General features: G+C 69.8%; 45 protein-coding genes and 1 pseudogene. 27 read left to right on the forward strand and 19 right to left on the reverse strand.

Going from position 1 to position 50,460, the window contains the following annotated elements; translation table 11 throughout:
- Window positions 1–142 precede the first annotated feature (142 nt).
- Window positions 143–649 (reverse strand): hypothetical protein, encoded by a 507-nt coding sequence (locus tag GBZ48_RS27465; protein ID WP_246307499.1) that lies wholly within the window; start codon window positions 647–649, stop codon window positions 143–145.
- 144 nt (window positions 650–793) lie between these two features.
- Between GBZ48_RS27465 and flgF the strand changes: the two genes are divergently transcribed.
- Genes flgF through GBZ48_RS27490 form a run of 5 tightly spaced genes read left to right on the forward strand, consistent with a single transcriptional unit; the run spans window position 794 to window position 4,311 of the window.
- Window positions 794–1,525, forward strand: a complete 732-nt coding sequence (gene flgF, locus GBZ48_RS27470) for a flagellar basal-body rod protein FlgF (RefSeq protein WP_109050683.1) — start codon at window positions 794–796, stop codon at window positions 1,523–1,525.
- A gap of 24 nt (window positions 1,526–1,549) precedes the next feature.
- Window positions 1,550–2,335: a flagellar basal-body rod protein FlgG gene (gene flgG / locus GBZ48_RS27475; RefSeq protein ID WP_109050682.1), complete on the forward strand. Its 786-nt coding sequence runs from the start codon at window positions 1,550–1,552 to the stop codon at window positions 2,333–2,335.
- Between the two features lie 5 nt (window positions 2,336–2,340).
- Window positions 2,341–3,042, forward strand: coding sequence for a flagellar basal body P-ring formation chaperone FlgA (gene flgA / locus GBZ48_RS27480; RefSeq protein ID WP_343049696.1), 702 nt, complete (start codon window positions 2,341–2,343; stop codon window positions 3,040–3,042).
- A 26-nt stretch (window positions 3,043–3,068) separates the two neighbouring features.
- The gene (flgH, locus tag GBZ48_RS27485) at window positions 3,069–3,800 is read left to right on the forward strand and encodes a flagellar basal body L-ring protein FlgH (RefSeq protein ID WP_174473944.1); all 732 of its coding nucleotides are present in this window, start codon (window positions 3,069–3,071) and stop codon (window positions 3,798–3,800) included.
- Between the two features lie 46 nt (window positions 3,801–3,846).
- A complete protein-coding gene (locus GBZ48_RS27490) occupies window positions 3,847–4,311 on the forward strand; it encodes a hypothetical protein (protein ID WP_174473945.1) in 465 nt (154 codons plus the stop codon).
- Window positions 4,312–4,358: 47 nt separating this feature from the next.
- On the opposite strand, the gene GBZ48_RS27495 is transcribed toward GBZ48_RS27490, so the two are convergent.
- From GBZ48_RS27495 to GBZ48_RS27520, 6 genes are read right to left on the reverse strand one after another with little or no spacing between them, the layout of a single operon-like run.
- Window positions 4,359–5,036, reverse strand: coding sequence for a flagellar hook assembly protein FlgD (locus GBZ48_RS27495; RefSeq protein ID WP_174473946.1), 678 nt, complete (start codon window positions 5,034–5,036; stop codon window positions 4,359–4,361).
- A gap of 18 nt (window positions 5,037–5,054) precedes the next feature.
- Window positions 5,055–6,443: a flagellar hook-length control protein FliK gene (locus GBZ48_RS27500; protein WP_174473947.1), complete on the reverse strand. Its 1,389-nt coding sequence runs from the start codon at window positions 6,441–6,443 to the stop codon at window positions 5,055–5,057.
- A 5-nt stretch (window positions 6,444–6,448) separates the two neighbouring features.
- Window positions 6,449–7,186, reverse strand: coding sequence for a MotE family protein (locus tag GBZ48_RS27505; protein WP_174473948.1), 738 nt, complete (start codon window positions 7,184–7,186; stop codon window positions 6,449–6,451).
- Complete coding sequence (locus GBZ48_RS27510) at window positions 7,183–7,842, reverse strand: DUF6468 domain-containing protein (RefSeq protein WP_174473949.1); 660 nt, start codon at window positions 7,840–7,842, stop codon at window positions 7,183–7,185. Before GBZ48_RS27510 ends, GBZ48_RS27505 begins: the two co-directional genes overlap by 4 nt.
- On the reverse strand, window positions 7,823–8,995 hold the full coding sequence (fliM, locus tag GBZ48_RS27515; RefSeq protein ID WP_246307500.1) for a flagellar motor switch protein FliM: 1,173 nt from the start codon (window positions 8,993–8,995) through the stop codon (window positions 7,823–7,825). Before fliM ends, GBZ48_RS27510 begins: the two co-directional genes overlap by 20 nt.
- A 19-nt stretch (window positions 8,996–9,014) precedes the next feature.
- Window positions 9,015–9,563: a flagellar basal body-associated FliL family protein gene (locus GBZ48_RS27520; RefSeq protein ID WP_211105915.1), complete on the reverse strand. Its 549-nt coding sequence runs from the start codon at window positions 9,561–9,563 to the stop codon at window positions 9,015–9,017.
- Between the two features lie 188 nt (window positions 9,564–9,751).
- Between GBZ48_RS27520 and fliF the strand changes: the two genes are divergently transcribed.
- From fliF to GBZ48_RS27555, 7 genes are all read left to right on the forward strand, one after another.
- Entirely contained in the window at window positions 9,752–11,470 is a 1,719-nt protein-coding gene (gene fliF, locus GBZ48_RS27525; RefSeq protein ID WP_343049697.1) for a flagellar basal-body MS-ring/collar protein FliF, read from the forward strand.
- Window positions 11,470–12,156, forward strand: coding sequence for a FliH/SctL family protein (locus GBZ48_RS27530; RefSeq protein WP_174473951.1), 687 nt, complete (start codon window positions 11,470–11,472; stop codon window positions 12,154–12,156). Before fliF ends, GBZ48_RS27530 begins: the two co-directional genes overlap by 1 nt.
- Window positions 12,157–12,169: 13 nt before the next feature.
- Complete coding sequence (fliN, locus tag GBZ48_RS27535) at window positions 12,170–12,508, forward strand: flagellar motor switch protein FliN (RefSeq protein WP_098735505.1); 339 nt, start codon at window positions 12,170–12,172, stop codon at window positions 12,506–12,508.
- 72 nt (window positions 12,509–12,580) lie between these two features.
- Complete coding sequence (gene fliP, locus GBZ48_RS27540; protein WP_174473952.1) at window positions 12,581–13,363, forward strand: flagellar type III secretion system pore protein FliP; 783 nt, start codon at window positions 12,581–12,583, stop codon at window positions 13,361–13,363.
- A gap of 4 nt (window positions 13,364–13,367) precedes the next feature.
- On the forward strand, window positions 13,368–13,652 hold the full coding sequence (locus GBZ48_RS27545) for a hypothetical protein (RefSeq protein ID WP_246307501.1): 285 nt from the start codon (window positions 13,368–13,370) through the stop codon (window positions 13,650–13,652).
- A 9-nt stretch (window positions 13,653–13,661) separates the two neighbouring features.
- The gene (locus GBZ48_RS27550; RefSeq protein ID WP_174473954.1) at window positions 13,662–14,690 is read left to right on the forward strand and encodes a flagellar motor switch protein FliG; all 1,029 of its coding nucleotides are present in this window, start codon (window positions 13,662–13,664) and stop codon (window positions 14,688–14,690) included.
- 45 nt (window positions 14,691–14,735) lie between these two features.
- On the forward strand, window positions 14,736–15,464 hold the full coding sequence (locus GBZ48_RS27555) for a hypothetical protein (protein ID WP_174473955.1): 729 nt from the start codon (window positions 14,736–14,738) through the stop codon (window positions 15,462–15,464).
- Window positions 15,465–15,504: 40 nt separating this feature from the next.
- Here the strand turns inward: GBZ48_RS27555 and GBZ48_RS27560 are convergent, their stop codons facing one another.
- The 4 genes from GBZ48_RS27560 to GBZ48_RS27575 all read right to left on the reverse strand — a co-directional run bounded on the left by GBZ48_RS27560 (window position 15,505) and on the right by GBZ48_RS27575 (window position 20,659).
- Window positions 15,505–16,341, reverse strand: coding sequence for an aldo/keto reductase (locus GBZ48_RS27560; RefSeq protein ID WP_174473956.1), 837 nt, complete (start codon window positions 16,339–16,341; stop codon window positions 15,505–15,507).
- Between the two features lie 101 nt (window positions 16,342–16,442).
- Window positions 16,443–18,107, reverse strand: coding sequence for an ABC transporter ATP-binding protein (locus tag GBZ48_RS27565; RefSeq protein WP_174473957.1), 1,665 nt, complete (start codon window positions 18,105–18,107; stop codon window positions 16,443–16,445).
- 11 nt (window positions 18,108–18,118) lie between these two features.
- Window positions 18,119–19,198, reverse strand: coding sequence for an ABC transporter permease (locus GBZ48_RS27570; RefSeq protein ID WP_174473958.1), 1,080 nt, complete (start codon window positions 19,196–19,198; stop codon window positions 18,119–18,121).
- Between the two features lie 45 nt (window positions 19,199–19,243).
- Complete coding sequence (locus tag GBZ48_RS27575) at window positions 19,244–20,659, reverse strand: CmpA/NrtA family ABC transporter substrate-binding protein (RefSeq protein ID WP_343049698.1); 1,416 nt, start codon at window positions 20,657–20,659, stop codon at window positions 19,244–19,246.
- A gap of 811 nt (window positions 20,660–21,470) precedes the next feature.
- On the opposite strand from GBZ48_RS27575, the gene nirB reads away from it, so the two are divergent.
- The 4 genes from nirB to cobA all read left to right on the forward strand — a co-directional run bounded on the left by nirB (window position 21,471) and on the right by cobA (window position 28,033).
- Window positions 21,471–23,993 (forward strand): nitrite reductase large subunit NirB, encoded by a 2,523-nt coding sequence (gene nirB, locus GBZ48_RS27580; protein WP_209798518.1) that lies wholly within the window; start codon window positions 21,471–21,473, stop codon window positions 23,991–23,993.
- A gap of 6 nt (window positions 23,994–23,999) precedes the next feature.
- Window positions 24,000–24,392 (forward strand): nitrite reductase small subunit NirD, encoded by a 393-nt coding sequence (gene nirD, locus GBZ48_RS27585; protein WP_174473960.1) that lies wholly within the window; start codon window positions 24,000–24,002, stop codon window positions 24,390–24,392.
- Window positions 24,385–27,078 carry a nitrate reductase gene (locus GBZ48_RS27590; RefSeq protein ID WP_174473961.1) on the forward strand — a complete coding sequence of 898 codons (2,694 nt, stop codon included), beginning with the start codon at window positions 24,385–24,387 and terminating at the stop codon, window positions 27,076–27,078. The genes nirD and GBZ48_RS27590 overlap by 8 nt, the downstream gene beginning before the upstream one ends.
- Before the next feature lie 166 nt (window positions 27,079–27,244).
- On the forward strand, window positions 27,245–28,033 hold the full coding sequence (cobA, locus tag GBZ48_RS27595; RefSeq protein WP_174473962.1) for a uroporphyrinogen-III C-methyltransferase: 789 nt from the start codon (window positions 27,245–27,247) through the stop codon (window positions 28,031–28,033).
- On the opposite strand, the gene GBZ48_RS27600 is transcribed toward cobA, so the two are convergent.
- Entirely contained in the window at window positions 27,935–28,732 is a 798-nt protein-coding gene (locus GBZ48_RS27600) for a C40 family peptidase (protein WP_246307502.1), read from the reverse strand. The two genes, cobA and GBZ48_RS27600, sit on opposite strands and share 99 nt — an antisense overlap.
- 225 nt (window positions 28,733–28,957) lie before the next feature.
- Between GBZ48_RS27600 and GBZ48_RS27605 the strand changes: the two genes are divergently transcribed.
- A complete protein-coding gene (locus tag GBZ48_RS27605; RefSeq protein WP_209798516.1) occupies window positions 28,958–30,037 on the forward strand; it encodes a saccharopine dehydrogenase family protein in 1,080 nt (359 codons plus the stop codon).
- A 33-nt stretch (window positions 30,038–30,070) separates the two neighbouring features.
- On the opposite strand, the gene GBZ48_RS27610 is transcribed toward GBZ48_RS27605, so the two are convergent.
- Window positions 30,071–32,722: a methyl-accepting chemotaxis protein gene (locus GBZ48_RS27610; RefSeq protein WP_174473963.1), complete on the reverse strand. Its 2,652-nt coding sequence runs from the start codon at window positions 32,720–32,722 to the stop codon at window positions 30,071–30,073.
- 608 nt (window positions 32,723–33,330) lie between these two features.
- Between GBZ48_RS27610 and GBZ48_RS36810 the strand changes: the two genes are divergently transcribed.
- From GBZ48_RS36810 to GBZ48_RS27645, 7 genes are all read left to right on the forward strand, one after another.
- On the forward strand, window positions 33,331–33,699 hold the full coding sequence (locus GBZ48_RS36810) for an acyl carrier protein (RefSeq protein ID WP_281362502.1): 369 nt from the start codon (window positions 33,331–33,333) through the stop codon (window positions 33,697–33,699).
- Window positions 33,696–34,943: an acyl-CoA dehydrogenase family protein gene (locus tag GBZ48_RS27620; RefSeq protein WP_425486016.1), complete on the forward strand. Its 1,248-nt coding sequence runs from the start codon at window positions 33,696–33,698 to the stop codon at window positions 34,941–34,943. The genes GBZ48_RS36810 and GBZ48_RS27620 overlap by 4 nt, the downstream gene beginning before the upstream one ends.
- Complete coding sequence (locus tag GBZ48_RS27625) at window positions 34,940–35,866, forward strand: amino acid--[acyl-carrier-protein] ligase (RefSeq protein WP_174473964.1); 927 nt, start codon at window positions 34,940–34,942, stop codon at window positions 35,864–35,866. The genes GBZ48_RS27620 and GBZ48_RS27625 overlap by 4 nt, the downstream gene beginning before the upstream one ends.
- 8 nt (window positions 35,867–35,874) lie before the next feature.
- Window positions 35,875–36,834 carry a DUF1839 family protein gene (locus GBZ48_RS27630; protein ID WP_174473965.1) on the forward strand — a complete coding sequence of 320 codons (960 nt, stop codon included), beginning with the start codon at window positions 35,875–35,877 and terminating at the stop codon, window positions 36,832–36,834.
- A 72-nt stretch (window positions 36,835–36,906) separates the two neighbouring features.
- The gene (locus GBZ48_RS27635; protein ID WP_343049699.1) at window positions 36,907–39,366 is read left to right on the forward strand and encodes a glycoside hydrolase family 2 protein; all 2,460 of its coding nucleotides are present in this window, start codon (window positions 36,907–36,909) and stop codon (window positions 39,364–39,366) included.
- Window positions 39,363–41,159: an alpha/beta hydrolase gene (locus GBZ48_RS27640; protein ID WP_174473967.1), complete on the forward strand. Its 1,797-nt coding sequence runs from the start codon at window positions 39,363–39,365 to the stop codon at window positions 41,157–41,159. Before GBZ48_RS27635 ends, GBZ48_RS27640 begins: the two co-directional genes overlap by 4 nt.
- A gap of 97 nt (window positions 41,160–41,256) precedes the next feature.
- Window positions 41,257–41,784 carry a DUF2867 domain-containing protein gene (locus GBZ48_RS27645; RefSeq protein ID WP_174473968.1) on the forward strand — a complete coding sequence of 176 codons (528 nt, stop codon included), beginning with the start codon at window positions 41,257–41,259 and terminating at the stop codon, window positions 41,782–41,784.
- Between the two features lie 11 nt (window positions 41,785–41,795).
- Here the strand turns inward: GBZ48_RS27645 and GBZ48_RS27650 are convergent, their stop codons facing one another.
- Together GBZ48_RS27650 and GBZ48_RS27655 are read right to left on the reverse strand one after the other, a co-directional pair.
- Window positions 41,796–43,046: a M20/M25/M40 family metallo-hydrolase gene (locus tag GBZ48_RS27650; RefSeq protein WP_174473969.1), complete on the reverse strand. Its 1,251-nt coding sequence runs from the start codon at window positions 43,044–43,046 to the stop codon at window positions 41,796–41,798.
- Window positions 43,047–43,059: 13 nt separating this feature from the next.
- Window positions 43,060–44,343 carry an allantoate amidohydrolase gene (locus tag GBZ48_RS27655; RefSeq protein WP_174473970.1) on the reverse strand — a complete coding sequence of 428 codons (1,284 nt, stop codon included), beginning with the start codon at window positions 44,341–44,343 and terminating at the stop codon, window positions 43,060–43,062.
- Between the two features lie 344 nt (window positions 44,344–44,687).
- Here GBZ48_RS27655 and GBZ48_RS27660 point away from each other — a divergent pair, with 344 nt between their 5' ends.
- Window positions 44,688–44,987, forward strand: a complete 300-nt coding sequence (locus GBZ48_RS27660) for a hypothetical protein (protein WP_174473971.1) — start codon at window positions 44,688–44,690, stop codon at window positions 44,985–44,987.
- Window positions 44,988–45,030: 43 nt separating this feature from the next.
- Here GBZ48_RS27660 and GBZ48_RS27665 read toward each other — a convergent pair whose 3' ends face one another.
- Complete coding sequence (locus GBZ48_RS27665) at window positions 45,031–45,240, reverse strand: hypothetical protein (RefSeq protein ID WP_098735531.1); 210 nt, start codon at window positions 45,238–45,240, stop codon at window positions 45,031–45,033.
- A gap of 174 nt (window positions 45,241–45,414) precedes the next feature.
- Entirely contained in the window at window positions 45,415–45,951 is a 537-nt protein-coding gene (locus GBZ48_RS27670) for a BON domain-containing protein (RefSeq protein WP_174473972.1), read from the reverse strand.
- A gap of 194 nt (window positions 45,952–46,145) precedes the next feature.
- Here GBZ48_RS27670 and GBZ48_RS27675 point away from each other — a divergent pair, with 194 nt between their 5' ends.
- Both GBZ48_RS27675 and GBZ48_RS27680 read left to right on the forward strand, forming a co-directional pair.
- Window positions 46,146–48,593 (forward strand): membrane-bound PQQ-dependent dehydrogenase, glucose/quinate/shikimate family, encoded by a 2,448-nt coding sequence (locus GBZ48_RS27675; protein ID WP_174473973.1) that lies wholly within the window; start codon window positions 46,146–46,148, stop codon window positions 48,591–48,593.
- 69 nt (window positions 48,594–48,662) lie between these two features.
- Window positions 48,663–49,280: a glutathione S-transferase family protein gene (locus GBZ48_RS27680; protein WP_174473974.1), complete on the forward strand. Its 618-nt coding sequence runs from the start codon at window positions 48,663–48,665 to the stop codon at window positions 49,278–49,280.
- 63 nt (window positions 49,281–49,343) lie between these two features.
- Here the strand turns inward: GBZ48_RS27680 and GBZ48_RS27685 are convergent, their stop codons facing one another.
- Entirely contained in the window at window positions 49,344–50,222 is an 879-nt protein-coding gene (locus tag GBZ48_RS27685) for a 3-hydroxybutyryl-CoA dehydrogenase (RefSeq protein WP_174473975.1), read from the reverse strand.
- 93 nt (window positions 50,223–50,315) lie between these two features.
- A pseudogene (locus GBZ48_RS27690) lies at window positions 50,316–50,460 on the reverse strand (electron transfer flavoprotein subunit alpha/FixB family protein); the annotation flags it as partial.

Genomic DNA, 50,460 nt, shown 5'->3' on the forward strand with positions numbered 1-50,460 from the left:
CATATCACGTAGTGTGGTCTGTTAGAGCAGCCCATACCACACCAGTGTGCGTGTCGCGCCGCCATCGCCGTGCTCGATTTTGTTTTTTATGTACTTCAGCCGCGGCCCCGGCACTCCCACCCCTCTCTTTCCGTGGGAAGCGTCAGTTGTATATAAGAATGGGGTTCAGCGCTTCAACGACCTCGGCGACACCGATCGTGCCAACCTCCGGCGCCACAGCCGCAACAACCGCCTCCACCGCCCCATCTCCCGGTGCCTCCGGTTTCACCCCCGGAACCGGCGGCCCGCCGACATCGACGATCAGGGTCCGCCGCTCCATGAAGCTCGCCACCCGCGCCCCGCAGGGCACCGTCGCGGTCAGGCTGCGCCCTCCATCAGCCGTGACGAAGTCCGACAGCCGGCGGGAGAAGCTGTCGCGCAAACTCGCCAGCGGCCAGCGCAGCGGATCGGGCACACTGATGCGCAGGACGCAGCCGTCGACGACCGCGACCGGCTCCACCCCCTTCGGCACCGACAGCACCAGCCGCGAATAATCGCCATGGTCGCCCAGCTGCGCCCGGACGGCAGCCTGTGCCGGCCCCGGCGCCGCCATCAGGGCGAGAACCAGCGTCGAACCAAGCGTCAATGCGGTATCCGGGCGCCGTTTCATCACAGTCGTCTCGCATTTTATCGAAATGATCGCCAAACCCGAACCAGGACAGGCAAGGCATCGGCCGAACCGGCTCAGGTTGAAACCCGGCTTTAAACTGCCTCGTCCAGATTAAGGCGGAGTTCAAAACCGGAGTGTTCGGCGATGGAGAACCAGCTTTACATTGGACTGTCGCGCCAGATGGCGCTGCGGCGGCAGCTGGACGTCGTCGCCAACAACGTCGCCAACATGAATACCGTCGGTTTCCGTGGCGAACGCACCCTGTTCGAAGCGGCGATGGAGGCCGGCGGGCGCAAGCCGACCGACCGCATCGCCTTCACCATCGACCGCTCCACCTACACCGACCTGCGGGCCGGCGCCTTCACCGAGACCGGCAACCCCTATGACGTGGCGCTGGACGGCGACGGCTTCCTGTCGGTGCAGACGCCGGACGGCGTGCGCTACACCCGCGATGGCCGGCTGCGCCGCGATGCCGACGGCACGCTGGTCGGCCCCAACGGATATGCCGTGCTGGACGACGGCCGCCGGCCCATCGTCATCCCGTCCGATGCGTCCAGGATCACCATCGGGTCCGACGGGCTGCTGTCGGCCGACGGCGCCGTGGTCTCCCGCATCGCCGTCTCGCGCTTCGACAACCCGCAGGCGCTGAAGCAGACCGGCGACCTGCTGTTCGAACCGGCCGACGGCATGGAGGCGCGCCCCGCCCCCGACACCCGGCTGGTGGAGGGCAAGGTCGAGCGGTCCAACGTGCAGGGCATCGTCGAGATCGGCCGCATGATGGACCTGACCCGTGACTATCAGGCGGTGACCAAGATGGTGGACGACGGGCAGGACCTGCTGCGCTCCGCCATCAACCGCCTCGGCAAATCCTCGTAAAATCCCCACAGGGAGAGTCCGTCCATGCGCGTGCTCAGCATCGCGTCCACCGGGATGATGGCCCAGCAGATGAACGTCGAGGTCATCTCGAACAACATCGCCAACATCAACACCACCGCCTTCAAGCGCTCGCGCGCCGAATTCCAGGACCTGATGTATCAGGCGGAAAAGCGCCAGGGCAGCCAGTCGACCGACAGCGGCACCATCGTGCCGACCGGCGTCGAGGTGGGGCTGGGCGTGCGGCCGACCTCGGTCAACCGCATCAACACCACCGGCAACCTGACCTCCACCGGCAACGAGCTGGATCTGGCGATCGAGGGGCGCGGCTATTTCAACGTGACCCAGCCCGGCGGCGAGACCGTCTACACCCGCGCCGGCAGCTTCAAGCTGTCGCCGGAGGGCACCATCGTCACCGCCGACGGCTTCACCGTCGCCCCCGGCATCACCGTGCCGCAGGGCACGCGCGAGGTGGTGATCAACCGCTCCGGTGAGGTGCTGGCCTATGTCGACGGCAAGGCCCAGCCGGTCAACCAGGGCCAGCTGGCGATGACGGTGTTCGTCAACGACAGCGGGCTGGAGGCGCTGGGCGACAATCTGTTCCGCGCCACCCCGGCGTCGGGCGAACCGCAGGAGGGGCTGGCGGGGCAGGCCGGTTTCGGCACCATCCGCCAGAAATACCTGGAATCCTCCAACGTCAACGTCGTGCAGGAGATCACCGAGCTGATCTCCGCCCAGCGTGCCTACGAGATGAACGCCAAGGTGATCGAGGCCGGCGACCAGATGGCCTCCACCATGACCAACATGCGGTGACGATTGTGCAGCATCCCCTCCGCCGGCGGCTCTCCGTTCTCCTGCTCGGGACCATGCTGGCGCTTCCCCTTCCGGCTGCTGCCGGTCCTGTCGAGACGCGGCTGGCGGAGGAGCTTCTGGCCTCCCTCGGTCCCTCGGTGCCGCCGGACGCCCAGGTGGCGCTGACACTCGGCCGCCCCTTCGACGGGCCGGTGGATGCCGTGCGCGACATCGGGCTCGACCCCCGCACCGGCATCTTCCAGGCCCGCATCCTCAGCAACGGCCACCCGGTCGAGCTGAGCGGCCGGGCCGACGTGGAGGTGACGATGCCGGTCCCGGTCCGCCGCATCCGGCCGGGCGAGGTGATCGAGGCGTCGGACCTGACCACCGTCCGCCTGTCGCTGGACCGTGCCGGGGCCGGCTTCATCGCCACCGCCGACGCGCTGGTCGGCCAGTCGCCGCGCCGGCAGCTCTCCGCCGGGCGGCTGGTCCAGGTCGGTTCGGTCGGCGCCCCCATCGTCGTCCAGCGCAACCGGCCGGTGACGCTGGTCTACGAGGACGGCGCGCTGCTGCTGGCCGCCCGCGGGCGGGCATTGCAGGAGGGCGGCGTCGGCGACAGCGTCCGCGTCATGAACATCGCCAGCAGCACCGTCGTCACCGGCACCGTCACCGGGGCCGAGACCGTCTCGGTCAGCGGCCCGCGGGTTCCGCAAGCAGCAAGGCCCTGAGATATCCGATGAAGGGAGCTTCCGTCATGCGCACCGCGCTCGTCCCCATCCTTCTGCTGTCGCTTGGCGCCGGCGGCTGCGCGCGGCTGGCCGACATCGGCAGCGCTCCCACCCTGTCGGAGATCTCCAACCCGGCGATGCAGCCGGAAGCCCGCGTCATCTCCCTGCCGATGCCGCAGCCGTCGACGGCCGAGCAGATCCCGAGTTCGTTGTGGCGGACCGGATCGCGCGACTTCTTCCGCGATCCCCGCGCCAAGGCGGTCGGCGACCTGCTGACCGTCGTCATCGACATCTCCGACCAGGCGCAGCTGCGCAACAGCACCCAGCGCGGGCGCACCAACAACGAGAAGGCCGGGCTGCCCAACTTCTTCGGGCTGGAGAGCCGCCTTCCCGCCATCCTGCCCGACGCGGTCGATCCGTCCAGCCTGGTCGATCTCGACAGTTCCAGCACGTCGAGCGGCAACGGCACCATCCAGCGCAACGAGCGCATCGCCATGCGCGTCGCCGGCGTGGTGACCCAGGTGCTGCCCAACGGCAACTTCGTCATCGCCGGCCGGCAGGAGGTCCGGGTGAACTACGAACTGCGCGAGATGCGCATCGCCGGCGTGATCCGCCCCGAGGACATCAGCAACGCCAACACCATCGAATACGACAAGATCGCCGAGGCGCGCATCACCTATGGCGGCCGCGGCCAGATCACCGACGTGCAGCAGCCGCGCTACGGCCAGCAGGTGCTGGACGTGATTCTGCCCTTCTGATGCCGTTGGCCCTTCTGATGATCCGGCCTGTTCGGGAGCCCGCGCCATGAAAGCCGTCCTGCTGTTCGCCGTGGCCGCGGCGCTCGCCTTCGCCGGCGGCTATGGCTTCGGCCGGTTCGAGGCCCCGCAGGGCGCCGGCCCCACCCCCGCCGCTCCCGCCGAAACCGTCGCTGGCGGCCCCTATTACGTGGAGGCCGGCCAGCTGGTGGTGCCGATGCTGGAGCGTGGGCGGACCATCGCCTTCATCCTGACCCAGGTGACGCTGGAAGCCGGCAGCGCCGACGACGCCCTGCTGGTCCGCCGCCGCCTGCCGCATGCCCGCAGTGCCATGCTGGAGGCCCTGTTCGACCTCGCCGGCCATGGCCGCTTCAACGGCCCGGCGGTCGATCCGCAGGGCGTCGCCACCGCGCTGCTGGCCGGCGCCAACGGCTCCTTCGTCCGGGAAAGCGGCCAGCCCGTTCGTGCGGTGCTGATCGACCGCCTGCTGCGCCAGGACAACACGCGGCTGTGATGAGCTTGAGATGCTCCCTCTCCCGGGGCGGGAGAGGGCACGTATCCTCACGACGCCGACAGCACCGCGCTCGAATCCACCGTGGCGCCGTTCTTCAGTACGAACTTGCTGGCGCCGTCGACGCTGCGCACCTCGGCCACTGTGTCGGTCACGACAGTGGCGCTGTTCAGCGCCTTGCCGTCCTTGTCCTTCGCCGTCACCCGCAGCGTATAGACCCCGTCCGGCGCGGTGCCGCCGCTGGCGGTCTTGCCGGTCCAGTCGAAGACCTGCCGGCCGGTCTTCAGCGAGCCGGGCGTGCTGTAGACGACGCTCCCGCTGCTGTTCAGCACCTCCAGCTTCACGGAAGCCGGCGTGCCGTCGACGGTGTAGGCGGCCTCCGCCTTGCCGCCGGACAGCGACAGCTGGTCGGACGCCACCTCCACCTTGCGGCCGAGCAGGGCCATGTCCATGCGCATGCCGCTGCTCTTCAGCGTGTCCAGCACCTTGCCCAGCGTGTCGTTGGAGCGCATCGACTGCTCCACCGTGGAGAGCTGCGCCAGCTGGGTCATGAACTGGGTGGCGTCCATCGGCGCCAGCGGGTCCTGGTTGCGCAGCTGCGCGGTCAGCAGCTTCAGGAAGGATTCGTAATCGACGGTGGCCTTCTTGGGCTCTTCCGTGGCGGCCGTCTTGGTGGCGCCCGTCTTGGTGGCGGTCGTCGTCGGGCCGGTGCTGGGCGTGGTGGTCATTGGGGAGGTCTTTCCTGTTCAGACGGTGACGTCGACCAGCCCGTCGATCGGGCGCATCGGTCGGTCGGCAACGGGTTCGGGAACAGCCTCGGCCTGCACGCGCCAGCCGCCGGAACTGCTGCCCCGGTCGGGAGCGGCGAAGCCGCGCGACTGGCCGTCGCCCTGCAACGAGAACTGAAGGTTGGAACTGTCGAGCGACAGGCCGGCATCGCCGAGCGCGCGTTCCAGCTGCGTCAGGTCGCGCCGCAGCAAAGCCAGCGTGTCGGCCTGTTCAGCCTGGACGGTCAGCGAGACCTTGCCGTCGCTGACGTCGGCGACGACGCGGATGCGGCCAAGCTCGGCCGGGGCGAGGTCGATGTGGAATTCCCCGCCGCCGGACTCGGCCACGCGGACCAGCGGCGCCGCCAACTGCGCCATCGCCGGGCTGTGGACGGTGGCGGCCCGGCCGGACGCGGCGGCGGCGGCGTACTGCGTCGCTGCCTGGGCCGGCAGTGTCGGCACCGCTTCGAGCCCGGTGTTCGCAGCATCGCTGCCGCCCGTGGTTGGGGAGGTGGTCAAGGGCAGGGCGGTGTCCCGGCCAGTCGGAACGGGGGCGGCATCGGGCGCAGCCTGACCGGGCCTGGATGTCGCGGAGACTGTGGCCGGCTGGCCGGCATTGCCGGCAGCGGTATTCTGACGACCGCCGCGCACGCCACGGACGGCGGTGCGGGGATCGGTGCTTTCGTCGCGCCTGCTCTCTCGACCGTCCGGGGAGGGCGTTGCCTCCGCGGCTGTGCCGGGTGTCGCGGATGTTGCGGCCGGCAGGGTGGCCTGTACGGTCTGGAGCGGCGCCGGAACCTCCGCCGTCTGCCCGGCGCTGCCCTGTGCCGCCCTGTCGGCCGGCGCCGTCGGCTCCGGTCCGCTCTTCCCGGCCGGTCCAGCCGGTGCGGACGGTTCCGGCGTCGGCTGCGGAATGGCTGCCGGTGCGGTCGTCGATGCGGGCGCCGCAGCCTGCTCGGCAGGGTGCTTGCCGATACCGGCGGGTTGTCCGGCCTTGGGCATGGCGGAGTCCGGCCCTGCTTCGGGGGCTGCCGCAGTCGGAGTTGGCGGGACGGCGGGGACCCCGTTGGACGGCGGAACGATGGCCACCATCCAGGGCATCAGCGGGGCGTCGGCGCCGCCGGCCTCGACCACCGCCTTGATGATCGCGCCCTGTGCGGCGACGGGATCGTCCGGCCGCGGGTCCTTGCGTTTGCGCAAGCGGTCGGGGCGGGCAGCGTCGTCGGGGTCCTCGTCGGCGGCCTCGTCCACCAGACCGGCGAAATCCTCGTCGCGCGCATCGTCGCCGGCCGAACCGCCGCGCTGGGCAGGGGCGGACGTCGGAGCCGGGCGCGACGGAGCCGCGACGGCATCGGGCATGCTGGTCATGGCGCTCAATTCGTCAGGGTGGGGCGCGGCACGGCGGTGACGGGGACTGCGGCCCCGACGACCGCGGGAGCGGCCTTGCGGTCGCCGGGCAGGGCGCGGCGTTGCAGGATCAGCCGCGTCACCTCGCGCGCCTTGGCGTCGGCCATCTCGGCCAGGATCGGCGCGGCACGCCGTTCGGAAATGCGGTCCAGCACATCGACGACCATGTCGGTTTCCATGTCGGTCAGGATGCGGGCGGCGTCGCGCGGCTTCATCGCCTCGTAGATCGCCACCATCCGCTTCAGATCCTCCTGCGCCAGGGTGGAGCGCTGGGTCATCAGCGCCTCAACCTCGCGCTTCACCCCGTTCAGCCGCTGGATCTGCGTGCCGACCCGCGCCTCGGTCGCGGCGAGCACCGCCTCGGCCTCGCGCAGGCGGTTCTGCCGGCCGGACGTGTCGGCCTTCTGCTCGTCGATGGCGGCGCGCAGCAGCGGATCGGTGCAGTTCGGCGGCGCCAGCGCCACCGGCGGCGGGACCTCGGCGACCGGCGTGGACACCGGCGGCGGCACCGGGGCGGGCGCCGTCTCCGCCGTCGCCTTGCCGTCGTTCGCCTTCAGGTCGGTTGCCCAGGGCCGTTCATGGGCGCCGAACTCGCGGTCGAACTGCTGGGCGATGACCGGGAAGCCGTCGACCAGGGCGCCGAGCTTCAGCGGCAGCACCATCAGCACGGCGACCAGGGTGATGGGCAGGATGCGCGGGATCATGCCGACGCCTCCGACCCGACGGTGCGCAGCCGCGCATAGAAGGCGCTGGCCGCCGCCTTCGCCGGGCCGGCGGACCCGGAAGCAGGGGCTGCGGCTGAGGTTGGCGCGGCGGCTTCGACAGGCTGGCCGGCCACCGCGCGCAGCGCCGTTTCGAGCGCCTGGAACTCGCCCTTGTCCACCTCCGCCGCTTTCAACGCCGCCAGCAGCGGGGAAGCCGGCGCGGCCTCCGCGTCCTTGGCCACGCTCCTGGCCTCATCACCCTCGTCCGGTCGCGTCCGGTTGCGGGCGGCGCGCGCAGAGCTTGCCATCGCGCCCTCGTCCAGGCGGCGCAGCAGGGCACGGGCATGCTGGACCGACTCCTCCATGCGCGCGGTGGTGCGCTCGCAGGAGCCCAGGATCAGCGCCATGTCCTCCTTCATGCCCTTGGCGCGGTCGAGATCGTCGGACAACCGGGCGGCGATCTCCGTCGCCGACGCCACCATGCGCTTCATCGAGGCGTCGGTGTCGTCGATCGACTTGGAGAAGGTCGACACCAGGGCGTTGATCTCGGACTGGCCGGTGCGCAGCAGCTTCAGCCGCTTGTTGACGATGACCAGATAGGCGGTCGCCGTGACCAGCATCACCGCCAGGGCCGCGTCAATGAGAAAGGAGACCATCGATCAGCTCCTGCTTGGTGTCGAGATCGGTGTCGATCTTCACCGCGATGTTGTCGTTGCGCTGTCCCATGTGGCCGGCGAACAGCGGGATGGTCTTGCTGAAGACCAGGACGGTGGAATCGGGGCTGATGCGCAGCTTCAGCGACTGGCCCTTCTGCCAGGCCAGCACCTCGCCCAGCGGCACCTTGGTCTCCGCCAGAACGGCGACCAGCTCCAGCTTGGAGCGCATCAGCTCGTTCTTCAGGTGGCTTTCCCACACCGTGTCATGGCCGAACTTCTCGCCCATGAACATCTGCACCAGCTTGCCGCGGACCGGCTCCAGCGTGGCGTAGGGGATGACGATATCGATGTGGCCGGTGCGGCGCTCCACCTCCACGGCGATGCGCACGCGGATGATGGCGTTGGTGGCCCGCGTGATGGTGGCGAACTGCGGGTTCACCTCCAGCCGGTCGAAGACGAAATCGACCTGGGCCAGCGGGTCGAAGGACTGCCCCAGATCCTGGAGCACCACCTTCATCATCCGCTCGGTCATCTTGCGTTCGATGGAGGTGTAGGCCCGCCCGTCGATCCGCCCCGGCCTGGACCGCCGCCCGCCCAGCAGCACGTCCATCATGCAGTAGATCAGCGCGCTGTCGATCGACACCAGCATCTGGTTGTCCCACGGCTCGGCGCGGGCGACGCCGATCAGGGCGGGCAGCTCGATGGCGTCCTGGAAGTCGGTGTAGCGCAGCCATTCGATCTTCGACAGCGACGCCTCGACGTTGGTCGAGGCGAACTGGCGCAGCGAGGTGTTCAGCATCCGCACCATGCGGTCGAACACCACGTCCAGCATCGGCAGCCGGTCCTTGTTGACCGTGGTCGAGCTGACCAGCCGCTGGATGGCGCTCATCTCCGGCCCGCCGCCTTCCGGGGTACCGAAATTCAGCAGCCGGTCGATCTCCTCCTGGCTCAGCGTCTTCGTCTCGCCGGCCAGCGCCTCCCGCATCGCCTCCGCCATCGCTGCGGCTTCTTCGGCCGGGGGCGGGGCGGGGGCGGCGGTCTGCTGGGCCGCGGCCAGCTCCCACGCGGCGTCGGACCAGTCGGCATCCTCCCCGGCGGCGAGGGTGGATGTGGGCATGGATGTGGAAGGCGGAGCGGGGGTGTCGGTCGTCATCCGGTGCCTCTGGAGGTCGCTATTGCGTGAGCAGGCTGCGCAGCAGAACGTCGGTGACGACGTCGCGCCGGCCGGCGGGGTCGGACAGGATCAGGTTGAAGCGGCGCTTGATCTCGCTGCGCAGGCGATGCAGCCCGGCCGACCCCTCGAGGTCGTCCTGGTCCAGATTGCGCAGGAACTCCTGCAGGCTGTCGGTCAGCTGCGGCATCGCCTGTTCCAGCGCCTGCCGGTCGCGGTGGGCGACAGCCAGGGACAGGCCGATCTTCAGGAAGCGGGACGGCGTGTCGCGGCGCAGGTTGACGACCAGTTCCGGCATGTCGATCACGGCATCGGCCGGCGCCGTCTCCGCCGACCGGGTCCACAGCCGCTCGACCGCCTGCGGGCCGGCAGCCAGCCAGTAGCCGCCGAGCCCGGCCGCCGCCACCGCGCCCAGCGCCGCAATGCCGGCGAGCAGCCGGGCGACCGGCAAGGCCACCACCAGGATCCGTCCCGAGCCGCGCAGCCGGTCGAGCACCTCGTCCCGTGCCGCTCCCGTCCCTGTCTTCGCCATGCCGAACCGTGTAATCATCGCTCCATCCCGCCGGACATTGCCGAAAATTTTAATCAACCGAGCATTCTTTAAAGTTTTAGCGGCTTTGTCTTTGGCGACATCCCCGTTTTTTACTCCGCTTAAAAGTCGCGTCGTTAGCGTGACGGGGTGCGCAGGGCGAAGACTAGGCCCGCCGATTTTCAGAAACTTTAAAGGTGCGGGGAACCGTGGACAGTCTGATCGACACGTTGCGGTCGTTGGGGCGCGGTCGGCTGCTCGTGCTGGCGGGGACCGGCCTCGGCATCGTCCTGGCCGTCGCCGGCATGGCGCTGCTGCTGTCGCAGCCGCACATGACCGCCCTCTACAGCGGGCTGGAACCGGCGGAGGCCGGCCGCATTGCCAAGGCGGTGCAGGAGATGGGCGTGCCGGTGAATGCCGGCTTCGACGGCACGACGATCAGCGTGCCGCAGGCCGACGTTTCCCGCGTCCGCATGGCGCTGGCGGAGAAGGGCCTGCCCGCGCATGGCGGTGTCGGTTACGAGCTGTTCGACACCGACAAGCCGCTCGGCATCACCAGCTTCATGCAGCGCATCAACCGCCTGCGCGCCATGGAAGGCGAACTCGGCCGCACCATCGAGACGCTGTCCGGCGTGGAGGCGGCCCGCGTCCACATCGTCCTGCCGGAGCGCGAGGAGTTCTCGCGCAGCGCGCCGAAGCCGACCGCGTCGGTGGTGGTGCGCATGCGCGGCCGGGGGTCGATGGACCGCAAGCAGGCCCTGTCGATCCGCCATCTCGTCTCCGCCGCCGTGCCCAATCTGAAGCCCAGCGCCGTGACGGTGATGGACTCCTCCGGCGAGCTTCTGCTGACCGAGGATGACGGGCCGGGGCTGGCGTCGGCGCGCACCGACGGGCTGCGGGTCGCGGCGGAAACCCGCGTCGCCCGCGCGGTGGAGCAGATGCTGACCGCCCGGCTCGGCGCCGGCAACGTCCGCGTCCAGGTCGCCGCCGAGGTGGAGACCAAGCGCGAGGTGGTGCGCAGCCAGACCTTCGACCCCAACAGCCAGGTGATCCGCTCCACCCAGTCCGTGCAGGAGCAGGAGCGCAGCCAGGATAGCAACGGCGAACCCCCGGTCACCGCCGAACAGAACCTGCCGCAGCGCGACGTACGCGCCCAGTCGCAGGGGCCGCAATCCTCCAACGACACCAAGCGGCAGGAGGAGACGGTCAATTACGAGATCTCCAACGTCAGCCGCGAAACGGTGATCGAGCCGGGCGATGTCCGCCGCCTCAGCGTCGCCGTGCTGGTCAACGGCACCTGGAAGACCGCTTCCGACGGCACCCGCCAGTACGAGCCGCGCACGGCGGAAGAGCTTCAGCGCCTGGGCGAGCTGGTCCGCTCGGCCATGGGCTTCAGCGAGGCGCGCGGCGACCGGGTGACGGTGGACAATCTGGAATTCGTCGATCTGGCCCCCGACCTCGCGCCGCGCCCGCTGGGCGACGAGATCGCCGAGACGCTGACCCGCAACGTCATGACGCTGATCCAGTGGGTGATCCTGCTGGTGCTCTCCGCCCTGGTGATCCTGGTCGGGCTGCGTCCGCTGATCCGCCGCGTCTTCCCGGCGCCGGAACCGGTGGTGGCGGAGGCCGCCGCCCCGGCGCTGGCGGCTCCGGCCGGCGGCGCCATGCCGCAGCTGACCGGCCCCGCTGCTACCGCTGCGGCCGGTGCGGCGCTGGCCGACGGCGGGGAGGCGGAGGCCGCGCTGGCTGCCGCGCCGATGGCGCCGCAACTCGGCATCGAGGAGACGATGGACCAGCTGATCGAGCTGCGCACGGTGGAGGGCCGCGTCCGCGCCTCCTCCATCCGCCGGCTGGGCGAACTGGTCGACCAGTACCCGGACGAGGCCATCGATATCCTGCGCTCCTGGCTCTATGAGGAGGTGGCGTGATGGCCGCCTATCCGCGCTACCGCTTCGACCACAGCTTCGGTGCACCCGCCGCGGTGGCGGAACCGGACGAGGCGGAGGCCGTCGACCCGCTCGACCTGCCGACCCTGTCCGAGCGCGACCATCGCGCGGCGCTGGACGAAACCCGCCGGACCGCCCTGGCCGAGGGGCTTGCCCAGGGCCGGCGCGACGGCGAACTGGCCGCGGCCCGCCGGATCGAGGCGGAGCTGTCCGCCACCCTCGACCGGCTGGCACAGCGGATGGCGGCGCTCGACGCCGACCACGCCGCTCTGATGGAGCGGCTGGAGGCCCAGGGCGCCTTCGTTCTGCTGGCGCTGGTCCGCCGGATGGCGCCGCGCCTGCTCCATGAGGTCGCCCGCGCCGAGGTGGAGCGGCTGGCCGTCGATGCCCTGCGCGCCGCCGGGCAGGCCCCCCGTCTGACCCTGCGCCTGCACCCATCGCTCTGCCGCCCGCTGGAAGAGCGGCTGGCCGGGCAGGGCGTCTTCCAGGGCCGCCTCGACATCCAGGGCGACCCGGCGCTGGCCGTCGGCGCCCTTGAGGCGAACTGGGGCGCCGGCTCCGTCAGCCGCGATCCTGCCGTTTTCGAGGCCGCCGTCGCCGACCTCACCGACCGCGCCGTCGCCGCCCTGGCGCCGGCACTGTCCTCCGACATGCCCCAACCGATGTGAAGCGAGACTCCTCATGCCTCCCTTGAACCTCGACATTCTCGACGACGATCCCAAGCAGGCGGAGAAGGCCCCCGAAAAGGCCGGCGACAAGGCTTACGACGGGCCGATGAACGCCATCTACAACGTGCCGGTGGACGTGCAGGTCGTGCTGGGCCGCACCAGCATGCTGGTGGCGCAACTGCTGAAGCTCGGCCGTGGCGCCGTGCTGGAGCTGGAGCGCAAGGTGGACGAACCGGTCGAGGTGCTGGTCAACCACCGTCTGGTCGCGCGCGGCGAGGTGGTGATCGTCGAGGACCAGCGCCTCGGCGTGACGCTGACCGAGATCGTGCGGACCGAGCTGGAGATCGACTGAGGGAAATCCCTGAAACGCCCTCTCCCGGGGCGGGAAAGGGCGATCATCGTCACTCTTCGCGAAAGCCCCAGCATGCGTCTCCGTCCCCTGATCCTCCTCGCCCTGATCCTCGCCGCCGGCCCGGCCGCGGCGGCGCCGCTCGACCTCAATCTCGGTGCGCTCGGGTCGCTGGCGGACGGGGGAAGCCTGTCTGGGCGGATCGTCCAGGGCATCGTGCTGCTGACGGTGCTGAGCGTCGCGCCCGGCCTGCTGATCATGGTCACCTGCTTCACCCGCATCATCGTCGTGCTGTCGCTGCTGCGCTCCGCCCTCGGGTTGCAGCAGTCGCCGCCGAACATGGTGCTGGTCAGCCTCGCCATGTTCCTGACCTTCCACATCATGGGTCCGGTGATCGACAGCGCCTGGCAGGACGGGCTGCGCCCGCTGCTGAACGAGCAGGTGACCCAGGAGCAGGGGCTGGAGCGGATGATCGAGCCGTTCCGCGGCTTCATGGCCTCGCATGTCCGGGAACGCGATCTGGCCGCTTTCGCCGCCTTCACCGCAAAGCCGAAGCCGGCGGGCGAGAGCACGGAGCCGGCACGGGACGAGCGCCCGGTGACGGCGGAAAGCGTCGATCTGCGGCTCCTGATGCCGGCCTTCCTGCTGTCGGAGCTGCGCCGCGCCTTCGAGATCGGCTTCCTGCTGTTCCTGCCCTTCCTGGTAATCGACATGGTGGTGGCGGCGATCCTGATGGCGATGGGCATGATGATGCTGCCGCCGGTAATGATCGCGCTGCCCTTCAAGATCATCTTCTTCGTGCTGACCGACGGCTGGTTCCTGATCGCCGGCAGCCTGATCCGCTCCTATGGGGTGTGAGGCGATGAACGACGCTTCTCCGGACCCCGCCGCCATATCCGGTGCCAGCTTGGCCGACAGCCTGCTGGCGCTGGCCCGCCGCCGCGGGGTGGCGGTGCCGGAGGACGGTTCGGTCGCCGGGCTGCTCGCCGTCCTCGACCCCAACCCGATGATCCCGCATCCGCTGCTGCTGGTGGCCGGGGCGGTGATGGCGGTGGCTTTCCGCCATGACCGCGCGCTGGCCCTGCCGCCGGCCGACGCGTCCGATACCGCCCCGTCTTCCGCCCCCTCCGCCGATTGCTCATTCTGAGGTGCCGTCATGGGAACGCCGATCAAGATCCGTGAGAACTACAAGAGCCTGACCGGCGTGGAGAAGAGTGCGGTCATCTTCCTGGCGCTGGGCGAGGAACGCGGTTCCCGGCTGATGGAGCGGCTGGACGAGGACGAGATCCGCCTCGTCAGCCGGGCGATGGCCACGCTGGGCAACGTCACCTCCAATCTGGTGGAGACGCTGATGCGCATCTTCACCGAACGCTTCGCCAATGCCGGCTCGGTCGTCGGGTCCTACGACAGCACGGAGCGGATGCTGAACCGCTTCCTGCCGGCCGACCGCGTGACGGAGATCATGGGCGAGATCCGCGGTCCGGCCGGCCGCACCATGTGGGAGAAGATGTCCAACGTGAACGAGGGGGTGCTCGCCAGCTATCTGGCCGGCGAATATCCCCAGACGGCGGCGGTCATCCTGTCCAAGATGCGCGCCGACCACGCCGCCAAGGTGCTGGTCCTGCTGCCGCCGGCCGCGCGCACCGAGGTGATCGAGCGCATGATCCAGATCGAATCGGTGCAGCGCGAGGTGCTGCTGGACATCGAATCGATCCTGCACAACGAGTTCATGGCCAATTACGCCCGCACCCACGGCAACGATTCGCTGGAGCGGATGGCCGACATCTTCAACCGCATCGACCGCGAGACGCTGACGGAGATCTTCGACGATCTGGAAATCGTGATGCCGGAGCCGACCCAGCGCATCAAGCAGCTGATGTTCACCTTCGAGGATCTGATGCGGCTCGACCGCGTCTCGTTGCAGGCGGTGATCCGCCGCTGCGACACCGGCCAGCTCGCCATCGCGCTGAAGGGGGCGCCGACGGCCCAGCGCGACCATTTCCTGTCGGTCCTGTCGGAACGCGCCCGCCTGATCCTGCTGGACGAGATCGAGAATATGGGCCCTTTGCGCATGCGCGACGTCAACGACGCCCAGGCGGAGATCGTGCGCGTCGCCAAGGCGATGGCGGAGGACGGCACCATCATCATCCCGCAATCCGACGACGCCGACGCCGTCGTCTATTGAGCGGAGCGCCGCGGAATGGGGACCATCCGGATGGAGGCCGATTGAATGGCGGGGCGCGACCTCGTTCCCCGGCATGTGCCGCCGCCGAGCCTGCTGGCGGCGCATTTCGCCTCGCCACCGCCATCGCTGCTGTCACCCTCCGCCCATGCCGACGCTCTGGCCGACGGCGACGAGGCGCCGGCGCTGGTGCGCCGTCTGCTCGACTTGTTGGATTCGCTGTCGCCCGCCGATGCCGTGCTGGCGCGCGGCTGCCTGCCGCGCTGCGATTCGACCTTCGGCGCAGCGCTCGCCCTCTTCCTGGCGGCGACCGTCGGCGGCTGCCGCGGCTGGGTCGGAGCTGACGCGGCGGCACGGCTGGCGGATCTGGACGGCGGATTGCTGATCGACGAGTGCGACCGGGCGCTGGCGTCGCGCTTCCAGCCGGTGGATGGGCGGCTGTGGCGGCTGTCGCGCGTGCCCCTGCTCGACAGCGACGACGGGCTGCTCTGTGCCGTCGGCATCGAAGACGGGCTGTCCGACCGCGTCACCCTGGTGCTTCAGGCCCGGCCGCAGCGGCTTGGCCCGGTGCAGCTGATGGCGACGCTGGCCGGCAGGCGGCTGGACGTGACCCTGCGTCTGGCGATGGGCTTGCCGTCCGCCGCCCTGGCCGACCTGCATGAAACCTTTAGCACCGCCCTGGCCGACTGCCGGATCGACGGGGCATTGACCGTCGGCCCGCTGGCTGACGCCTGGCTCGGGCTGGACCAGCCTCTGTCGTCCGATCTGGCGCTGTGACCGGGGCGTTCCGCTCCTTCGGCCATCCCCGGATCATCGCTCAGATCATCGCCAGCGGCTGCTTGCGTTTCGGCGGCGGGAAGGCCTTGTCGATCTCCGCGATGTCCTCGCCGGTCAAAGCCAGCTTGACCGCCTCGGCATTCTCGAGGGCATGTGCCGTCGTGCCGGCCTTGGGGATCGCGATCACCCCCTGCTGCCGCAGCACCCATGCGATCGCGACCTGGGCCGGTGTCACGCCGTGGCGCTTCGCCACCGCCAGCAAGGCGGGAGAGCGCAGCAGGCGGCCGCCCTGGCCGATGGGGGAATAGGCCATCACCGGCATCCGCGCGGTGTGCTGGAACGGCAGCAGGTCGTATTCGATGCCGCGGTGTTCGGGGTTGTAGAGCACCTGATTGACGGCGCAGCCGTGCAGGTCGGTGGCCTCTGCCAGCTCCTCCAGATCGTCGACGTCGAAGTTGGAGACGCCCCAGCGGGCGATCTTGCCGGCCTGGATCAGCGATTGGAACGCCTCCACCGTCTCCTCCAGCGGCACGCCGCCGCGCCAGTGCAGCAGGTAGAGGTCGATGCGGTCGATCCCCAGCCGCTTCAGGCTGCGCTCGCAGGCCTTGACCGTGCCGATGCGCGAGGCATTGCTGGGCAGGACCTTGGTGACGATGAACAGCCCGTCGCGCCGGCCGGCGATGGCCTCGCCCACCAGTTCCTCCGACGCGCCGTCGCCATACATCTCGGCGGTGTCGATCAGGGTCAGGCCGCGGTCGATGCCGGTCCGCAGCGCAGCGATCTCGGCGGCGCGGTCGCCGCGGCCCTCCGCCATCATCCAGGTGCCCTGGCCGAGAGCCGGGACCTCGGTGCCGTCCGGCAGGGTCACGCGCTTCATCTCCCTCTCTCCCGTCTCAATCGCCGAAAGACAACAAGCTGGTCCCGCGGGGCCAGCTTGTCGATGGATCTTCGGAGGGCTTTCCGGGGGATGGGACGGTGTCAGGCCGCCTTCTTCGGCGCCCCGGCATGGCCGCCTTCAAGAAAGTTCAGCAACTCCTCGCGGTAGTCGTAATAGCGCGGGTGCTCCAGCAGGGCCTGGCGGGTGCGGGGATGGGGGATGTCGACGCTCAGGATGTGGCCGATCCTGGCGTTCGGACCGTTGGTCATCATCACCACCCGGTCGGCCAGCAGCAGCGCCTCGTCCACGTCGTGGGTGACGCAGACCGCGGTGACCTTGGTGCGCGCCCACACCTCCATCAGCACCTCCTGCAACTCCCAGCGGGTCAGGCTGTCGAGCATGCCGAACGGCTCGTCGAGCAGCAGCAGCTTGGGCGACAGGGCGAAGGCGCGGGCGATGCCGACACGCTGCTTCATGCCGTTGGACAGTTCCGACGCCTTCTTATCCATGCTGTCGCCAAGGCCGACGCGGGCGAGGTAATAGCGGGAGATGTCGGCGCGCTCGCCCTTGCCCGCATGGGGGAAGACGCGGTCGACGCCGAGCATGACGTTTTCGTAAGCCGTCAGCCAGGGGAACAGGCTGGGGGCCTGGAACACCACGGCGCGGTCGGGACCGGCGCCGTCGACCTCCTTGCCGTCCAGCACGATGCCGCCGCTGGTGACGTCGGCGAGGCCGGCGACCATCGACAGCACGGTGGACTTGCCGCAGCCGGAATGGCCGATCAGCGAGACGAACTCGCCCTTGCGCATCTTCAGGTCGAAGCCGTCCACCACGGTCAGCGGACCCTTCGGCGTGGCGAAGGTCTTGGTCAGGCGGGTGAATTCGAGATAGCGGTCCTCCATCCCGCGCCCGCCCATCGCCTCGATGTAGGCCTTGGGCGGGGGCGAGGCGGTGACCGGCTTCACGTCGGGCAGGACCAGACCGTCATCGCCGCCCGTGCCGCGGGCGACGCCGACCTCCATCAGGTACGCGGTGACCTCGGCGCGCAGGCGCTTGAAATCCTCGTCATGATTGACGGCGGTGCGGTCGCGCGGGCGCGGCAGGTCGACGGTGAAGGCCGGACCCAGCGTGGCGTTCGGGCCGGGGGTCAGGGGCACGATGCGGTCGGCCAGCAGGATCGCCTCGTCCACATCGTTGGTGATGAGGATGACGGTCTTGCGGTCCTTGCGCCAGATCGCCTCGATCTCGTCCTGGAGCTTGGCGCGGGTCAGGGCGTCGAGCGCCGACAGCGGCTCGTCCAGCAGCAGCATCTCCGGGCTCATGGCGAGCGCGCGGGCGAAGCCGACGCGCTGGCGCATGCCGCCCGACAGCTCCTTCGGCCGGCGGTCGGTGGCGTGGCCCAAGCCCACCGTCTCCACCGCCCGGCGGGTCAGCACGCCGCGTTCGGCGCCGCCCTTGTCCTTGTGGACGGCGTCGACCGCCAGCGCGACGTTCTCCTTCACGCTGAGCCAGGGCATCAGCGAATAGGACTGGAAGACCAGCCCGCGTTCCGGGCCGGGGCCGGTCACCGGCTTGCCGCGGTAGAGCACCTCGCCGGTATCGGGCATCGCCAAGCCGGCGATCATGTTGATCAGCGTCGACTTGCCGGAGCCGGAGAAGCCGACGATGGCGACGAACTCGCCCTCTTCGATCGACAGGTCGATGTCGCGCAGCACGGTGGTGCCGCCGTAGGACTTCGACACACCCTTCAGGTCCAGGATCGCCATGGCCGGTCTCCTCAGCGGGCGGGGCTGTGGCTGACGGCGGACTGGAGCGCCAGCATCACGCGGTCGAGCAGGAAGCCGATCAGGCCGATGGTGAAGACCGCGACCATGATCCTGGCGAGCGAACTGGCGGAGCCGTTCTGGAACTCGTCCCAGACGAACTTGCCGAGGCCGGGGTTCTGCGCCAGCATCTCCGCGGCGATCAGCACCATCCAGCCCACGCCCAGCGACAGGCGCAGGCCGGTGAAGATGAAGGGCAGGGCCGACGGCAGCACGAGGCGGCGGACCATGGTGAAGCTGGAGAGCTGAAGCACCTTGCCGACATTCATCAGGTCGCGGTCAATGGAGGAGACGCCGACCGCCGTGTTGATCAGGGTCGGCCACAGCGAGCACAGCGTGACGGTGATGGCGGAGGTCAGGAAGGACTTCTCGAACAGCGGGTCGCTGCCCGACACGGTGGCGCTGACCACCATGGTGACCAGCGGCAGCCAGGCCAGCGGCGACACCGGCTTGAAGATCTGGATCAGCGGGTTGATCGCGGCGTTGACGGTCGGCGACAGGCCGCTCGCCACCCCCAGCGGCACCGCCACCAGGGCGCCGAGCAGGAAGCCGGTGAAGACCGTCTTCAGGCTGGTGACGATCTGGTCGAGATAGGTCGGCTTGCCGGCGTAGGGGCGGGTCTTGACCTCCGCCTTCGGATCCTTCGCCAGGATCTCGGCGTTGCGCTTGGCCTGCCGGTCGTAGAAGGCGGCCTCCTTGGCGCGTTCGGCCTTGTGGTCGGCGTAGAGGTTGGTCGCCTGCTCCCACACCTGGGCCGGGCCGGGGATGGCGCCGAGGCTGGTCTGCACCTGCGGGGCGGCCCAGCCCCAGGCGGCTAGGAACAGCAGGATGGCGGTCAGCGGGATGCCCATCTGGCGCCACAGCTCGATGCCCTGCTGGCGCGGGTTCTCGCCGGCGGCGAGCCGCAGCAGCGGCGCCAGCCAGCCGAGGCCGACGGTGGTCAGGACGGAGGCGATGCGGTTGAGGGCATGGGCGCGGCGGGCCTTGCGCTGGGCGCGGGCAAGGTCGGCGGAGGTGTCGGTCAGGCTGGTCATGGCGGGGTTTCCCTGGCTGTCGGTGGTGGGGGAACGTGGAGGCGCTTACCCGCCCACCACCTGACCGCCCTCGATCTTCTGGTCGCCCTTCAGGCCGATGGGCTGCTTGGCGAGGTAGTCGTTCGGCTTGTGGCCGTCATAGGGGATGCCGTCGATGAAGCCGTTGTCGACCGGCTTGTAGCCGTCGCTCTTCCAGGGGAAGTCGGCTTCCTTGGATTTGCCCTCCTCGACCAGCAGCTTGGCGGCCTGGAGATAGATGTCCGGCTTGTAGACGCTGCGGGCGGTCTCGTCGTACCAGGCGTCCGGCTTGGCCTCGGCGATCTGGCCCCAGCGGCGCATCTGGGTCAGGTACCAGACGGCGTCGGAATAGAAGGGGTAGGTCGCGTTGTAGCGGAAGAAGACGTTGAAGTCGGGAACGTCGCGCTTGTCGCCCTTCTCATACTCGAAGGTGCCGGTCATCGAGTTGGCGATGACCTTGGCGTCGGCGCCGACATATTCGGACTTGGCGAGGATCTTCACCGCTTCGGCGCGGTTGGCGTTGTTGTTCTCGTCCAGCCACTGGGCGGCGCGGATCAGCGCCTTGACGACGGCCAGATGGGTCTTGGGATTTTTCTTCGCCCAGTCGTCGGTGACGCCGAAGACCTTCTCGGGGTTGTTCTTCCAGATCTCGGTGTCGGTGATGACCGGCACGCCGATGCCCTTGACCACCGCCTGCTGGTTCCACGGCTCGCCGACGCTGTAGCCGTAGATGGTGCCGGCCTCCAGCGTCGCCGGCATCTGCGGCGGCGGGGTGACCGACAGCAGCGCGTCGGCGCCGATCTGGCCCGACACGTCGGTCGGGCTGTAGAAGCCGGGGTTGATCCCGCCCGACGCCAGCCAGTAGCGCAGCTCGTAATTGTGGGTCGAGACCGGGAAGACCATGCCCATGTTGAAGGGCTTTCCCTCGGCCTTGTACTGGGCGATCACCGGCTTCAGCGCGTCGGCCTTGATCGGGTGTGCCGGCTTGCCGTCGGGGCCGTTGGGCACGTTGGCCTTCATCTTCCGCCAGACGTCGTTCGACAGCGTGATGCCGTTGCCGTTCAGATCCATCGAGAAGGCGGTGACGATGTGCGCCTTGGTGCCGAAGCCGATGGTGGCGCCCAGCGGCTGGCCGGCCAGCATGTGGGCGCCGTCCAGCTCGCCGGAGATCACGCGGTCGAGCAGGACCTTCCAGTTCGCCTGCGGCTCCAGCGTGACGGACAGGCCCTCATCCTCGAAGAAGCCCTTCTCGACGGCGATGGCGAGCGGCGCCATGTCGGTCAGCTTGATGAAGCCGAGCTTCAGCTGTTCCTTTTCGACGTCGAGCGGGGCGGCATGGGCAGAGACGCCTGCCGTCAGGGCGACGGCCGCAATGGCCAATGGGGCAGCGGATGCGAGAAGGTGGCGGAAGGTGCAGGAGGCGGTGCGGGAGATTTGGGCCACGTCGGTTGCTCCATCTCTGAAATCCGGACCAGCGGTCGGGCGTGCGACACCGGTGACGATTTTCTGGGCAGGTCCCGGACTGGCTGTTTTTCGGGCAGATGGCGGTAGAGGTGCCTTGGCCGTCGAAAGCGTCCAGCGGGATCGACCGGAAAAGCCTTATGGAAAGGCTTGTCGATACCGGGGTCGGCAACACTGCCGGGGGCTGGCCCATCATTGGACGCTTGGGATGCACGCACCGTCGTTGGCGCGTCTCTGGTCCCCCTCTTCGCAAGCCTCATGCCAAAGGATGGCTTTTGCTGAAAAAACGGCCGGAGCGGTTGACTCCGTTGGCTATGACCCGGCGGAAGGTATGAACCGCCTCATGAGGGTATCGGGCCGAATGCTGATTTTTGCGGCGCACCCAAGTCTGGCTGTCCATGCTTTGTGCAATACCTAAGCATGATCCAAAAATAGGCACCTAGGTATCGGGTGCGATGATGGTCGGGAGTCCGCGGAATCCCTGGAGTTTTGCCGGATACACCCGTCGATGCGGTGACTGGCACGCGGATTGCGAAGGAGATGGCGAGACAACAGCGGGCGCCAGCAACGTCGCCAGTGCCCGCCACCGCCAAAGCCCACGCGACGACGCGCGGATTTGGCTCTGGTTCGACGACGAACCGCCCGGACAACGGCGTCCGAACAGGTTTGCGACCGCTTTCGCGATTCACTCGCGGGGCAGGGACGCAGGCCAGTTCGGACGCCTTTCTTTTTGGCCCCGTGCCTGACTTTGCAGCAGGCCGGACACGATAGACGAGGCAGACGCGCCATGGACATGCATCTCTCATCGAACAACGGGCCCGCCGTCGAATCTAACGAAGCAGAACTGCACAGCGCCGTCCCGGTCAGGGAACGGCTGGTGGTTGTCGGCAACGGCATGGCCGGCATGAAGACGGTGGAGGAACTGCTGGCCAAGGCGCCCGGCCGCTTCGACATCACCGTCTTCGGGGCCGAGCCGCATCCCAACTACAACCGCATCATGCTGTCGCCGGTGCTGGCGGGCGAGAAGACCTTCGACCAGATCGTGCTGAACAGCCGCGAGTGGTACGACGCCAACGGCATCGCGCTGCTGACCGGAGAGGCGGTGGAGAGCATCGACCGCGCCGGCAAGATGGTGGTCTCGCAGTCCGGCCGCGTCGTTCCCTATGACCGGCTGCTGATCGCCACCGGCTCCATGCCCTTCATCATCCCGGTGCCGGGATCGACCCTGCCGGGCGTCATCGGCTTCCGCGATCTGGCCGACGTCGACGCCATGCTGGCGGCGGCGGCCAAGGGCGGGCGGGCCGTGGTGATCGGCGGCGGCCTGCTGGGGCTGGAGGCCGCCAACGGGCTGCGGGTCAAGGGCATGGAGGTCACCGTCGTCCACCTGATGCCGACGCTGATGGAGCGCCAGCTCGACCCGTCGGCCGGCATGCTGCTGCAACGCGAACTGGAACGCCGCGGCATCGAGGTGCTGACCGGTGCCGATACCGCCGAGATCGTCGGAAACAATCGGGAGGGCGGCGAGTGGGTCAGCGCGGTTCGGCTGCGGGACGGGCGCGAACTGCCGGCCGACATCGTCGTCATGGCGGTGGGCATCCGTCCCAACATGGCGCTGGGCAAGGCGGCCGGGGTGGAGTGCGGGCGTGGCATCCGTGTCGATGACCGGATGCGCACCAGCGACCCGTCGATCTACGCGGTCGGCGAATGCGTCGAGCATCGCGGCGTCACCTGGGGCCTCGTCGCCCCGCTGTTCGAGATGGCGAAGGTGCTGGCCCACGACCTCGCGGGTGGGGAGGGTGCCGCCTACACCGGCTCCGTCACCTCGACCAAGCTGAAGGTCACTGGCGTCGATGTCTTCTCCGCCGGCGATTTCTCGGGCGGGGCGGGGACCGAGGACATCGTGTTCCGCGATGCCGCCCGCGGCGTCTACAAGCGGCTGGTGCTGAAGGACGGCAAGCTGCTGGGCGCGGTGCTGTATGGCGACACCAAGGACGGCGCCTGGTACTTCTCGCTGCTGAAAGACGGCGCCGACGTGTCGGCCGAGCGCGACACCATGATCTTCGGCCAGGGTTTCGGCAGCGCCGATGCCGGCGATCCGAACGCCGCCATCGCGGCACTGCCCGACTCTGCCGAGATCTGCGGCTGCAACGGCGTCTGCAAGGGCACCATCGTCAAGGCGATCACCGAAAAGGGCCTGACCAGCCTGGACGAGGTGAAGGCGCACACCAAGGCGTCGGCCTCCTGCGGTGGCTGCTCCGGCACGGTGGAACGGCTGCTGGCGGTGACGCTGGGCGACGGCTTCACCGCGGCGCCCAAGGTCAAGCCGATGTGCAAATGCACCCGCCACACCCATGATCAGGTGCGGGCGGCCATTGTCGACCGCGGGCTGAAGACCATGGCCGAGGTCTTCCAGGCGATGGAATGGACGACGCCCGACGGCTGCGCGTCCTGCCGGCCGGCGTTGAACTATTACCTGCTGTGCGCCTGGCCGGGCGAGTACCGGGACGACTACCAGTCGCGCTACATCAACGAGCGCGCCCACGCCAACATCCAGAAGGACGGCACCTATTCTGTCGTGCCGCGCATGTGGGGCGGGCTGACCAATGCCGCCGAGCTGCGCGCCATCGCCGACGTGGTCGACAAGTTCGCCATCCCGACCGTGAAGGTCACCGGCGGCCAGCGCATCGACCTGTTCGGCGTGAAGAAGGAGGACCTGCCGGCGGTCTGGGCCGACCTCAACGCCGCCGGGATGGTGTCCGGCCATGCCTATGCCAAGGGGCTGCGCACGGTGAAGACCTGTGTCGGGTCGGAATGGTGCCGCTTCGGCACGCAGGATTCGACCGGGCTGGGCGTGAAGCTGGAGCGGATGACCTGGGGCACCTGGACCCCGCACAAGGTCAAGCTGGCGGTGTCCGGCTGCCCGCGAAACTGCGCCGAGGCGACGATCAAGGATCTGGGCGTCGTCTGCATCGACAGCGGATACGAGCTGCATGTCGGCGGCAACGGCGGCCTGCATGTCCGCGCCTGCGACCTGCTGGTCCGCGTGGGCACGGAGGAGGAGGTTCTGGAATACACCGGCGCCTTCATGCAGCTCTACCGCGAGGAGGCCCGCTATCTGGAGCGCACAGCACCCTGGGTGGAGCGGGTCGGCCTCGACCACATCAAGGCGGCGCTGGTCGAGGATCCGGAGCGGCGCCGGGATCTCAACGCGCGCTTCCTGTTCTCGCAGACCTTCTCGCAGGACGACCCGTGGGCGGAGCGTGCCGCCAAGGGCGTCGACCGTCACGAATTCAATCTGCTCGCCGAAGTGGGGTAACCGATCATGGACAGCATCATCATGGACACCGCCGCTTCGGAAACCGTCTGGACCCAGGTCGGCAGCATCGACGACATCCCCGTGCTGGGCTCGCGCGTCGTCCGCACCCCCGGCGGCGACATCGCCCTGTTCCGCACGGCGGCCGACGAGGTCTTCGCCCTGGAGGATGCCTGCCCGCACAAGCAGGGGCCGCTGTCCCAGGGCATCGTCCACGGTCGCCGCGTCACCTGCCCGCTGCACAGCTGGGTGATCGAGCTGGCGACCGGCGAGGCCGTCGCCCCCGATGAGGGCCGCACCGGCCATGTTCCGGTGCGGGTGGAGGGACGGAGCGTCTCCCTCGCGCTGGCCGAGGCCAAGCTGTCGCGCGGCGGCTGCCGCAAGGCCTGCGGCCATGTTTGACGGGGCGGAGTCGTCCTCCGGGCCGAAACAGGAGGTGAAGACCACCTGTCCCTATTGCGGGGTCGGGTGCGGGGTGATCGCGCGCGTTTCGGCCGATGGCGCCGTGACCGTGCGCGGCGATGCCGACCACCCGGCGAACCGGGGACGGCTCTGCTCCAAGGGATCGGCGCTGGCCGACACGCTGGTGCCGGACGGGCGGCTGCTCCATCCGGAAATCGGTGACCGGCGCGTGTCCTGGGACGTGGCGCTGGACGAGGTGGCCCGGCGCTTCTCCGACACCATCGCCAGGCACGGGCCGGACTCCGTGGCCTTCTACGTCTCCGGCCAGCTGCTGACCGAGGATTACTACGTCGCCAACAAGCTGATGAAGGGCTTCATCGGCTCGGCGAACATCGACACCAACTCGCGGCTGTGCATGGCCTCGTCGGTGGTCGGGCACAAGCGCGGGCTTGGCGCCGATGCTGTGCCGGGGAGCTACGAGGATTTCGAGTGCGCCGATCTGGTGGTGCTGGTGGGGTCGAACCTCGCCTGGTGCCACCCGGTTTTGCACCAGCGGCTGCTGGCGGCGCGGGCCGGGCGCGGCACGCGGATCGTCGTGGTCGATCCGCGGCGCACCGATTGCGTCGATGCCGCCGACCGCCATCTGGCGCTGAAGGCCGGCACCGACGCACTGCTGTTCAACGGGCTTCTGGCCTATCTGGACGGCAACGGCCATCGCGACGCTGGCTTCGTCGCCGCCCATGCAGCGGGGGTGGAGGAGGCGCTGGCCGCCGCCCGCGCCGATGCGTCGGACATCGCGACGGTGGCCCGCCGCTGTGGGTTGGCCGAGGCGGAGGTCGCCGCCTTCTATGCGCAGTTCGCCGCGACAGACCGGGTGGTGACGGTCTATTCCCAGGGGGTCAACCAGTCCTCCCAGGGCAGCGACACCGTCAACGCCATCCTGAACGTCCACTTCCTGACCGGTCGCATCGGCCAGCCGGGTTGCGGCCCCTTCTCCGTCACCGGGCAGCCGAACGCCATGGGTGGGCGCGAGGTCGGTGGGCTGGCGAACCAGCTGGCCGCCCATATGGGCTTTACCGAAACGGAGGTGGACCGGGTCGGCCGCTTCTGGAACGCGCCGCGCGTGGCGGCCAAGCCGGGGCTGAAGGCGGTCGATCTGTTCCGCGCCATCGAGGCCGGCACGGTCAAGGCGGTGTGGATCATGGCGACCAACCCCGCCGTCAGCATGCCCGATGCCGGCCGGGTCTGCCGGGCGCTGGAGCGCTGCGAGACGGTGGTGGTCTCCGACTGCATCCGCGACACCGACACCGGCCGCTTCGCCCATATCCGCCTGCCGGCCAGGGGGTGGAGCGAGAAGGACGGCACCGTCACCAACTCCGACCGCACCGTCTCGCGCCAGCGCGCCTTCAAGGCGGAGGCGGGGGAGGCGCGGGCCGACTGGTGGATCGTCACCCAGGTCGCCCGCCGGATGGGTTTCGCCGAGGCCTTCCCGTATGAAAGCGCCGCCGCTGTGTTCCGCGAGCATGCGGCGCTGTCGGCATTCGAGAATGGCGGGACACGGGCCTTCGACATCGGGGCGCTGGGCGGGCTGGACGATGCCGGCTATGACGCGCTCGCGCCCTTCCCCTGGCCCTGGCGGGCGGGGGGCGAACCGCAGAAGCGGCTGTTCGGCGACGGGCGGTTCTTCACCGCGGACGGGCGCGCCCGGATGCTGCCGGTCACGGCGAAGCCGCTGCCGCGCAGCGTGCCGGACGGTGCCCTGCTGCTGAACACGGGCCGGCTGCGCGACCAGTGGCACACCATGACCCGCACCGGACTGTCGGCGCGGCTGTCGGCCCACGCGCCGGAACCGCGGCTGGACGTCAATCCGGCCGACGCGCTGGTGCGGGGGCTGGTGGATGGCGGGCTGGCCCGCATCGCCACGGTGGTTGGGGAGGGGGCGGGTGAAGCGTTGGCCCGCGTCCGCGTCACCGATGCCCAGGGCGAAGGCACCATCTTCCTGCCGATGCATTGGACCGACCGCTTCACCGGCGGCTGCGTCATCGGCCGGCTGATCGACGACGGGGCGGTGGACCCCTTCTCCGGCCAGCCCGACCTGAAGCGGATGCCGGCGACGGTGGAGCCCTGGCGGCCGCACTGGACCGCCTTCCTGCTGACCCGTCAGCCGGTGGGCCCTGTCCATGGCGGCTATTGGGCCCGCCGCGCAGTGGCGGGCGGGCATCTGGTGGAGATGGCGGGGATGGGGGCGATTCCGGCGGTGGAGTCCTGGCTGCCCGGTCTCGATCCGGCCGAGGCGGCGGTGGAGTTCCGCGACCATGCGCGCGGCGGCCTGCGGATGGCCTGGATGGATGGGGACCGTCTGGAGGCCTGCCTGTTCGTCGCCGCCGACGGGCGTCTGCCGCCCCGCGGCTGGCTCGCCGGGCTGCTGGAGACGGACAGTCTGGAGGACGGCGCGCGGGCCGGTCTGCTCGCCGGCCGGGCGCCGGGGGTGCCGGCGGATGAGGGGCGGATCGTCTGCGCCTGCTTCAGCGTCGGGATCAACCGGCTGGCGGGCGCCATCCGCGACCGCCGGCTGACCAGCGTGGCGGAGATCGGCGCGGCGTTGAAGGCCGGCACGAATTGTGGTTCCTGCGTGCCCGAACTCAAGGAGGTGCTTCGTCATGCCCACCAGCGCGAAGTGGCTTGATGGTCTGACGGCGCTGGCGCGCCTCGCGGTCCTGCGGTTCACGGGTGCCGGCGGCGGCGCCCCCACCCTGACCCTCCCCCGCTGGGCGGGGGAGGGGACAAGTGCTTGTCCGAGAAAGCTGCGGCAGTCCCTCCCCCGCCCAGCGGGGGAGGATAGGTGGGGGCAAGTGACGCTGGTCGGCGCCGGTCCCGGCGACCCCGACCTGCTCACCGTCGCGGCGGTCAAGGCGCTGGCGGCGGCCGAGGTCGTGCTCTACGACGCGCTGGTCGGCGACGGCATCCTCGACCTCTCCCACCCGAAGGCCGAGCGCATCTGCGTCGGCAAGCGCTCCGGCCGGCATTCGCTGCCGCAAGGGGAGATCAACGCGCTGATCGCCTTCCATGCCCGGCGCGGCAAGCGGGTGGTGCGGCTGAAGGGCGGCGACCCGATGGTGTTCGGCCGGGCCGGCGAGGAGATCGAGCATCTCGACAGTCTCGGCATTCCGGTTCGCGTCATCCCCGGCATCACCGCGGCGCTCGGCTGTGCCGCCTCCACCGGGCTGTCGCTGACGAAGCGCGGGGTGTCGCGCGCCGTCACCTTCGTCACCGCCCATGGCCGCGACGGCGAGCGGTTCGAACCGGACTGGGCGCGGCTGGCCGATCCGCAGGGCACGCTGGCGATCTATATGGGGCGCGAGCAGGCGCGCGCGGTCGGCCAGGGGCTGACCGGGGCCGGGCTGCCGGCCGCGACCCCGGTGCTGGCGGTGGAGAATGGCTGCCGGCCCGACGAGCGCCGCTATTGGACGACGCTCGGCCGGATGGCGGAGCAGGGTGTGGCCGCCGGCAAGGGGCCGACCCTGCTGCTGGTAGGCGAGGCGCTACGCCCGCGCCAAGCCATCAATAAAATGGTGGGGACGGCGGACCCCATTGACCTCCGCGCGCTTGGCGACCTCGCTCAGGGGTTCGATCACGACTGACATGGTGAAGACGGTGGCGTGCAGCAGGTTCGTCCCGTCCACCATCAGCCCGACATGGCCGGGGAAGAAGACGATGTCGCCGCGCCGATACTCGACGCCGTTGCCGTCCTCCGAGAGCCACGCTCCCAGCCGCCCGTCCTTGCGCTGCATGCCGCTGCTGTGGTGGGAGACTGTCCCGGCCGCCGCCATGGCGGTCAGCACCAGCCCGGAACAGTCGATGCCGAAGCTGCTGCGCCCGCCCCAGACATAGGGCGTCTCCAGAAAGCGCAGGGCGGTGGCGATGTGGTCAGTCGCAGGCGCCGCGTCCACCGGCTCCAGCCAGCCCGCGAACAGCCACAGCCCGTCGTCGGTGCCGACCCAGCCGTTTTCGGCCCGGCCGTCCAGCGTCACCAGCGACCCGAAGCTGAGCGTCGCCACCGGCGGCGCCCGGTGCGTCGGGCCGGGGTGCAGGTCGGCGCGCAGGGCCCGCACGCGGTGGGTGGGGGCCGCCGGCTCCCGATGCGCGGTGCCGGGGGGCAGCCAGCCGACATGGCCGTCGAAGGCGTTCTCCGCCCGCAGCCAGCCGCCACGCTCCTCCAGAATGCGGAAGCGCTCGCCGCGGATCATCTCGCTGGTCTGGGGAACGCCGTCGCGCGGCTCCTCCAGCAGGACGGCGTGCGGGGCGGTCAGTTGGCGCAGGGTCATGGTGGCGGGCCGCATTTGGGGAAACCGGCTGCGACCTTAGCGCCGCCGCCGCGGTGGTGCGAGGGATAAAGCACATCCGTCATTTCGCCGGGCTTTCCGTCATTCCGCCGGAAAACTCAAGCGCAACCGGCGCATTGCCCGGTTCTGCCCGGCTGCATCCGCCGACATGTTTCGTGTGCGGGCCAAACCATCGGCATGGCTCGCCAACACGGAACACGGCTGAACAGAGGAGCGGGAAAGATGGCAACGATGAAGGTTCTGGTTCTGGGTGCGGGCAAGATCGGCTCGATGATCGGCACGCTGCTGTCCGAGACCGGCGATTTCGCCGTCACCATCGGCGACCGGGACGAGGCGCTGCTCTACCGCGCCGAACATGCCGGGCTGCGGGTGATGCGCGTCGATGTCGAGGATCGGGAGTCGCTGCGCGCCGCCATGGAAGGCCAGCAGGCGGTCTTAAGCGCCTGCCCCTTCACCCTGACCCCGGCCATCGCCACCGCCGCCGTCGCGGCCGGCGCCCATTACCTGGATCTGACCGAGGATGTCGCCGCCACCCGCAAGGTGAAGATGCTGGCGGAGACCGCCGGCACGGCGCTGATCCCGCAATGCGGTCTGGCGCCGGGCTTCATCTCCATCGTCGGCCATGACCTTGCCCGCCGCTTCGACGAGCTGCACAATTTGCATCTCCGGGTCGGCGCCCTGCCGCAATACCCGACCAACGCCCTGAAATACAATCTGACCTGGAGCACCGACGGGCTGATCAACGAATACTGCAACCCGTGCGAGGCCATCGTCGACGGCCGCCCGCATGAGGTGATGCCGCTGGAGGGTGACGAGCGCTTCGCGCTGGACGGCGTCGATTACGAGGCCTTCAACACCTCGGGCGGGCTGGGCTCGCTGTGCGAGACGCTGGCCGGCAAGGTGCGGAACCTCGACTACAAGACGGTCCGCTACCCCGGCCACCGCGACATCGTCCGCCTGCTGATCCGCGACCTGCGGCTGGGCGAGCGGCGCCACCTGCTGAAGGACGTGCTGGAGACCGCGGTGCCGCTGACCCTGCAGGACGTGGTTCTGGTGCTGGCGACCGCCACCGGCATGCAGGACGGCGAGCTGCGGCAGGAGACCTTCGCCACCAAGATCTACAGCAAGCCCATCGCCGGCCGGACCTGGAGCGCCATCCAGGTCACCACCGCCGCCGGCATCTGCGCCGTGCTGGACCTGCTGCGCGAGGGTTCCATCCCGCAGGCCGGCTTCATCCGGCAGGAACAGGTGCCGCTGGATGCCTTCCTGAACAACCGCTTCGGGCGGCATTACAAGGGGTGAGGGGCGTCATCGGCCGCCTTCCCGAGCCTGCTTTCAGGCCGCCCGCATCTCCCCGACCAGCCCGTCGACCTGACCGGCCAGCGTCCGCAGCTGCTCCTGCACGGTGGAGGAGGCCGACAGCACGCGGTTGGCCGACTCTCCCGACTCCCGCGCCGCATCGGCGACGCTGTCGATGTTGCCGCGGACATGCTGGGTACTGTCCGCCGCCTCGCCGACGTTGCGGGCGATCTCGCGGGTGGCGGCACTCTGCTGCTCCACCGCGGCGGCGATGGTGGCGGCGATCTCGTTCACTTCGCGGATGGTGCCGGCGATGGAGCGGATGGCGTCCACCGCCTCCTGCGTCACCGACTGCATGGCGGCGATCTGGGCGGAGATGTCCTCCGTCGCCTTCGCCGTCTGGGTGGCGAGTCCCTTCACCTCGCTCGCCACGACGGCGAAGCCCTTGCCGGCCTCGCCGGCGCGCGCCGCCTCGATGGTGGCGTTGAGTGCCAGCAGATTGGTCTGGCCGGCGATGGACTGGATCAGCCCGACCACCTCGCCGATGCGGCCGGCGGTCTGGGCCAGCCCCTCCACCGTGCGGTCGGTGCGCTCCGCCTCGTCGGCGGCCTTGCGGGCGATCTGGCTGGAGGCGTGGACCTGGGTGCCGATCTCCTGGATCGAGGCCGACAGCTCCTCCGTCGCGGCGGCGACCGCCTTGACGTTGCCTTCGGCCTGCTGGGAGCTGCCGGCGGCGGTCGTCGCCTCTCCGGCGGTCAGGTCGGCGCTGCGGGACATGCGTTCGGCCATGCTCTGCATCTCGCCGGCCGCCTGGGAAACGCGGTCCAGCACGCCGCGCACGCTGCTTTCGAAATTCTCGGCCATCTCGACCATGGCGCGGCGGCGTTCGCCGGCGGCACGGCCGCGTTCGGCCTCGGCCCGCGCGTTGGCGGCCTTCGCTTCGTTGGCGGTGTCGCGGAAGACCATCAGGGCGCGGGTCATGTCGCCGATCTCGTCCCCACCGGCGGCCGGGATCGCCGCGTCGAGCCTGCCGGCGGCAATCGCCCGCATGGCGTCGGACAACTGGCTGAGGCGTGCGACGATGTGGCGGCCCACCACCAGCCAGGCCAGGGCGGCGGCGACGATCAGGCTGCCGACCGCGAACAGGATCAGCATCTTGCGGCCGGCGGCGATGGTGTCGTCGGTGCCGGCGACGGCGGCCTTGGCCTCCTGCCGCATCGCGGCGATCTTGCGGTCCACCGTGGCGGCGAAGCGCTGGGCCAGCTGCCGGTTCTCGGCGAGCATTCGCTCGGTTTCCGCCATCGCCGCCAGCTCGCCGCGGCGCAGCGCGATCACCCCCTCCTCGCCGCGGCCGAAGCCGATCAGCGCCTTCACCAGCGCGGCCAGCACCTCGGTGCCGGCGGCATTGTCGCCCGCCTGGGCGCGCAGCGTGCCGATGCGCTCGAACAGGGAGGAGGAGGCGGACGAGAAGCGCTTTTCCAAGAGATCGAGCCGGGCGGCGTCGGGAGCCTGCGACGCCTCGTTCAGGGCGCCGGTCAGGGCGGTGCCGTAGGTCGACAGCTCCAGGTTGGTGCGGAACTGCTCCAGCCCGCGGCCGAGCAGATCCTGCACCGCCTCCTGCACCTGGGACCGGATGTCGAAGTTGGCGCGCTTGATGTCGCTCTGCACCTTGCGCAGCGGCGCGTTCAGCAGGGTGAGCAGCTGCGCGGCCTGCGTCCGGGCGGAGCCCAGCCGTTCGGCCAGCCGCCGGTCCACCGACCCGCTGCTGTTCTCGGTGCCGTCCAGCGCGGCGCGGCGCAGGTCGAAGACATTGTCCTTGCCGTAGCCGAACAGGAACAGCGCGTCGATTTTGGCGGAGGCGTCGGCCGGCAGCCGGTCGCCCAGCGTGCCGAGCGTGGCCGTCACCTGCGACGAGGCTTCCAGATAGGCCTGCTGCTGCTCGCCGATGGCCTTGGCATCGAGCGCCGTGCCGGACCGGTTCATGGCGTCGAGCGCCCCGGCGATGCCGCCGCGCAGGTCGTAGAGCGCGATCATCGAGCGCACGGCATCCGACAGCGCTCCCATCTCGCGGTCGGTGCCGCCGTCGAGCGCCATGCCCTTTTCCTGCAACGCCTGGCCCGACCCGTCGACCAGCGGCGCCAGGGTCTTCAGGAAGCCGTCATAGGTCTGGGCCAGCCGGGTGGAGGCCGCCTCGCGCCGGTCATGCAGGGACAGGCGCCGCGCCACCCCGTCGTTGAGGCGGTCCAGCGTGCCGATCAGGGCATTGCCGGTTTCGCGCACCTCGGTCAGCAGCGGGTCCTGCGGCCGGCGGCCGGCCAGCTCGTCCACCAGGGAGAGGAAGCCGCGGGCACGCTCCTGCGCCTCCGTCCGGAGACGTTCCCGCTCCTCCTGGCTGGCGGCGCCGTCCAGCATCGGGGCGGCCGAGGCGATGGCGCCGCTTTCGCCGGCCAGCCGGGTCGCCAGCTCCATCTCCGGCAGGCTGGTGTCGGCGATCTGCGCCATCGGCCGCTCGACGGCGGAGAAGGACATCAGCCCGACGCCGCTGGCCGCCACCGTCATCGCCGCCATGCCGGCGAAGGCCAGCATCAGCTTCGCCCGCACGCCCAGCTGCAGGCCGGGGCGGCGTCCGCCGCCTGTACCGGACAGGTCGGGACCGGGCTGCGGGGCGGTGGTTTCGGCGATGGTCATGGCGTCGGTGTCCCTTGAAGGCGGGTGTGGTCGCTGGTCGATCTGCACGAAACGAGGCCGGCACGAACGAGGCCGGCACGAACTCTGGCCGGGCGCCGGCAGCCGCCCCTGAGGGTTGCGCGTCCGCATTGTGCGCAATCATGGCAATGCAAGCGCTGCGAGGTGCTTGCGACCATCGGCCACACCGGTCCTTGCATGCTTTTCGACAGCCCGAGCGGCCGTCAACTTCTTTTTCCGTGACCGAAAAAAGATAGCACCGCCCTTCCGCTATACGGAAGAGGTAGACAAAATGGGTGGGGAAATTTCGCTCGCTTGAAATTGTGTCGCCCGCTGCCGGTGGGGTCCGGGCTCCGGTGCCGCAGGGCAGGCCGCGCCTGCCTCATAATGGCCAAGCCCAAGCCCCGGCCTGGGTCTATGCGCAAGGATCATGGCCATAGCGGGCAGCACCAAAGCTATCCGGGCTATCGACCGACCCTATCCCTGTGCTTACCCCCACCGGTGAAAAAGCGATCACTTGGATAGCGGTGCGGCCATACCGATGCCGAGTGGAAGCACCGGGGTGGCGTGGCTAGCTTCAGACCAGCAAGTTTCCCCGAGGGAATTCGAGAATGCCGCAGGATGCCAGCCCGCCTTACGCCAATTCTTCCCGTGAGGGCTTCCAGGCCGCCGGGGCCGCCGGGGCCGCCGGGGGCCTCGGACGTCCGCCCGCCGGCGGCGCCGACGACGAGACGGTCGCCGGCATCCGCTCCGTCCTGGCGGAGTGCGGCGGGCTGGCGGTCGATGCCGGAACGCTCGCCATCGACGATGACCTCTATGCCGCCGGCCTGACCTCGCACGGCTGCGTCGGCCTGATGCTGGGGCTGGAGGAGCAGTTCGACGTCGAGTTTCCGGAAAAGCTGCTGAACCGCCGCACCTTCGAGAGCATCGCCGCCATCCGCGACGCGGTGCGCGGCCTGATCGACGGGGGCGAGGCGTGAACGCGGCCCTGGCCGGCTTGGCCGAGCTGACTCCAGCCTTGGCCCAAGCCCCAGCCCCAGGCCAAGCCCCAGCCCAAACCAATGTCGTGGCCCGCGCGCGCAGCATCGGCGCCGAAATCGCCGCGCGCCATGCCGCAGACGTCGACCGCGACGGCCGGTTCCCCAGCGAGGCCTTCGACACCCTGCGCGCGGAAAAGCTGCTGGGCGTCATGATCCCGGTGGAACTCGGCGGCGGCGGTGCGTCGCTGTTCGACGTGGCGGCGGCCTGCCATGCTTTGGCCCGCGGCTGTGCCGCCACCGGCATGATCTATGCCATGCACCAGATCCAGATCGCCTGTCTGGTCAATCATGGCGACAACGGCTGGCACCGCGGCCTGATGGAGCGCATCGCCGCCGGCCAGCTCCTTCTCGGTTCCGCCACGACGGAGGCCGAGACCGGCGGCGACATCCGCAACAGCGTCTGTGCCGTCAAGTCAACTCCGGGGGCCGAGGGTGACCGCTTCACCCTGGCGAAGAACGCGTCCGTCATCTCCTACGGCGACCAGTCGGACGTGATCCTGGTCACCGCCCGGCGCAACCCCGACGCCCCGTCGTCGGATCAGGTGCTGGTGGTGGTGACCAAGGACGACTACCGGCTGGAGAAGACCAGCCGCTGGGACGCGATGGGCATGCGCGGCACCTGCTCCGACGGCTACCGGCTGGAGGCGGCGGGCGTCATCGACCAGATCCTGCCGCTGTCCTACGCCGACCTGTCGGCCCGGACCATGCTGCCGGTCACCCACATCCTGTGGAGCAGCACCTGGCTCGGCATCGCCGCCGACGCCGTCAGCCGCGCCCGCGCCTATGTCCGCTCGGAGGCCAAGCGCAAGCCCGGCACCACCCCGGCGTCGGCCGTGCGGCTGGCCGAGGCGACCGCCAAGCTCCAGCAGATGAAGGCCGTCATCCTGGCCGCCATCCGCCAGTACGAGCTGGCCTGCGGCTCGCCCGAGCGGCTGACCAGCCTGTCCTTCGCCACCGCCATGGGCACGCTGAAGGTGACCACGTCGGAGCTGGTGCGCGAGGTGGTTGAGGCGGCGATCCGCACCTGCGGGCTGGCCGGCTACCGCAACGACACCCCCTACAGCCTGGGCCGCCACCTGCGCGACGCCCATTCCGCCGCCCTCATGATCGGCAACGACCGCATCATGTCGCACATCTCCACTCAGCTTCTCGTCCAGCGCGACGGGTCGGGGGCCTTCGAATGAACATGGTCGACATCACGGCCGCCCAGGCCGCCTATCGCGACGAGCTGGTGGAGGCGGGCCTGCTGATCCCCACCGGGGTGGACGGCCTCTATGGCCGCAGCGGCGTCTTCGAGGATGTGGTGGAGCGCTTCGACGCGCTGGTCACCCGCTGGGGCGGCCAGGACGGGGCGGAGGTGATGCGCTTCCCGCCGGCGCTGAACCGCCAGTATTTCGAGGAAAGCGAGTATCTCAAGAGCTTCCCCCATCTGGCCGGCACCATCCACAGCTTCGGCGGCGACGAGAAGGCGCACCGCAGCCTGCTGCGCCGGCTGGAGGAGGGCCAGGACTGGACCGAGGATCAGGTCGCGACCGACGTGGTGATGACGCCGGCCGCCTGCTACCCGGTCTATCCGACCATTGCGCGGCGCGGCCCGCTGCCCGGCGAGGGCAAGCTGATCGACGTCTTCTCCTACTGCTTCCGCCATGAGCCCTCCATCGACCCCGCCCGCATGCAGCTGTTCCGCATGCGCGAATACATCCGCATCGGCACGCCCGATCAGGTCGTGGAGTTCCGCGAGCTGTGGCTGGAGCGCGGGCGCGAGATGATGGGCTCGCTGGAGGTGCCGCTCGACGTCGATGTCGCCAACGACCCCTTCTTCGGCCGGGCCGGCGCCATGCTGTCGAACAGCCAGCGCGAGCAGAAGCTGAAGTTCGAGCTGCTGATCCCGATCACCAGCCGGGAGAAGCCGACCGCCTGCCTCAGCTTCAACTATCACCAGGACCATTTCGGCCATCTGTGGGACATCCACACCGCCGATGACGGCGTCGCCCACACCGCCTGCGTCGGCTTCGGCATGGAGCGCGTGGCGCTGGCTCTGTTCCGCCACCATGGCTTCGACACGGCGCAATGGCCGGCGTCGGTGCGCAAGGTCCTGTGGGGGTGACCGGCGCCATGTGGACGCAGCGCCACCCAGACGGCTACGACCGCCATCCCCTGCACCGGGACGACCAGGGGGGGGAACGGATCTGGCCGGAGACCAACTGCTACGTCGATCTGTGGATCGAGGCGCTGCACGCCCGCGGACTGGAACCGCGGGCGATGCTGGGCTTCACCGTCGCCCAGGATTTCGAAGGCGACCAGTTCACCTTCTTCAAGGTGCCGCTGGAGGATCTGGAGACGCTGTACGGCCTGCGCGTGCAGGAGCTGGCGATCTACGACAGCGTCGAGGCCCATGTGGCCGAGCAGTTGCGGCGCAGCCCGGATGGCGGTCTGGTGCTGGTGGAGGTCGACGGCTTCCACCTGCCGGACACCCGCGGCACCTCCTACGGCACCACCCATGTGAAGACCACGGTCGGCATCGTCCGCATCGACCCTGTCGCCGGGACGATGGACTATTTCCACAATGCCGGCTTCTACCGGCTCGATGGTGCCGATTACCAGGGCGTCGCCGCGGCGGCGGCCGGGCCGCTCTTCCCCTATGTCGAGTTCGTGAAGCCCGGCGGGATGGCGCTGGAGGGCGGGGCGCTGGTCACCGCGTCGCTCGACCTGCTGCGCCGCCATCTCGCCCGCCGCCCGGCCGGCAACCCGGTGACGGCCTACCGCGCCGCCTTCCCCGAGCATCTCGACCGGCTGCTCGCCCGGCCGATGGAGTATTTCCACCTCTACGCCTTCAACCTGCTGCGCCAGCTCGGCGCCAACTTCGAGCTGCTGGGCGCTCATCTCCGCTGGCTCGACGGCCCTGCGGACGCGGTGGAAGCCTGCAACTCCATCGCCGAGGGCGCCAAGGCGATGCAGTTCCAGCTGGCCCGCACCGTCGCCCGGCGCAAGGCGCCCGACCTGACCGACAGCTTCGACCGGCTGGAGCGCGGCTACGACACCGTCATGGGCAGTCTGGCCCGCCGGTACGGGTGAGCGGCGATGGCCCGAATCCGAGCGGTCACGGGACAGCGGCGGACCCTTCTGGATCGGGGATGGACGCTGACCGTGTCGACTCCCGGTGGACTGGACAGCGGGGAGGTCATCCCCGCTCCGGTTCCCGGCACCGCCGCTGAGGCCCTCCAGGCCGCCGGCCTGTGGTCGGTGGAGGACCCGGCCCCGCTGCACGACAGGGATTTCGTCTACCGCACCCGGCTGTCCGGCTTCGGCCCCCATGTCCTGCGCTTCCACGGCCTTGCCACCATCGCGGAGGTGCGGCTGGACGGCGACTGCATCCTGACCTCCGACAGCATGTATCTGGCCCATGAGGTGCCGGTGACGCTGAACGGCGAGGCGGAGCTGTCCATCCGCTTCCACGCCCTGCACCCGGTGCTGGCGGCGAAGAAGGGCCGCGCCCGCTGGCGTCCAAAGCTGGCCGAGCCGGCGGGACTGCGCTTCGTCCGCACCACCCTGCTGGGCCACATGCCCGGCTGGTGCCCGCCGATCCATACCGTCGGCCCCTTCCGCCCGGTGGAGCTGGTGGAGGAAACCGGCCCCTGCCGTGTCCTCGCCGCCGACCTGCGCAGCGGCTATGACGGGCGCGACGGTCACCTGTCGCTGCGCCTGACGGTGGAGGGCGCATCGGCCGGGGCCACCGGATCGGTCGAGGTCGCCGGCCACACGGCGCCTCTCGTCTTCGACGGCGTGGACGGCTTCACCGCCGACCTGACCCTGCCGGGCGTCGAGCCCTGGTGGCCGCACACCCATGGCGAGCCGGTCCTGCACGGCGTCGCCGCCCGGATTGGATCGGTCGAAGTGGAGCTTGGCCGTGTCGGCTTCCGCTCGCTGGCCGTCGACCGCGGGGCGGACGGCACCGGCTTCGCGCTGCTGGTGAACGGCGAGCGCGTCTTCTGCCGCGGCGGCTGCTGGGTGCCGGTCGATCTTGTCGGGCTGTCGTCCGACCGCGCCGCCTACGAACCGGAACTGCGCCGGCTGCGCGAGGCCGGGGCCAACATGGTCCGCGTCGGCGGCACCATGCTGTATGAAGGCGACGCCTTCTTCGAGCTGTGCGACGAGCTGGGCCTGCTGGTTTGGCAGGACGCCATGTTCGCCAATTTCGACTATCCGACCGACGCCGCCTTCCTCGACAGCGTGCGGGCGGAGATCGCGCAGCTGCTCGACCGCACCCAGGCGTCGCCGTCGCTGGCGGTGCTCTGCGGCGGCAGCGAGATGGAGCAGCAGGCGGCCATGCTGGGCCTGCCCCGAGCCTCCTGGGTCCAGCCGGCGCTGAGCGCGGTGATCGCGGAGGAGACGGCGGCCCGGCGGCCCGACCTGATTCAGGTGCCGAACTCGCCCAGCGGCGGGCCGCTGCCCTTCATCGCCAATGCCGGGGTGACCCATTATTACGGCGTCGGCGCCTACATGAAGCCGCTCGACGATGCCCGGCGGGCCGGCGTGCGCTTCGCCAGCGAATGCCTCGCCTTCGCCAACTTGCCCGAGGACGATCCGCCGGGCGTTCCGGCGCTCCACCATCCGCGCTGGAAGGCGCGGGTTCCGCGCGATCCCGGCGCCTCCTGGGACTTCGAGGATGTGCGGGAGCATTATCTGGAAACCCTCTACGCCGTCGATCCGCGCCGCCTGCGCTACGAGGATCCCGACCGCTACCGCCGCCTGTCGCGCGCGGTGACCGGCGAGGTGATGCAGGCGGTGTTCGACGAGTGGCGGCGCGCCGGCTCCAGTTGCGCCGGCGGGCTGGTCTGGCAGTGGCGCGACCCATGGGCCAGTGGCGGTTGGGGCGCCGGCTGGGGCGTGGTCGCCGCCGACGGCACGCCGAAACCAGCCTGGTACGCCCTGAAGCGCGCCTTCCGCCCGCTGCGGGTCATCCTGACCGACGAGGGCGTCAACGGGCTGGCCGTGCATCTGGTCAACGACACCGCCCGCCCGGTGCAGGCTCTGCTGCGGCTGACCGCTTGGCGGGAGGGGTCGGTTCCTGTGCTGAAGGCGGAGCGTCCGGTGGCGATTCCGCCGAGGGGTGCGGTAGCGCTGGCCGCCGCCGAACTGTCCGACCGCTTTTTTGACACGACCTACGCCTACAGGTTTGGGCCTATCTCGCACGATGTGGTGACGGCTCAGTTGCTGCTGGCCGAAAGGGACGCGGAACCAATTGACGAGTCTCATTATTTTCCAAAGGGGCGCTCGCTGCCGCGCGCCGACCTGGGGTTGACGGCAGTGGTCGAGCGCCAAGGGAGTTCAGGCGGCGACGAGTGGGCGCTGCGGCTCGCGACAGGACGGTTTGCCTGTTCGGTGCATGTTGAGGACGAGCGGTTCCAGGCGGATGACGGCTGGTTCCATCTGTCCCCCGGCGTCGAGCGGGTGGTCCGCCTGCGGCCGCGGGCCGGTTCGCAGACTGGGAATGGGTCTCGGGTTGGGGTTACGGACGGGACGGCATCGGCCGGACGGATGGTGCCAGACGGCGAGGTCCATGCGCTGAACGCGCTGGCGCCCGTCCGCTACAGGGGGAACGCATGAAGCCGACACCGGTGGTGTTCGAGGGTTGTTTCGGATGGCTGCACCCGGCCGAGGGGCTGCGCGGGGTGGTGCTCTGCGGTCCCTACGGGTACGAGGAACTGTGCGCCCACCGGGCATGGAAGAGCTTCGCCGAAAGCCTGGCGTCCGCCGGGCTGCCGACGCTGCGGTTCGACTATCCCGGCTCCGGCGATTCGGCCGGCGACGACGGCGAACCCGACCGGGTGCGTGCCTGGCTCGATGGCGTCAAGGCGGCGGTCCGCCGCCTGCGCGAGGATACCGGCGTCACCGACGTGACCCTGGTCGGCTTCCGCATGGGCGCGCTGCTCGCCACCGCCGCCGCGCTGGAGATGGCGCAGGACGGGCAGGGCATCGACAGGCTGGTCCTGCTGTCGCCGATCACCTCGGGCCGCAAGGCGGTCCGCGAAATGCAGACCCTCTCCTCCATCGTGCTGCGTCCGGTCTGCAACCCGGAACCGCCGGAGCGCTCCTCCTGGCTGAACGTCATCGGCATGCCGCTGACGCCGGAAACCGCGCTGACGCTGGGCGGCCTCAACCCCTGCGACGCACCGGCACTGCCGGCGCCGCGCATCCTGATCGCCGACCGGCCGGAGGGGAAGACCCCGGTGAAGCTGGCCGCCCGCTGGCGCACGCTGGGTGCGGTGGCGGAGCCGATGGGCGTCAGCGGCATGATGGAGCTGACCCAGCAGCCGCAGCGCGCCCAGGCCGCCGCCGCGTTCGAGCCGGTGCTGCGCTGGATCGTCGCCGCCGCTCCGGTCGCCAGCGGGGCCACCCCGCCGCCGGACCGTCCGGCCGGTCTGATGATGCCGACCGCGGTCGAACGCCCGATCTTCTTCGGCAGCGCGCCGGAGCTGTTCGGCATCTACTGCACGCCGGTCCTGGCCGATCCCGCCGGCAACCGGCCGGCCATCCTGTTCCTGAACAGCGGCGCCACCCACCATGTCGGCTCCGGCCGCGCCACGGTGGTGCAGGCGCGGCGGCTGGCGGCGCGCGGCTACACCTCGCTCCGCATCGACGCGGCCGGCATCGGCGACAGCCCCGACCGCCCCGGTTTCCCCGACAATCTCCTCTACAACAAGGAGGTGATGGGCGACGTCCGCGCCGCCCTGAACTGGCTGGAGGAGCAGGGGCACGAGCGCATCGTCGTCATCGGCCTGTGCGCCGGCGGCACGCCCGCGCTGCATGCCGGCCTTGGCGACGACCGCGTCGTCGGGCAGATCGTGCTGAACCCCGGCCGGTTCGAGATGGGCGGCGGCATCGCCGTGTCGGAGCTGATGCGGACGGTCGCCTTCCGCTCCACCAAGGAATATCTGATCGAGGCGCTGAAGCCGGCCCGGCTGCGTGCCAGCTTCCGCAAGCCCGCCCGCCTGACCGGGCTGGCCAGGCGTCTGGCTGGACGCTTCTTCCGCAAGGTGCTTCTCCGCACCGGCCTGACCCGCCACGCGCTGCGCATGTTCCGCCGCCTGTCGGTGGAAGGCCGGCGGGTGCTGGTGGTCTACAGCAGCGGCGACATGACGCTGGCCGAGTTCTACCTGCATCTGGGCGAGGGCGGCCGGGCGCTCGACGGCCTGTCCGGCATCGAGGTGGCCTATCTCGACCGCTCCGACCACAGCCTGACGGTCTGGGAGGCGCGCGACCGGCTGGACCGCATGATCGACCGCCATCTGGCCGGACTGGACAGCGCGGCGCAGGCGGACCCCGCCGCCTCGGACCTGACCGGCTGGGGCCTGGATCTGTCATCCGGGGGCCTGCCGTCCGGCGAACGGGTGGGGTAGGGGCCCCCTCCGGGACGGGCACGGGCGGCGTATTGACACGGGCCCCGGTGGCGGCGGAACGTCGGCGGTATTGTCATCCCCTGCGGAGACCGTTCCGATGCACCGGATTGAGCTTTCGGACGTTCCGGCCGACTGCGCGCTGTATCCACGCCTCCCGGCGGCGGACTTCCACGACTGCTACCGCTTCCCGGTGCCCGATCCGGAACTGTCGGCGCTCGAACTCCTTATCCAGGTGCTGGCCGCCAGCCCGCCCTGGATCGAGCGGATGATGTGGCTGCGCAACAAGGCGGTCCGTCTGCTCGGCCTGAAGGATCTGGGCGCGCTCGGCGCCGTCGATCCCGCCCGTCCGCCCGGCTCCTACCGGCCCGGCGACCGGATCGGCATCTTCACGCTGGTCGAAAGCCGGGAGGACGAGGTGGTCGTCTGCGACCGCGACAGGCATCTCGACGTCTGGCTGTCGGTGCGCAGGCTCGCTTCCGGCGGCGACCGCCAGCTGGCGGCGGTCACCACGGTGGTCAGGACGAAGAACCGGCTCGGCAGGGCCTACATGCTGGTGGTCAAGCCGATGCACAGGATGATCGTCCCGGCCTCGCTGCGCAGCTATCTCGCCCGCAAGGCCGGGTGATCGCGCCTGAGTTAGGCCAGCAGCTCCGCCAGCGACCGCGCCACCACCTGGGTGGCCTTGCGGAGATCCTCCAGCACCAGCTTCTCGTCGGCGCGGTGGCCGTTGGCCTCCAGCAGGTCGCGCGGGCCGGCGCCGTAGAGGATGGTGGGGATGCCGGCTTCCGAATAATGGCGGGCGTCGGTGTAGAGCGGGATGCCGGTCTGACCGACCGGAACGCCAAGAACCTCCTGCGCATGGCCGGCAAACAGCGCCGCCAGCCGCGGCGCGTCGCCGACCGAGCGGAAGGGCCGGGCCAGCAGGATGCGGCGGATGGAGACACGGATGCCCTCCCGGCCGGCGATGGCCTTCTCGATCAGGGCGCGCAGCTCGGCCTCGACCTCCACCGGGTTCTCTTCCGGGATCATGCGGCGGTCGAGGCGGAAGGTGACGCGGTCGGGCACCACGTTGGTGTTGATGCCGCCCTGGATCAGCCCGACCGTCAGCGACGGGTGGGTGATGCCGGTGACGCTCGACCGGCGCGCCGCCAGCTCCGGCCGGTGGGCATAGAGCGCGGTCAGGATGCCGGTCGCCGCCTCCAGCGCGTCATGGCCGGTGTCGGGGCGGGCGGCGTGGGCGGACTTGCCGTCCACCTGCACCTCCAGATGCAGGCAGCCATTGTGCCCGGTCACCACCGAATAGGCGAAGCTGGCCGACACCGCATAGTCCGGCTTGGAAATCCCCTGGTCGAGCAGCCATTTCGGCCCGATCTCGCCGCCGGCTTCCTCGTCATAGGTCAGGTGCAGCTCGACCGTGCCCCTGAGCGGCGCCTGCGAGGCGATCAGCGCCCGAAGCGCGAAGGCGTAGCTGGCGAAATCCGACTTCGACACCGCCACACCGCGGCCGTACATCACGCCGTCGCGGATCTCGGCGCCGTAGGGATCGCTCGACCAGCCCTCGCCGGGCGGCACCACGTCGCCATGGGCGTTGAGCGCCACGGTCGGGCCAGGGGTCGGCCCGTCGCCGAAGCGGTGGCGGATCACCAGATTGGTGGCGCTGATCATGCCGTTGGCCCGCACCAGTTCGGCCGGCACCGGGTGGCGCTCCACCGTGAAGCCCATCGCCTCCAGCAGCTCGGCGGCGCGGACGGCGTGGGGGGCGCAGTCGCCTGCCGGGTTGTCGGACGGCACCTTCACCAGTTCCGCCAGGAAACGGACCTCCTCGTCGAAGCGGGCATTCACCGCCTCATCCAGGGTAGCGGCGAGGGAGGGGGACAGGTCGGTCATGGCAGGCGGTCCGTCACGGGATGGAGGAGGAGGTTGCGGGCTGGAAATGTTCGACGAAGCGGGCAAGCACGCGGGCGCCGGCCTCGGCGTCGGCGGCGGTGATGCGTTCGGCCGGGTTGTGCGAGATGCCGCGGTCGCAGCGCACGAACAGCATGGCGATGTCGGTCAGCGCCGCCACCGCCATCGCGTCATGGCCGGCGCCGCTCGGCAGCTCCGGCGCGTCAAGCCCCTCGGCCTCGGCGGCGGCGGCGAACTGCGCCATCAGCGCCGGGTGGCAGGCGACCGCCGGGCTTTCATGCAGGGTCTCGAAGCCGATGGCGACACCGCGGGCGTCGGCGATGGCCTCCAGCCGGGCGCGGACCGCGCCGACCCGCTCCAGCCGCAGCCCGTCGCGGTCGGCGCGCAAATCGATGGTGAAGCGGACCTTGCCGGGGATGACGTTGGTGGCGCCGGGCGACGCCTCGATCCGGCCGACGGTGCCGACCAGCCGCTCCTGGCCGGAGCACAGCTCCTCCACCGCCAGGATCATCTCGGCCGAGGCCGCCAGCGCGTCGCGGCGCAGGGTCATCGGCACGGTGCCGGCATGGCCGGCCATCCCCTCCACCGTCACCGCGAGCCGGGTGGCGCCGGCGATGGCGGTGACGATTCCGACCGGCCGGCCCAGCGCCTCCAGCACCGGCCCCTGTTCGATGTGCAGCTCGGCATAGGCCAGCACGTTCTCCGCCTTGTAGGCGGCCGTGGCCCAGGCGGCGGGGTCCAGCCCGAAGGCGGTCATGGCGTCGGCCAGCCGGGTGCCGGCGGCGTCGCGCGTCTCCAGCACCGCCGGGTCGAAGGTGCCGGCGATGGCGCGGCTGCCGATCAGGGTCGACTGGAAGCGCGTGCCCTCCTCGTCGCCGAAGCCGATCACCTCGACGGCGAAGGGCAGGCGCCGGCCGCGGGCGTGCAGGTCGGCGGCCACGGCGATGCCGCTCAGCACCCCCAGCATGCCGTCATAGCGCCCGGCATCGCGCACGGTGTCGAGGTGCGAGCCGATCAGCAGGGCCGGCAGCCCCGGCTTGTCGCCCTCGTAGCGGCCGACGATGTTGCCGACCGCGTCCTCGTGCACGCCCATCCCGGCTTCGCGCATCCAGCCGGCGACGAGGTCGTTGGCGCGGCGGTGTTCCGGCGTCAGGTAGAGGCGCGACAGCCGCCCCTCCTCCGCGCTGATCGCCGCAAGCGCGTCGATGCGGTCGAGAAGGGCCGCTCCCGACAACAGAGACTCGGGCTGCGGAGAGTCGGGCGGCAGGGAATCGGGCATCGGCGGTTCCGGAATGCGCTGAGGAAGCGGGACGATGGAATCAGGACTATGGAAGCGGTTATACGCCGAAGCCGCGCTGCCGCCCTAGCCCCCGGCCGGCGAAGACAGTTTCAAAGAATCCCGGAAAGGCGCAGCCCCAGCGCCGTCCGCCCGTGCCGCAGCGCAAAAAGACAGGGCGGAATTCGTTGGTGGTGCCGAATAATGCCTACCACCCTCTGGAAGCCTCGGGCAGACTTCATAGATGAGGATGAACAAAAGCGCCCGGTCAACGGTCGTATTGGGGGTCTTATCGGGGCGCGTATTTGCTGCGAGTGCGAAAGAAACAGCTGAGGGGAGGTGCGTCCATGACGTCGTTCGATCCCGACATGCCTTTCGAGAACGCAACGCCGATTGGCCGACCCGGTGCCGGCCTGTGGTTCAACAACCGGACCGAGCTGGCCCAGGCCCGCACGCTGGCGGGGTGGATCACGCTGCTGGCGGAGGACCGCGGGCTGGACGACCGCCAGCTGGCCGTCGCCACCGGGCTGGACATCGAGGATGCGCGCGCCGTGCGCGAGGGGGCGGTGGCGATGCTGCCGCCCCGGCTGCTGAACGGGGCGCTGGCCCGGCTGGAGGGCCGGAACGACGAAGGGCGGCTGCAATAGCTGCAAACCGCCCTTCGCGAAACCGGAAAGCCGTGGCGCCGCGTCAGGCGACGGACAGCACATCCACATACATGTTGGCCGGTGCCGACAGGTGGATGCGGTACAGCATGCCGGACTGGTCGACGATGATGTCGGCGACCGGGTTCTTGGTCGACAGGTCGGTGACCGCGGCGCGCACATTGCGCGGCAGCTGGTCCAGTTCGACGTCGCGGTAGCCGGACTTGTCGGAAAGCTTGATGGTCTTGTTGCCCATGATGGCAGCTGCTCTGTTCCAGAAGGCTTGAGAGGGGATACTCGATTGGCCGCGGGACAATGGTCCCCGACGGTTAACCAACGGTTAAGCAGCCTCTCCGGTCCTGCGATCCCCGGCGCAGGGCAGCAGCGCATGCGGTGCAGGGGGGCGAACGCCCCCCGGCAAGTCCTTGACTCAGCGGCGGTTGCGCGCGTCGCTGCCGGCCCCGCCACTTTCGGCCATGGCGTCCCCGTGCCGCAGGGTGTCGTCCTCCGGCAGCGGCTGCTTGCCCAGCACCATGGAGCTGTTGTCGAGCGCCGCCACCATCGCGTCCCGTGCCGGGGCGCCGGGGCCGGTCACGCTGCCCTCGCCCTGCGGAGCCGCCGGTTCCACCCGCTCGCCGATGCCGACGGAGGTCGTCTGGCCCGGCGCGGTCCGGCCGGCGATGCGCAGGTCGTTCTGCACATGGCCGACGCCCGACACGCTCTCGGCGATGTCCTCCGCCCGGCGGCGGGCCGCGCGGTCGCCGACGGTGCCGGACAGCGTCACCTCGCCCCCCTCCACCCTCACGCCGATGTCGGAGGCGTCGATGTGGTGGTCGTCGGTCAGGCGCTCGTTGATGTCCTCCAGGATGCGTTCGTCGGAGCGGCGGTAATTGCGCGGGCCGACGCCGCGATAGTGGGCCTGCGGGCTCATCTTGACGAACTCTTCGCTCCAGGGATGGCGGTGCATGGCGGCCTCCGTCTCGTTGATTTCGGACTCCTTTGCCCTTTAACAAAAGTTGCGCCCGTGGCGTTCCGGCGCTTGAGCCCGGCGCACCCGGAAGGTCAGCCTTGCGGGGTGAAAGGGGATGGGGACCGAAAATGCCGCAACCTTGGCCGCGCCCGGCTGTTCGGTCCGAAAAGCTTTCGGTCGAGGTGCGTGCCATGAAACAGTCCGAACGAAGCGTCGCCCTCTGGGCGATGGTCATCCTGCTGGCGGTTCTGGGGTTGGGGGCGCTGGGCGGCGGTCTCTGGCTGATCCTGCTGGGCGGCTCCTGGTACTACGCCGTCGCCGGCCTGCTGTTCCTCGCCACCGCGGCCTTGCTGGCGAAGCGGTCACCGGCGGCCCTGTCGGTCTATGCGCTGCTGGTGATCGGCACGCTGATCTGGGCCTTGTGGGAGGTCGGGCTGGACTGGTGGCCGCTGTCGGCGCGCGGCGACGTGGTCGCGGTGGTGGGATTCCTGCTGTTGCTGCCCTGGGTCACCCACCGCCTGGGCGAACGCCAGCCGATGGCCGGCGAACCGGCGCCGGGGGCCTATCCCGTCGGCGCCTTCCGCGGCACCGGCCTTGCGCTGACCGCCTCGCTGGCCGTCGTGCTGCTGGTCGCCGTCGCCTCCTGGTTCACCGACCCGCACCGCATCGACGGCACCGTTCCGGCGCGCCAGCAGACCGCCTCCGCCGCGGCTCCGGCCGGCGGTTCGGGGCCAGCGGTCCCGGACGGGGAGTGGCAGGCCTATGGCCGCACCGGCTTCGGCCAGCGCTATTCGCCGCTGACCGGCATCACGCCGGAGAACGCGGACAAGCTTCAGGTCGCCTGGAGTTATCAGACCGGCGACCTGCGCGGCCAGCCCGGCGACCCGAAGGAAACGACCTTCGAGGTGACGCCGCTGAAGATCGGCAACCGGCTGTTCCTGTGCTCGCCGCACCAGCATGTCATCGCGCTCGACGCCACCACCGGCAAGGAGGTCTGGCGCCGCGACCTTCAGATCGACCCGAAGCAGCTGGCCCTGCAGCACCTGACCTGCCGCGGCCTGTCCTACCGCCCGGCGCCGCAGGCCGCGACGGCCACGGCATCCACCCCTGCGGCCGGCGGCGCCTGCGCTGCCCGGCTGTTCATGCCGACCGCCGACGGCCGACTGGTGGCGCTGAACCCGGAGGACGGGTCGATCTGCACCGGCTTCGGCGAGAACGGGCAGGTCAACCTGTGGGCCAACATGCCCAATGTCCAACCCGGCGCCTATTATTCGACCTCGCCGCCGGTGGTCACCGCCAAGCTGATCGTGGTCGGCGGCACGGTGCTGGACAATGTCTCGACCAAGGAGCAGTCGGGCGTCGTCCGCGCCTTCGACGCCGACAGCGGCCGGCTGGTGTGGAACTGGGATTCGGCCAGGCCGGACCAGACCGCGCCGATTGCCGATGGCCAGACCTACACCGTCAACTCGCCCAACAGCTGGTCCATCGCCAGCGTCGACGAGGCGCTGGGCATGGTCTATCTGCCGCTGGGCAACCAGCCGCCCGACCAGTTCGGCGGCAACCGCAGCCCGGAGGTGGAGCGCTTCTCCTCCTCCGTCGTGGCGCTCGATCTGGCGACGGGGCAGGTGCGCTGGGTCTTCCAGACCGTGCATCACGATCTGTGGGACTATGACGTGCCGGCGCAGCCCAGCCTGATCGATTTGACCGTCAACGGCCAGACCGTCCCGGCCCTGGTCCAGCCAACCAAGCAGGGCGAGCTGTTCGTGCTCGACCGCCGCACCGGCCAGCCGGTCCTGCCGGTGACCGAGAAGCCGGCGCCGCAGGGCGCCGCCGAGGGCGACCACAGCGCCCCGACCCAGCCGGTCTCGGTCCTGTCCTACGACCCGCCGCCGCTGAGCGGGGCGGACATGTGGGGGGCGACGATGTTCGACCAGCTCGCCTGCCGCATCGCGCTGAAGCGCCTGCGTTACGACGGCCGCTTCACCCCGCCGTCGCTCCAGGGCTCGCTGGTCTATCCCGGCAATTTCGGCGTCTTCAACTGGGGCAGCGTCGCCGTCGATCCCCAGCGCCAGATCGCCTTCACCACCCCGACATATCTCGCCTTCGTCTCGCAGCTGGTGCCGCGCCAGAACGACACCGACCTCTATGTCCAGGGCGACGAGCGGCCCAAATTCAGCCTGCCGGCGCTGAACGAGAATTTCGGTGCGCCCTATGCGATCAAGCTCGGCCCCTTCGTCTCGGTGCTGGGGCTGCCCTGTCAGGCGCCGCCCTGGGGCTATGTCGCCGCCGCCGACCTGACGACCGGCAAACTGGTGTGGAAGCACAAGAACGGCACCACCCGCGACGCCTCGCCGGTCCCGCTGCCCTTCCGCATGGGCGTGCCCAACCTGGGCGGCCCGATGATGACCGCGGGCGGCGTCGCCTTCCTGTCCGGCACCATCGACTATTATGTCCGGGCCTACGACGTTTCCACCGGCAGGCAGCTGTGGGAAAGCCGCCTGCCGGCCGGCGGTCAGGCGACGCCGATGACCTACCAGGGCGAGGACGGCCGGCAATATGTGCTGGTGGTGGCCGGCGGCCATGGCTCGCTGGGGACCAAGGGCGGCGATTCAGTGATCGCCTACGCGCTGCCGAAGTGAAATCCATCCGTACGAGGTGGTGTAGGATCGCCACTCTCCGCGATTCAACCGACCCCGAGAAGGCAGTTCATGACCATCATCGTCCATCATCTCAACAACAGCCGGTCGCAGCGGATTCTCTGGCTCCTGGAGGAACTGGAGCTTCCCTATGAGATCCGCTTCTACCAGCGCGACAAGGTCACCAATCTGGCCCCGCCGGAGCTGAAGGCGGTGCATCCGCTGGGGAAATCCCCGCTGCTGGAGATCGACGGGCGGATCGTCATGGAGTCCGGCGCCATCGTCCAGCATCTGTGCGAGCGTGCCGGCCGCTTCCTGCCGCCGGCCGGATCGGACGACGCGCTGCGCCATCTCCAGCTGATGCATTTCGCCGAGGGCTCGGTGATGACCCCGGTGCTGCTCGACCTCTATGTCGGGCGGCTGGGCGAGGCGGGGGCGCCGCTGCATCCCCGCATCCAGGAGCAGCTGGCCAGCCATTTCGACTATCTGGAGTCCGAGCTTCGCCCCTCCGGCCATTTCGTCGGCGACGATCTGACCGGCGCCGACATCATGCTCAGCTTCCCGGTCGAGATTGCGATGATGAAGGGCAACCGCGGCCGCTGGCCGAAGCTCGCCGCCTTCGTCGACGCCATGCACGCCCGTCCGGCATGGCAGCGCGCGCTTGCCAAAGGCGGCGCCTATTTCAAGTGACCGCCAATGAAAAGGCCCGCCCCGGTCTCCCGGGGCGGGCCTTCTTCACAAAACCGGCAATCCTCAGCGCGTCGGCACCGGCGGCGTCTGCGAGTAGTCGTAGAAGCCGCGGCCGTATTTCTTGCCGATCCAGCCGGCCTCGACATACTTCACCAGCAGCGGGCAGGGGCGGTACTTGCTGTCGGCAAGGCCCTCGTACAGCACCTGCATCACCGCCAGACAGGTGTCCAGCCCGATGAAGTCGGCCAGCTCCAGCGGGCCCATCGGGTGGTTGGCGCCCAGCTTCAGCGCGGTGTCGATGGCGTCGACGCCGCCGACGCCCTCATACAGCGTGTAGACGGCCTCGTTGATCATCGGCAGCAGGATGCGGTTGACGATGAAGGCCGGGAAATCCTCCGCCACCGCGGCGGTCTTGCCGATGGCGAGCGTCAGTTCCTTGATGGCCTCGAAGGTCGGCTCGTCGGTGGCGATGCCGCGGATCAGCTCGACCAGCTGCATCACCGGCACCGGGTTCATGAAGTGCATGCCCATGAACTTGGCCGGACGGTCGGTCGCCGCCGCCAGACGGGTGATCGAGATCGACGAGGTGTTCGTCGCGATCAGCGCCTCCGGCTTCAGGTGCGGGACCAGCTTCTTCAGGAGGTCGCGCTTCAGCGCCTCGTTCTCGGTCGCGGCCTCGACCACCAGATCGCAGTCGCCGAAGATCGACAGGTCGGTGCCGGTGACGATTCGGCCCAGAGCCGCCGTCTTGTCCGTCTCGCTCAGCTTGCCCTTCTGGATCTGCCGGTCGAAGTTCCGGGAGATGCCGGCGAGCGACTTTTCCAGCGCCGCTTCGCTGATGTCGGACAGGGTGACGGCGTAGCCGGCCTGGGCACAGACCTGGGCGATGCCGCTGCCCATCTGGCCGGCGCCGATGATGCCAATCTTCTTGATCGTGGTCATGGAGGCTGTCCCGCGAAGGATGTGGGGTGGTTGGTCCGCCGCGGCGTCACCGGTTCCGTCCGGTGACGCCGCGGCGGTCCGGATCAGCGCGCCTTATCCAAGCTTTTCCGTCAGCTCCGGCACGGCCTTGAAGAGGTCCGCGACGAGGCCGTAATCGGCGACCTGGAAGATGGGCGCTTCCTCATCCTTGTTGATCGCGACGATGACCTTGCTGTCCTTCATGCCGGCCAGATGCTGG

Source organism: Azospirillum melinis, from assembly GCF_013340935.1.
In the GTDB taxonomy this organism is placed as follows: domain Bacteria; phylum Pseudomonadota; class Alphaproteobacteria; order Azospirillales; family Azospirillaceae; genus Azospirillum; species Azospirillum melinis.

Coding starts and splice junctions, on each gene's coding strand:
- GBZ48_RS27465 (WP_246307499.1), bottom strand. CDS start 649: ATGAAACGGCGCCCGGATACCGCATTGACGCTTGGTTCGACGCTGGTT.
- flgF (WP_109050683.1), top strand. CDS start 794: ATGGAGAACCAGCTTTACATTGGACTGTCGCGCCAGATGGCGCTGCGG.
- flgG (WP_109050682.1), top strand. CDS start 1,550: ATGCGCGTGCTCAGCATCGCGTCCACCGGGATGATGGCCCAGCAGATG.
- flgH (WP_174473944.1), top strand. CDS start 3,069: ATGCGCACCGCGCTCGTCCCCATCCTTCTGCTGTCGCTTGGCGCCGGC.
- GBZ48_RS27490 (WP_174473945.1), top strand. CDS start 3,847: ATGAAAGCCGTCCTGCTGTTCGCCGTGGCCGCGGCGCTCGCCTTCGCC.
- GBZ48_RS27495 (WP_174473946.1), bottom strand. CDS start 5,036: ATGACCACCACGCCCAGCACCGGCCCGACGACGACCGCCACCAAGACG.
- GBZ48_RS27500 (WP_174473947.1), bottom strand. CDS start 6,443: ATGACCAGCATGCCCGATGCCGTCGCGGCTCCGTCGCGCCCGGCTCCG.
- GBZ48_RS27505 (WP_174473948.1), bottom strand. CDS start 7,186: ATGATCCCGCGCATCCTGCCCATCACCCTGGTCGCCGTGCTGATGGTG.
- GBZ48_RS27510 (WP_174473949.1), bottom strand. CDS start 7,842: ATGGTCTCCTTTCTCATTGACGCGGCCCTGGCGGTGATGCTGGTCACG.
- fliM (WP_246307500.1), bottom strand. CDS start 8,995: ATGACGACCGACACCCCCGCTCCGCCTTCCACATCCATGCCCACATCC.
- GBZ48_RS27520 (WP_211105915.1), bottom strand. CDS start 9,563: ATGATTACACGGTTCGGCATGGCGAAGACAGGGACGGGAGCGGCACGG.
- GBZ48_RS27530 (WP_174473951.1), top strand. CDS start 11,470: ATGGCCGCCTATCCGCGCTACCGCTTCGACCACAGCTTCGGTGCACCC.
- fliN (WP_098735505.1), top strand. CDS start 12,170: ATGCCTCCCTTGAACCTCGACATTCTCGACGACGATCCCAAGCAGGCG.
- fliP (WP_174473952.1), top strand. CDS start 12,581: ATGCGTCTCCGTCCCCTGATCCTCCTCGCCCTGATCCTCGCCGCCGGC.
- GBZ48_RS27545 (WP_246307501.1), top strand. CDS start 13,368: ATGAACGACGCTTCTCCGGACCCCGCCGCCATATCCGGTGCCAGCTTG.
- GBZ48_RS27550 (WP_174473954.1), top strand. CDS start 13,662: ATGGGAACGCCGATCAAGATCCGTGAGAACTACAAGAGCCTGACCGGC.
- GBZ48_RS27555 (WP_174473955.1), top strand. CDS start 14,736: ATGGCGGGGCGCGACCTCGTTCCCCGGCATGTGCCGCCGCCGAGCCTG.
- GBZ48_RS27560 (WP_174473956.1), bottom strand. CDS start 16,341: ATGAAGCGCGTGACCCTGCCGGACGGCACCGAGGTCCCGGCTCTCGGC.
- GBZ48_RS27565 (WP_174473957.1), bottom strand. CDS start 18,107: ATGGCGATCCTGGACCTGAAGGGTGTGTCGAAGTCCTACGGCGGCACC.
- GBZ48_RS27570 (WP_174473958.1), bottom strand. CDS start 19,198: ATGACCAGCCTGACCGACACCTCCGCCGACCTTGCCCGCGCCCAGCGC.
- nirB (WP_209798518.1), top strand. CDS start 21,471: ATGCATCTCTCATCGAACAACGGGCCCGCCGTCGAATCTAACGAAGCA.
- nirD (WP_174473960.1), top strand. CDS start 24,000: ATGGACAGCATCATCATGGACACCGCCGCTTCGGAAACCGTCTGGACC.
- GBZ48_RS27590 (WP_174473961.1), top strand. CDS start 24,385: ATGTTTGACGGGGCGGAGTCGTCCTCCGGGCCGAAACAGGAGGTGAAG.
- GBZ48_RS27600 (WP_246307502.1), bottom strand. CDS start 28,732: ATGCGGCCCGCCACCATGACCCTGCGCCAACTGACCGCCCCGCACGCC.
- GBZ48_RS27605 (WP_209798516.1), top strand. CDS start 28,958: ATGGCAACGATGAAGGTTCTGGTTCTGGGTGCGGGCAAGATCGGCTCG.
- GBZ48_RS27610 (WP_174473963.1), bottom strand. CDS start 32,722: ATGACCATCGCCGAAACCACCGCCCCGCAGCCCGGTCCCGACCTGTCC.
- GBZ48_RS36810 (WP_281362502.1), top strand. CDS start 33,331: ATGCCGCAGGATGCCAGCCCGCCTTACGCCAATTCTTCCCGTGAGGGC.
- GBZ48_RS27625 (WP_174473964.1), top strand. CDS start 34,940: ATGAACATGGTCGACATCACGGCCGCCCAGGCCGCCTATCGCGACGAG.
- GBZ48_RS27630 (WP_174473965.1), top strand. CDS start 35,875: ATGTGGACGCAGCGCCACCCAGACGGCTACGACCGCCATCCCCTGCAC.
- GBZ48_RS27640 (WP_174473967.1), top strand. CDS start 39,363: ATGAAGCCGACACCGGTGGTGTTCGAGGGTTGTTTCGGATGGCTGCAC.
- GBZ48_RS27645 (WP_174473968.1), top strand. CDS start 41,257: ATGCACCGGATTGAGCTTTCGGACGTTCCGGCCGACTGCGCGCTGTAT.
- GBZ48_RS27650 (WP_174473969.1), bottom strand. CDS start 43,046: ATGACCGACCTGTCCCCCTCCCTCGCCGCTACCCTGGATGAGGCGGTG.
- GBZ48_RS27655 (WP_174473970.1), bottom strand. CDS start 44,343: ATGCCCGATTCCCTGCCGCCCGACTCTCCGCAGCCCGAGTCTCTGTTG.
- GBZ48_RS27660 (WP_174473971.1), top strand. CDS start 44,688: ATGACGTCGTTCGATCCCGACATGCCTTTCGAGAACGCAACGCCGATT.
- GBZ48_RS27665 (WP_098735531.1), bottom strand. CDS start 45,240: ATGGGCAACAAGACCATCAAGCTTTCCGACAAGTCCGGCTACCGCGAC.
- GBZ48_RS27670 (WP_174473972.1), bottom strand. CDS start 45,951: ATGCACCGCCATCCCTGGAGCGAAGAGTTCGTCAAGATGAGCCCGCAG.
- GBZ48_RS27675 (WP_174473973.1), top strand. CDS start 46,146: ATGAAACAGTCCGAACGAAGCGTCGCCCTCTGGGCGATGGTCATCCTG.
- GBZ48_RS27680 (WP_174473974.1), top strand. CDS start 48,663: ATGACCATCATCGTCCATCATCTCAACAACAGCCGGTCGCAGCGGATT.
- GBZ48_RS27685 (WP_174473975.1), bottom strand. CDS start 50,222: ATGACCACGATCAAGAAGATTGGCATCATCGGCGCCGGCCAGATGGGC.